General features: G+C 62.4%; 54 protein-coding genes and 3 pseudogenes (1 of these 57 only partly in view). 20 read left to right on the top strand and 37 right to left on the bottom strand.

The features are described 5' to 3' along the window. From CI41S_RS17430 to CI41S_RS17450, 5 genes and pseudogenes are all read left to right on the top strand, one after another. A protein-coding gene (locus CI41S_RS17430; RefSeq protein ID WP_139860789.1) for a class I SAM-dependent methyltransferase crosses the window boundary here: on the top strand, positions 1–294 show its 3' portion. Its footprint begins 531 nt before the window's first position; the window shows 294 of its 825 coding nt (coding positions 532–825); its start codon lies beyond the left edge, outside the window; it ends in the stop codon at positions 292–294. A 27-nt stretch (positions 295–321) separates the two neighbouring features. Next, positions 322–1,662 (top strand): LLM class flavin-dependent oxidoreductase, encoded by a 1,341-nt coding sequence (locus tag CI41S_RS17435; protein ID WP_139860791.1) that lies wholly within the window; start codon positions 322–324, stop codon positions 1,660–1,662. A 58-nt stretch (positions 1,663–1,720) separates the two neighbouring features. Continuing rightward, positions 1,721–2,539: a MetQ/NlpA family ABC transporter substrate-binding protein gene (locus CI41S_RS17440; protein WP_139487283.1), complete on the top strand. Its 819-nt coding sequence runs from the start codon at positions 1,721–1,723 to the stop codon at positions 2,537–2,539. A gap of 226 nt (positions 2,540–2,765) precedes the next feature. Beyond that, on the top strand, positions 2,766–3,275 hold the full coding sequence (locus CI41S_RS17445) for an Lrp/AsnC family transcriptional regulator (protein ID WP_139860793.1): 510 nt from the start codon (positions 2,766–2,768) through the stop codon (positions 3,273–3,275). An 81-nt stretch (positions 3,276–3,356) separates the two neighbouring features. After that, a pseudogene (locus tag CI41S_RS17450) lies at positions 3,357–3,944 on the top strand (nitrilase-related carbon-nitrogen hydrolase); the annotation flags it as partial. A gap of 482 nt (positions 3,945–4,426) precedes the next feature. Here the strand turns inward: CI41S_RS17450 and CI41S_RS17455 are convergent. Continuing rightward, a complete protein-coding gene (locus CI41S_RS17455; RefSeq protein WP_139860797.1) occupies positions 4,427–5,629 on the bottom strand; it encodes an aspartate kinase in 1,203 nt (400 codons plus the stop codon). Beyond that, complete coding sequence (gene nagA / locus CI41S_RS17460) at positions 5,630–6,805, bottom strand: N-acetylglucosamine-6-phosphate deacetylase (RefSeq protein WP_139860799.1); 1,176 nt, start codon at positions 6,803–6,805, stop codon at positions 5,630–5,632. A 120-nt stretch (positions 6,806–6,925) separates the two neighbouring features. Between nagA and CI41S_RS17465 the strand changes: the two genes are divergently transcribed. The 3 genes from CI41S_RS17465 to CI41S_RS17475 are packed head-to-tail and all read left to right on the top strand — an operon-like array spanning position 6,926 to position 9,850. Next, a complete protein-coding gene (locus tag CI41S_RS17465; RefSeq protein ID WP_139487279.1) occupies positions 6,926–7,864 on the top strand; it encodes a glucosamine kinase nucleotide-binding domain-containing protein in 939 nt (312 codons plus the stop codon). A 19-nt stretch (positions 7,865–7,883) separates the two neighbouring features. Continuing rightward, positions 7,884–8,840, top strand: a complete 957-nt coding sequence (locus CI41S_RS17470; RefSeq protein WP_139487533.1) for an N-acetylmuramic acid 6-phosphate etherase — start codon at positions 7,884–7,886, stop codon at positions 8,838–8,840. Positions 8,841–8,851: 11 nt separating this feature from the next. Further along, positions 8,852–9,850 (top strand): SIS domain-containing protein, encoded by a 999-nt coding sequence (locus CI41S_RS17475; RefSeq protein WP_139487278.1) that lies wholly within the window; start codon positions 8,852–8,854, stop codon positions 9,848–9,850. A gap of 116 nt (positions 9,851–9,966) precedes the next feature. Here the strand turns inward: CI41S_RS17475 and CI41S_RS17480 are convergent, their stop codons facing one another. The 7 genes from CI41S_RS17480 to CI41S_RS17510 all read right to left on the bottom strand — a co-directional run bounded on the left by CI41S_RS17480 (position 9,967) and on the right by CI41S_RS17510 (position 18,185). After that, entirely contained in the window at positions 9,967–10,506 is a 540-nt protein-coding gene (locus tag CI41S_RS17480; protein ID WP_139860802.1) for a hypothetical protein, read from the bottom strand. Positions 10,507–10,764: 258 nt separating this feature from the next. Beyond that, positions 10,765–11,991, bottom strand: coding sequence for an allantoate amidohydrolase (locus CI41S_RS17485; protein WP_139860804.1), 1,227 nt, complete (start codon positions 11,989–11,991; stop codon positions 10,765–10,767). After that, positions 11,988–12,818: a type 1 glutamine amidotransferase gene (locus tag CI41S_RS17490; protein WP_139860806.1), complete on the bottom strand. Its 831-nt coding sequence runs from the start codon at positions 12,816–12,818 to the stop codon at positions 11,988–11,990. Before CI41S_RS17490 ends, CI41S_RS17485 begins: the two co-directional genes overlap by 4 nt. Positions 12,819–12,821: 3 nt before the next feature. Next, complete coding sequence (locus CI41S_RS17495; protein WP_139487274.1) at positions 12,822–13,994, bottom strand: iron-containing alcohol dehydrogenase; 1,173 nt, start codon at positions 13,992–13,994, stop codon at positions 12,822–12,824. A 9-nt stretch (positions 13,995–14,003) separates the two neighbouring features. Then, on the bottom strand, positions 14,004–15,389 hold the full coding sequence (locus tag CI41S_RS17500) for an aldehyde dehydrogenase family protein (RefSeq protein WP_139487273.1): 1,386 nt from the start codon (positions 15,387–15,389) through the stop codon (positions 14,004–14,006). 34 nt (positions 15,390–15,423) lie between these two features. Next, on the bottom strand, positions 15,424–16,791 hold the full coding sequence (locus CI41S_RS17505) for a glutamine synthetase family protein (protein ID WP_139860808.1): 1,368 nt from the start codon (positions 16,789–16,791) through the stop codon (positions 15,424–15,426). 50 nt (positions 16,792–16,841) lie between these two features. Then, a complete protein-coding gene (locus CI41S_RS17510) occupies positions 16,842–18,185 on the bottom strand; it encodes an aspartate aminotransferase family protein (RefSeq protein WP_139860810.1) in 1,344 nt (447 codons plus the stop codon). Between the two features lie 352 nt (positions 18,186–18,537). Here CI41S_RS17510 and CI41S_RS17515 point away from each other — a divergent pair, with 352 nt between their 5' ends. The 3 genes from CI41S_RS17515 (at position 18,538) to CI41S_RS17525 (ending at position 21,263) form a co-directional block, all read left to right on the top strand. Next, complete coding sequence (locus CI41S_RS17515) at positions 18,538–19,359, top strand: DeoR/GlpR family DNA-binding transcription regulator (protein ID WP_139487271.1); 822 nt, start codon at positions 18,538–18,540, stop codon at positions 19,357–19,359. Positions 19,360–19,372: 13 nt separating this feature from the next. Next, positions 19,373–20,404, top strand: coding sequence for a helix-turn-helix domain-containing protein (locus CI41S_RS17520; RefSeq protein ID WP_139487270.1), 1,032 nt, complete (start codon positions 19,373–19,375; stop codon positions 20,402–20,404). Positions 20,405–20,471: 67 nt separating this feature from the next. Next, positions 20,472–21,263, top strand: a complete 792-nt coding sequence (locus CI41S_RS17525; protein WP_139487269.1) for an inositol monophosphatase family protein — start codon at positions 20,472–20,474, stop codon at positions 21,261–21,263. 26 nt (positions 21,264–21,289) lie between these two features. Here CI41S_RS17525 and CI41S_RS17530 read toward each other — a convergent pair whose 3' ends face one another. Together CI41S_RS17530 and CI41S_RS17535 are read right to left on the bottom strand one after the other, a co-directional pair. Beyond that, complete coding sequence (locus CI41S_RS17530) at positions 21,290–22,246, bottom strand: choline/ethanolamine kinase family protein (RefSeq protein WP_139487268.1); 957 nt, start codon at positions 22,244–22,246, stop codon at positions 21,290–21,292. Then, entirely contained in the window at positions 22,243–23,121 is an 879-nt protein-coding gene (locus tag CI41S_RS17535; RefSeq protein ID WP_139860812.1) for a phosphotransferase family protein, read from the bottom strand. The genes CI41S_RS17530 and CI41S_RS17535 overlap by 4 nt, the downstream gene beginning before the upstream one ends. Before the next feature lie 293 nt (positions 23,122–23,414). On the opposite strand from CI41S_RS17535, the gene CI41S_RS17540 reads away from it, so the two are divergent. Then, positions 23,415–24,821: an amidase gene (locus CI41S_RS17540; protein ID WP_139860813.1), complete on the top strand. Its 1,407-nt coding sequence runs from the start codon at positions 23,415–23,417 to the stop codon at positions 24,819–24,821. A gap of 4 nt (positions 24,822–24,825) precedes the next feature. Here the strand turns inward: CI41S_RS17540 and CI41S_RS17545 are convergent, their stop codons facing one another. The 4 genes from CI41S_RS17545 to CI41S_RS17560 all read right to left on the bottom strand — a co-directional run bounded on the left by CI41S_RS17545 (position 24,826) and on the right by CI41S_RS17560 (position 30,212). Then, on the bottom strand, positions 24,826–26,646 hold the full coding sequence (locus CI41S_RS17545; RefSeq protein WP_172628085.1) for an ABC transporter ATP-binding protein: 1,821 nt from the start codon (positions 26,644–26,646) through the stop codon (positions 24,826–24,828). Position 26,647: 1 nt separating this feature from the next. Continuing rightward, a complete protein-coding gene (locus tag CI41S_RS17550; protein WP_139487265.1) occupies positions 26,648–27,565 on the bottom strand; it encodes an ABC transporter permease in 918 nt (305 codons plus the stop codon). Positions 27,566–27,567: 2 nt separating this feature from the next. Next, entirely contained in the window at positions 27,568–28,548 is a 981-nt protein-coding gene (locus tag CI41S_RS17555) for an ABC transporter permease (protein ID WP_139860815.1), read from the bottom strand. A 101-nt stretch (positions 28,549–28,649) separates the two neighbouring features. Further along, positions 28,650–30,212 (bottom strand): ABC transporter substrate-binding protein, encoded by a 1,563-nt coding sequence (locus CI41S_RS17560; RefSeq protein WP_139860816.1) that lies wholly within the window; start codon positions 30,210–30,212, stop codon positions 28,650–28,652. Positions 30,213–30,553: 341 nt separating this feature from the next. Between CI41S_RS17560 and CI41S_RS17565 the strand changes: the two genes are divergently transcribed. From CI41S_RS17565 to CI41S_RS17585, 5 genes are all read left to right on the top strand, one after another. Continuing rightward, entirely contained in the window at positions 30,554–31,363 is an 810-nt protein-coding gene (locus CI41S_RS17565; RefSeq protein WP_244626571.1) for an HAD-IIA family hydrolase, read from the top strand. After that, positions 31,360–32,442 carry a phosphotransferase enzyme family protein gene (locus tag CI41S_RS17570; RefSeq protein ID WP_244626577.1) on the top strand — a complete coding sequence of 361 codons (1,083 nt, stop codon included), beginning with the start codon at positions 31,360–31,362 and terminating at the stop codon, positions 32,440–32,442. Before CI41S_RS17565 ends, CI41S_RS17570 begins: the two co-directional genes overlap by 4 nt. Positions 32,443–32,833: 391 nt before the next feature. After that, on the top strand, positions 32,834–33,277 hold the full coding sequence (locus CI41S_RS45165) for a tyrosine-type recombinase/integrase (RefSeq protein WP_347339255.1): 444 nt from the start codon (positions 32,834–32,836) through the stop codon (positions 33,275–33,277). Positions 33,278–34,174: 897 nt separating this feature from the next. Then, on the top strand, positions 34,175–34,855 hold the full coding sequence (locus CI41S_RS17580) for an HAD family hydrolase (protein ID WP_139487260.1): 681 nt from the start codon (positions 34,175–34,177) through the stop codon (positions 34,853–34,855). A 253-nt stretch (positions 34,856–35,108) separates the two neighbouring features. Further along, positions 35,109–36,017: a TauD/TfdA dioxygenase family protein gene (locus CI41S_RS17585; RefSeq protein ID WP_139487259.1), complete on the top strand. Its 909-nt coding sequence runs from the start codon at positions 35,109–35,111 to the stop codon at positions 36,015–36,017. Between the two features lie 191 nt (positions 36,018–36,208). Here the strand turns inward: CI41S_RS17585 and CI41S_RS17590 are convergent, their stop codons facing one another. The 15 genes from CI41S_RS17590 to CI41S_RS17660 all read right to left on the bottom strand — a co-directional run bounded on the left by CI41S_RS17590 (position 36,209) and on the right by CI41S_RS17660 (position 51,660). Then, positions 36,209–36,451, bottom strand: a complete 243-nt coding sequence (locus CI41S_RS17590) for a DUF2274 domain-containing protein (protein WP_139487258.1) — start codon at positions 36,449–36,451, stop codon at positions 36,209–36,211. Between the two features lie 4 nt (positions 36,452–36,455). Continuing rightward, positions 36,456–37,664: a TraB/TrbI/VirB10 family type IV secretion system protein gene (locus CI41S_RS17595; protein ID WP_139860818.1), complete on the bottom strand. Its 1,209-nt coding sequence runs from the start codon at positions 37,662–37,664 to the stop codon at positions 36,456–36,458. Beyond that, positions 37,661–38,695, bottom strand: a complete 1,035-nt coding sequence (gene trbG, locus CI41S_RS17600) for a P-type conjugative transfer protein TrbG (protein WP_172628086.1) — start codon at positions 38,693–38,695, stop codon at positions 37,661–37,663. The genes CI41S_RS17595 and trbG overlap by 4 nt, the downstream gene beginning before the upstream one ends. Beyond that, positions 38,692–39,375: a conjugal transfer protein TrbF gene (gene trbF, locus CI41S_RS17605; RefSeq protein WP_139860838.1), complete on the bottom strand. Its 684-nt coding sequence runs from the start codon at positions 39,373–39,375 to the stop codon at positions 38,692–38,694. The genes trbG and trbF overlap by 4 nt, the downstream gene beginning before the upstream one ends. A gap of 93 nt (positions 39,376–39,468) precedes the next feature. Beyond that, complete coding sequence (gene trbL / locus CI41S_RS17610) at positions 39,469–40,698, bottom strand: P-type conjugative transfer protein TrbL (RefSeq protein WP_139860819.1); 1,230 nt, start codon at positions 40,696–40,698, stop codon at positions 39,469–39,471. Then, entirely contained in the window at positions 40,695–41,066 is a 372-nt protein-coding gene (gene trbK-alt / locus CI41S_RS17615) for a putative entry exclusion protein TrbK-alt (RefSeq protein WP_139860820.1), read from the bottom strand. The genes trbL and trbK-alt overlap by 4 nt, the downstream gene beginning before the upstream one ends. Then, complete coding sequence (trbJ, locus tag CI41S_RS17620) at positions 41,066–41,794, bottom strand: P-type conjugative transfer protein TrbJ (protein ID WP_139860821.1); 729 nt, start codon at positions 41,792–41,794, stop codon at positions 41,066–41,068. Before trbJ ends, trbK-alt begins: the two co-directional genes overlap by 1 nt. Beyond that, entirely contained in the window at positions 41,791–44,232 is a 2,442-nt protein-coding gene (gene trbE, locus CI41S_RS17625; protein ID WP_139860822.1) for a conjugal transfer protein TrbE, read from the bottom strand. Before trbE ends, trbJ begins: the two co-directional genes overlap by 4 nt. A gap of 10 nt (positions 44,233–44,242) precedes the next feature. Continuing rightward, a complete protein-coding gene (locus tag CI41S_RS17630; RefSeq protein ID WP_139487251.1) occupies positions 44,243–44,506 on the bottom strand; it encodes a VirB3 family type IV secretion system protein in 264 nt (87 codons plus the stop codon). After that, positions 44,506–44,787 carry a TrbC/VirB2 family type IV secretion system protein gene (locus CI41S_RS17635; protein ID WP_244626578.1) on the bottom strand — a complete coding sequence of 94 codons (282 nt, stop codon included), beginning with the start codon at positions 44,785–44,787 and terminating at the stop codon, positions 44,506–44,508. The genes CI41S_RS17630 and CI41S_RS17635 overlap by 1 nt, the downstream gene beginning before the upstream one ends. A gap of 46 nt (positions 44,788–44,833) precedes the next feature. Continuing rightward, positions 44,834–45,748 (bottom strand): P-type conjugative transfer ATPase TrbB, encoded by a 915-nt coding sequence (trbB, locus tag CI41S_RS17640; protein WP_172627226.1) that lies wholly within the window; start codon positions 45,746–45,748, stop codon positions 44,834–44,836. 230 nt (positions 45,749–45,978) lie between these two features. Beyond that, positions 45,979–47,307, bottom strand: coding sequence for an MFS transporter (locus tag CI41S_RS17645; RefSeq protein ID WP_139487248.1), 1,329 nt, complete (start codon positions 47,305–47,307; stop codon positions 45,979–45,981). Between the two features lie 132 nt (positions 47,308–47,439). After that, positions 47,440–47,865, bottom strand: coding sequence for a CopG family transcriptional regulator (locus tag CI41S_RS17650; protein WP_139487247.1), 426 nt, complete (start codon positions 47,863–47,865; stop codon positions 47,440–47,442). A gap of 6 nt (positions 47,866–47,871) precedes the next feature. After that, the gene (locus tag CI41S_RS17655) at positions 47,872–49,860 is read right to left on the bottom strand and encodes a conjugal transfer protein TraG (protein ID WP_139487246.1); all 1,989 of its coding nucleotides are present in this window, start codon (positions 49,858–49,860) and stop codon (positions 47,872–47,874) included. A 36-nt stretch (positions 49,861–49,896) separates the two neighbouring features. After that, positions 49,897–51,660 carry a relaxase/mobilization nuclease domain-containing protein gene (locus CI41S_RS17660; protein WP_139860824.1) on the bottom strand — a complete coding sequence of 588 codons (1,764 nt, stop codon included), beginning with the start codon at positions 51,658–51,660 and terminating at the stop codon, positions 49,897–49,899. 228 nt (positions 51,661–51,888) lie between these two features. Between CI41S_RS17660 and CI41S_RS44460 the strand changes: the two are divergent. From CI41S_RS44460 to CI41S_RS17680, 3 genes and pseudogenes are all read left to right on the top strand, one after another. Beyond that, a pseudogene (locus CI41S_RS44460) lies at positions 51,889–52,671 on the top strand (IS66 family transposase). A gap of 15 nt (positions 52,672–52,686) precedes the next feature. Next, positions 52,687–52,818: a transposase domain-containing protein gene (locus tag CI41S_RS17675; protein ID WP_172628087.1), complete on the top strand. Its 132-nt coding sequence runs from the start codon at positions 52,687–52,689 to the stop codon at positions 52,816–52,818. Between the two features lie 115 nt (positions 52,819–52,933). After that, entirely contained in the window at positions 52,934–53,158 is a 225-nt protein-coding gene (locus tag CI41S_RS17680; RefSeq protein WP_139487242.1) for a hypothetical protein, read from the top strand. Positions 53,159–53,325: 167 nt separating this feature from the next. Here CI41S_RS17680 and CI41S_RS17685 read toward each other — a convergent pair. The 7 genes and pseudogenes from CI41S_RS17685 to CI41S_RS17715 form a co-directional block, all read right to left on the bottom strand. Further along, positions 53,326–54,231: pseudogene (locus CI41S_RS17685) on the bottom strand (lytic transglycosylase domain-containing protein). After that, a complete protein-coding gene (locus tag CI41S_RS17690; protein ID WP_139487240.1) occupies positions 54,219–54,731 on the bottom strand; it encodes a S26 family signal peptidase in 513 nt (170 codons plus the stop codon). The pseudogene CI41S_RS17685 and the gene CI41S_RS17690 overlap by 13 nt, the downstream one beginning before the upstream one ends. Continuing rightward, positions 54,728–55,192, bottom strand: coding sequence for a DUF2840 domain-containing protein (locus CI41S_RS17695; protein WP_139487239.1), 465 nt, complete (start codon positions 55,190–55,192; stop codon positions 54,728–54,730). The genes CI41S_RS17690 and CI41S_RS17695 overlap by 4 nt, the downstream gene beginning before the upstream one ends. Further along, positions 55,189–55,380 carry a hypothetical protein gene (locus CI41S_RS44465; RefSeq protein WP_244626572.1) on the bottom strand — a complete coding sequence of 64 codons (192 nt, stop codon included), beginning with the start codon at positions 55,378–55,380 and terminating at the stop codon, positions 55,189–55,191. Before CI41S_RS44465 ends, CI41S_RS17695 begins: the two co-directional genes overlap by 4 nt. A 3-nt stretch (positions 55,381–55,383) precedes the next feature. Beyond that, complete coding sequence (locus tag CI41S_RS17705; protein ID WP_139487238.1) at positions 55,384–55,662, bottom strand: helix-turn-helix transcriptional regulator; 279 nt, start codon at positions 55,660–55,662, stop codon at positions 55,384–55,386. Between the two features lie 119 nt (positions 55,663–55,781). After that, positions 55,782–55,946: a hypothetical protein gene (locus CI41S_RS17710; protein ID WP_244626573.1), complete on the bottom strand. Its 165-nt coding sequence runs from the start codon at positions 55,944–55,946 to the stop codon at positions 55,782–55,784. Between the two features lie 709 nt (positions 55,947–56,655). Next, positions 56,656–56,958 (bottom strand): DUF736 domain-containing protein (locus tag CI41S_RS17715; RefSeq protein ID WP_139860826.1); only part of this gene is annotated, 303 nt, incomplete at its 5' end.

Genomic DNA, 56,958 nt, shown 5'->3' on the forward strand with positions numbered 1-56,958 from the left:
GTCCTCGGATCGACCGACGAGGAGCTGAAGGCGCTGTTCGCCGCCAACGGCTTCACCGGTTATCGCAGCGAGCTCCGCGCACTTGTCGACATCCATGACGACGCCGCTTCGCTGCTGCGCTGGTCGGAAGCGAGCGCCTTCGGCAACTTCCTCGAAGCCTTCTCGGCGACCGAGCGTAATCTGGTGCACCAGGCGTTCGCCAAGCTTGTCGAGGACAGGCGCACGCCCGAGGGCCTGTCGCTCGAGCGCTATCTTCGCTTCGCGTTCGCGCGCAAGGCGCCAGCCTCCAACTGACACGATCTTCCTTCGCGGGTTCCAACCATGAGCAAACGACAGCTTTCCCTCAATTTCTTCATCTATCCGGACGGCCACCATGAGGCAGCCTGGCGTTACAAGGACTCGGCGCCCGACCGCCTCCTCGACGTCACCTACTATCAGGAACTGGCGCAGCGCGCCGAAGCCCACAAGTTCGACGCCGTGTTCTTCGCCGACGGCCCGGCGCTGGCGGACAATGTACGCCACGCGGCACGGTTCCGCCTCGAGCCGATCACACTGCTCACCGCAATTGCATCCGCCACTCAACGCATCGGCCTGATCGCGACGGCATCGACGACCTACACCGAACCCTACAACCTCGCCCGCCTGTTCGCCTCGCTCGACCATTTGAGCCGAGGCCGCGCCGGCTGGAACATCGTGACGACGAGTTCAGCTCAGGCCGCACAGAATTTTGGGCTGCCCGAGCATCCTCCGCATCATGAACGCTATGAGCGGGCACGGGAATATCTCGATGTCATCACCGCCCTGTGGGACAGCTGGGAAGACGACGCGCTGGTCAATGATCCCGTCTCCGGCGTTTTCGCCGACACCGACAAGATTCACGCCATCAATCACGTCGGAAAGCACTTTCGCGTTCGCGGCCCCCTCAATATCTCGCGAACGCCGCAGGGTCGGCCGGTCTATGTGCAGGCCGGCTCGTCCGACGACGGTCGCGCCTTTGCCGCACGCTTTGCCGAGGCCGTCTTCACCGCGCATCAAACGCTGGCGAGCGCGCAGGAGTTCTATGCCGACATCAAACGGCAGGCACGCGCCTTCGATCGCAGTCCCGATCAGATCAAGGTCCTGCCCGGCATCAGCCCCTTCATCGCCAGCACGCAAGTCGAGGCTGATCGGCTGCAGGACGAGTTCAACGAGCTGATCCAGCCGGAATATTCGCTGATCCAGCTGCGCCAGATGATTGGCCTCGACCTCTCCGGCTTCGATCTCGACGGCCCCTTCCCCCGGCATCTGATCGACACCGATGGCGCGCGGGGTGTCGCCAGCCGCTTCAAGCTGGTGGTCGACATCGTCGACCGCGAGAAGCCGACCATCCGGCAACTGGTGCAACGGCTGGCTGGCGCACGCGGCCATTGGGTGGTCGCCGGCCCACCGGAAAAGATCGCCGACAACATCCAGACCTGGTTCGAGAACGGCGCGGCCGACGGGTTCAACGTCATGCCGCCCTGGCTGCCCGGCGGGTTCGAGATCTTCGCCGAGCGGGTCGTGCCGATCTTGCGCAAGCGCGGACTATTCCGGCACGATTACGAGGGCACGACGCTGCGCGATCACTATGGCTTGAGCCGGCCGGCAAGCGTGTTTTCCAACGCAATCCAGGCGATCGCGTGATCATCCGGCCCGCCCCTGAATTCTGTCCATCCTCATCATCCGGGATTCAAAGATTGTCATGCTGACTGCGCGTTCCTCGTTGCTTTCGACCCTTCTCATCCTGGGCGCTCTCTGCGGCGCCACCGTGCGTGCCGAAACACCCGCCAAACCCGAGCTGAAGGTCGGCTTCGTCCCGGGCCCCTACATCGACGAGTTCAAGGTGGGCGTCGCGCCTGAACTGCAGAACAAGGGCTATCGGATCCGCTATGTCGAGTTCTCGACCGGGCTGGAAGCCAACAATGCCGTGTTCAAGGGCGAGATCGATGCCAATGTGATGCAGCATACGATCTTCCTGCACTCGTACAACGAGCGCCAGAAGACCGATCTCGTCGGGATCGTCCACGTCCCGACCCCGCCGATGGGGCTCTATTCCAAGAAGCATGCCCTGGGCACGCCGATCAAACCTGGCTCAACTGTCGCAGTACCAAACGATCCCGTGAATCTACAGCGCGCACTGTGGATCCTGCGCGACCTCGGCCTCGTCGAAATCCGCGACTCCAAGCCGGTCGACGTCAGTGAGCTCGACGTCATCAAGAATCCCGGCGGCATCAAGATCGTGCCTTTGGAAGCCGCGCAGGCACCACGCGCGCTCGACGACGTCGACTTCGCGGCCATCCAGGGCAATTTCGCAATCTACAGCGGGCTGAAGCTGACCAACGCTTTCGCGCTGGAAAAGATGACGACGCCCTATATCAACGTCGTCGCGGTCAAGCAGGCCAACGCCGGGGCGATCTGGGCGCAGGATATCGTCGACGGATACAAGTCGCAGACGTTCAAGACGGCAATTCTGTCCGACAGGTTCTATGACGGGTTCACCCTGCCGGACTATCTCAAGTGAGAGACAAACGACTGAGGTCCGCGCGTGCGAATGCAAGCTCTTCTGCCTGGCGCCGGACGGCTCGCGCATCGCAGGCTACGGCAACCGGATGGATGCACTACGGAAAACCACAGCCGTGGAATGCGCTTCTCCGGCCAATGCATTTTTAGAAATGCCCGCGCCTTGCGCAGAATATTCTTTCAATTAGCATCGGACATGACCAGCCGTTTGAAAGAAAGTTCTCAGCATGTCCGAAATTCACGCGCTTCCGTCTGCGACGGCTCGCCGTCTGGATGCGATCGATCGCAAGATCCTGAGGGTGCTCCAGGAAGACGCGTCGCTATCGGTCGCCGAGATCGGTGAACGTGTCGGCCTGTCCTCGACGCCCTGCTGGAAGCGCGTCCAGCGCCTCGAGAACGAAGGGATCATCACCGGCAAGGTCGCCCTCGTCGACCAGAACAAGATCGGTCTGGGTCTGTCGGTCTTCGTGTCTGTCGAGAGCGACGATCACTCCGACACGTGGCTGCGGAAATTTGCATCCACCGTCAGCGCGATGCCCGAAGTGATCGAATTCTATCGCATGGCGGGCGACGTCGACTATGTGCTGCGCGTGGTCGTCGCCGACATGCACAGCTACGACCTGTTCTACAAAAAGCTGATCGGCGCGATCGCGCTGAAGAACGTGACGTCACGTTTTGCGATGGAGAAGATCAAGTCAGTGACGGCCCTGCCGGTCCCGGCGCTCGAGCCATCCTAGTCGATCGAGCGGATCATCGCCTGACGAAGTCGGCGATCCCCAGCAGCGCCTCGGTCGCTTCGGGAAACAATCCGAGGAACGCGTGCCGGTGACGCGCTCTACAACAGTGCTGCAATCGCTGGGCCCGACGGCTACGTCGGCACCTATCGCAAGGTGCACCTGTGGGGCTCGGAAAACCTGTTCTTCGAACCCGGCGATCTCGGCGTTCCCGTCTGGAAGACCAAATTCGGCCGCATGGCCGTGGCGATCTGCTACGATGGTTGGTTTCCGGAAACCTACCGTCTCGCCGCGCTGCAGGGCGCCGACATCCTTTGCGTGCCGACCAACTGGGTGCCGATGCCGGACCAGCCCGCGAACACGATGGTCATGGCGAATATCCTCGCCATGAGCGGCGCCCATTCCAACAGCATGTATGTCGCCGCCGCCGACCGTGTCGGCGTCGAGCGCAACCAGCCGTTTCTGGGATCGAGCCTGATCGTAAGCCACACCGGCTTCCCCTTAGCAGGCCCCGCCAGCAAGCCCGACGAAGACATCATCTACGCAGAGCTGAACTTGTCGGACGCCCGCAGCAAGCGCGTGCTGAACAGCTTCAATCAGCCCCTGCGCGATCGCCGCATCGATCTCTACGACGAAATGCTCGGCACCGGCATCAAGCGTGGCTGGTATTGATCATGATCTTCCGCCTTAGCAAAGCTAAGGGACCGGGGCTCCCTCGCACATGTCGTCCCTTGTGGATGAGCCGGTGCTGACGGTACTTCGGAACAGGCTCGGACGGCATGTCGCAGCCATTGTGGTGATAATGCCATGGCCGTCGTCGTAAGCAAATTGCTCTATCCGATGTTTCATGCCGTCCGTGGCTTTCGCGAGACGAAGCCCGATGCTCGCCCAGTGTGAAGCCGGTTGCGGCGAGCATCTCCGTTTTGGGTTTATGGTGCGCTCGGAGGGCGTCCACATTTGCTGCGATTGCAACAGCTTACTTGGAAGGATGAAGGGACAAGGTGCATTTCCCCGGTCAGAGGTGCCTTTCGCAGTGCTCAGAAATAAGTTCAGTCGGATCACATCTTGCTAAGAGCCCTTCGCTGTGTAGCGGACTCGGCGCCTAACGGAATCAAGTCTCCCAGATAGCGAAAGCGATCCTTGACTTCTCGAAGCTATGTTTGCTGAACAAGCGAATGCAACGCCTCGACCGCGGCCTCCCGCTTCTCCACAGGGACAAACAAACTGACCGAATGCGGCGACAACACGTAGTTGTCGGGGACAATCCCGTGATGTCCGAGAACCCGCAACGCCCTGAACGGCAATTCCGACGAGACACCACCGAAGCAGGTGAGACTCACCGAGCTTGAAGCCTCGCGCTGCTTGCGCAGATCCTTAGCGTGGTCCAGCGTTCGCAACAGGGCGTCGAGCCACTCCGTATCGCACGCCACGGTCATGCTGGTTTTTCCTGCGGCGAAGTGCGATGCAAGGAGCTGCGGCCAGACCAGACTGTTTTGCTTGAGATGCTGCGCGAATTTCTCGAAACCTTGATTGAGATCCCCGGAATCGATTTCCACATGCTCAATGCGACCTATCGAGTTGACGGCCAAGACTTTCCCGTTTTCCATGCCTGAAACCTCTTTCATCACTTGCGTGCTGTGCTCGACGCCACCCCACTGCTTGAGGACCAGAGGCACATCCTGACTTTGCGCCAGCTCTACGCTGCGAAAATGCAGGATTCTTGCACCCCAGAAGCACATCTCCGACAGGGATGCGAAGTCTACGTGCCGCAGAGACCTCGCAGTCGGCACGATGCGCGGATCGGCCGAACAAATTCCGTCGACGTCCTTGATGATTTCACAGCGTTCGGCTTTCAGCGCAGCGGCCATCGCGACGGCAGTGGTGTCGCTGCCGCCACGGCCGAGCGTGGTGATTTCCCTGGTCGCCGGGTTCACGCCCTGAAATCCTGCCAGCACGACAACGCGTCCGCGATCAAGTTCCTCAAGCACGCGAATGGGCCGTACATCCAGAATGCGTGCGGAGGAATGGGAGTCGTCGGTCATCACGCCAGCCTGGCTGCCAGTGAAGCTGATCGCTGGCACGCCGAGATCGGAAAGCGCCATGCTCATCAGGGACATGCTGATGCGCTCACCAGTCGTCAGCAGCATATCGAGCTCGCGGCGGTTGGGATTCGAGCTGACCTGATGAGCCATCTGGATCAACTGGTCGGTGGTCTTGCCCATGGCGGAGACGATCGCCACGACACGATGACCGCGGCCGTACAGGTCGGCGAGACTGCGCGCAACCGCGCGAATCTTCGCCGGCGTTTCAAGGCAGACGCCACCATATTTCTGCACGACGATGGGCTGGTTGCGCATCTAACCTCGCTCGGAAGCCTTGTTCGCCTCGCCCATCGAACCGACACCGCCTATCCATGTGCCGACGACCTCAAAGTTCGGATTAAAGGCGACAAGATCCGCGCGGTATCCGGGCGCGATCCGTCCAAGCTCGGACCCAAGGCCCAGAAATGCCGCGGGCGTCCGGGAAGCCATGATAAGAGCATCGGCAAGGGAAATTCCGATGAGCGCAACAGCGTTGCGCACCGCCTCGATCATGGTGAGGTGAGCGCCCGCGAGCGTGCCATCCCGGTCAGTCAGGCGATTGTCGTGCAACGTGATCTCCCGTCCCTGGAGCAGGAATTGCCGGTCGTTCGTGCCCGCCAATGGCATGGCATCGGTAACCAGCATCAATCGATCGCGTCCCTTGCAGCGCAAGGCAACACGCAAGCCGGCGCGGTCAACGTGGATGCCGTCGCAGATGATCCCTGCAAACAACCGGTCATCTCCCAGCGCGGCGCCCACCACGCCCGGCTCTCGGGCGTTCAACTGCGACATGGCATTGAACAGATGGGTCACTCCCGAGACACCGCGATCGACCGCCTCCCCGATTTCGGCTGCGGTGGCGTCGCTGTGGCCGGCCGCGATACGCAATCCGGCGCCGATCAATTCATCGATCATGGACGCGGGCACGCATTCCGGGGCTAAGGTCACCATGGAGCGACCGCGGTCCCCGAAGCTTTTGATGGCGGCGAGATCGCGCCGATCGGGCACGCGTATCTCGGCTTCCGGATGAATGCCCTTGCGAGACCTGTTGAGGGCCGGACCTTCCAGATGAAAGCCGAGCACGCCAGGAATTTCGAGGCACGCCTGAGCTGCTACAGCCAATCGCTCGATGATCTCGCTTCGATCGGTGATGAGGGTTGGCAAACAGCCCGTGGTGCCGGCCTTGCGGTGCGCCTCGACGATGCGGCGAACGCCGGCCTCCGTTGGCTGGTCGTTGAGAAGAACGCCGCCGCCTCCGTTCACCTGAACATCGACGAATCCGGGTGCAAGGATCGCATCTCGGGGAAGGTGGATCGAGGCGCGCGCCTCCTCGGTGATGCCTTCGATCCGGCCCTGCGAGATCCTGACCAACCCCGGCCCGCGCATGTCGGCACCATCAAAGATGTGCTGCGCAGCAATCGAGAGAACCACGGAAGACCCAGCTTGGCCCATAAGTGCTGATCCGAGAATGGCAATCACGGACTCGTGAGGCGAGTCCCGCGCTGTAGAGGTCCTTAATATGTACACAACGGGCTTCGGGGACCCGGAGCTAACTCCTCGCGTTAACTTCTCATGGAAACAAAAGGTACCACCTATCTCGGCATCGATGGGGGCGGAACCCGCTGCCGCGCCCGGATCGAGGACGAAAACGGCAGGGTACTCGGTGAAGCGAGTTCGGGGCCTGCCACGACCCGGATTGGCTTCGACAAGGCCTGGCGGTCCATCATGGAGGCCACCGAAGCGGCGGCCGCACAGTCCGAACTTAGGCACGAGGATTTCGCGCGGATGCGCGCCGGAATTGGCCTCGCCGGTATTGGTCGCCGGGGCGCGGAAGCGGCGCTCAAACAGATCCCGCATCCCTTTGCGTCCGTTATCTTCATCAGCGATGGCCTAGCTGCCTGTCTCGGCGCCCATAGCGGCGCGGACGGGGCCATCGTGGTGGCCGGCACGGGCTCGGTGGGTGTCGGCCTGATTGGAGGCCGCGAGATCCGTATTGCCGGTTACGGCTTCCCAGTTTCGGACGAAGGCAGCGGCGCCGACATTGGCCTGCAGGTCGTTCGACTGGCGCTGCGGGCCGCGGATCGCCGCGGCGAGCTGACACCATTGCTTGCAGAGGTGCTGGGCGCATTCGATCAAGATCCTTATCAGGCCGTCGCGTGGTCTGAAGAAGCCAGGGCCACCGACTACGCCGCGTTCGCGCCGATCGTGATGCGGCACGCCAATCAGGGCGATCCGGTCGGCCGTCGCATTGTCGAACGCGCGGCCGATGCCATTGGCGATCTGCTTGATCTGTTCCTGGCTAAAGGAATTGACCGGCTCGCGCTGGTGGGCGGGCTCGCGGATGCGATTACGCCCTGGCTAACGCCGGATCTGCGCGCCCGCCTAAGGCGTCCTGACGCCGACGCAGCGGCCGGCGCGCTGCTTGTGGCGCGAAGGCGGCTCGACCTGCCCAAGCTGGATCCGCCCAAGAGAGAAACTGACCATGAACAGGCTTCGAAGTTCCGCGTTTGATGGTGCTTGGATCACCAATATGGCCACCGAAGAAGTCGATCCCAGATTTGCCGACCTTGATGCATGGTCGCTGACGTCAGCGATGGAAGCGATGTGGGAGGGCCAGCTTGCGGCGGTCGCCGCGATTGGCCATGCCCTTCCCGCGATCACTGCGGCAGCCGAAGCGGCCAAGACGGTGCTGGGCGACCGCGGTCGCATTGTATATGTCGGCGCCGGCACGTCAGGCCGCGTGGCGGTCCAGGACGGTGCCGAGCTGACGCCGACCTTTGCTTGGCCCCGCGAGCGCGTCCGCTTCGTCGTTGCCGGCGGTGACAGCGCGTTCGTCACCAGCATCGAGGGCGCGGAGGACGATGTCGATGATGCAGTCACGCAGATCAGCGCCGCACGGCTCACGCCGCACGACGTGGTGATTGCGGTAGCCGCCAGCGGCACAACACCGTTCACGGTCGCGGCGCTGCAGCAGGCCGGGTCTTTCGATGCAGTAACGATTGGTGTCGCCAACAATCCCGGCACCGCATTGCTGGCATCGGCAAAGTTTCCGATCCTGGTCGAGACCGGCCGCGAGCTGATCGCCGGCTCCACGCGGATGAAGGCGGGCACCGCGCAGAAGGTCGTGCTCAACCTGATCTCCTCAGGGATCATGCTGCGCCTTGGCCGGGTATATCGCGGCATGATGGTGAACATGTCGCCGACCAATGCCAAGCTGAAGCGGCGCGCCGAGGCCATGGTGATGCAAATCGCGCGCTGTAATCCGTCGCACGCGGCACGCTCGCTCGAGCAGGCCGGGGGAGACATCAAGATTGCAGTCCTTCTGGCGCTCGGGGTCGACAGGGTTGATGCGGAGACCGTTCTGCAGAACTGTGACGGCAACCTTCGGCAAGTGTTTGTCGAGCTCGCCAAGAATCGTGACTCGCATCGTGACCGACTCCCAAAGGGAGCGGCGGGACGCGGCCGAGGCGGAGTGGTTGAGCCGTGACGACATCCGCGATGGCGAGCGAAATCGGGGAAAGCGCGGATGTTGTCGCTAACATTGTTCGCAGCCGACCCGCCACGCGCGACATCGCACAGCGGATTGGGATTGACTCCGCCCCTTTGTGCGTTGTGTGTGGTCGGGGAAGCTCCGGGCATGCCGGGGTTTTCTTGAGATATCTTGTCGAGACGCGGCTTCGCCTTCCCGTTTCAGCAAGTGCCCCCTCGGTGATCACGGCATTTCGCACACCCTTGATGCTGCGCGATGCGCTATTCATCGTGATCTCGCAATCCGGGCGCAGCCCGGATCTCGTCGCAGCGACCAGGTCGGCACGAGTCTCGGGCGCACGCACGATTGCCATCGTCAATGCGACGTCGTCGCCGGTGGCTGACGAAGCCGAATTCGTCGTTCCCATCGAAGCCGGCCAAGAACACTCCGTAGCGGCGACGAAGACCGTGATCGGCTCGATGGCCGCCAGTGCCGGGCTGGTTGCCGAGCTGGCGCAAGATCGTGCGCTGCGGTCGGCCCTCGACCGGCTGCCCGAGCGCCTGCACCGCGCGCTGGCGCTCGACTGGTCGGAGATTTCCGATGATCTCGTCAAGGCATCAGCTGTGTTTGTAGCGGCTCGGGGCCTAGCCCTGGGCTCGGCGCGGGAGATCGCGCTCAAGCTTTCGGAAATCATGCGCCTGCCCTCCATCGGACTGAGCGCCGCCGAGCTGCAGCATGGGCCACGTGCCGCGTTATCGTCGCGCACGCCAGTTGTCATGATGCGTGTCATGGATGAAACGGCGGCCACGGTGGACGCACTGGCAGAGGAATTGCTTGAGCAAAAGATCGCGCTGCATGTCTGCGGCGGACCGCATGGCTCGCTGCCTTGGTTGGTCGAGGATGACCCCGCCACCGACCCGATCACCATGCTCGTTCCGGCCTACCGGATGATCGAGCAGGCGGCATGCGCGCGCGGACTTGACCCGGATCGTCCCCCTCGCCTGAGCAAGGTTACCGAGACGTTTTGACTGATCGCTGGCTGGCGACCAAAGCGGGAGCGACATCGTCAAAATACGTAACAAGCGCGAGCAGAAGCGACCGAATGCGAGGCAAAAGGCGACGAAGCTGATCGCTACTCTGCCGCTCATAACGGTCTGGTTGCAGGTTCGAGTGCTGCCGTACCCACCAAGAAGATCAATACCTTACTGGATCCCGGCTTTCCCCAGCGCGACGGCCGCACCAGAAACGTGCTCTTTTCGTTCGTGCACCGCCGTCCACTCCATGGCGCCAGACCGTCCTGGGTGATGTTCGATGCATGCGGAGATCGACGATCGCCGTGTTTTTCGATCGCTCGCTTTTCATCCTCCGAAAGCCTAAAGGACGGGAGCAGCGGGCATGGAGCGAGTCCTAGATCCTTTTCGTTAGGCGCCAGATCGATACACTTTCGCGATACAAAGTAGCCTACTGGAACGCCGTAAGCGATAATGACAAGAGACTTGATATCATAGACGATATAATTCGCATCTTTTGGGCAACGAGTGCCGCTAAGACAATAGAGCAGATTTTTGCGATTGAAGTCCTGTTGAACTGGCCGCTCAGCGCGGGCGCCATTCGCGATCCGCTTTTGGGCATTTTTGAAAGTTGCTGCAAAGGATTTTCCAACTGAGGTCGATTTCAACTTCAAATATGTCATTCGCGAAGGGACGCGGAGGCTTGAAGAAGTCACGCGCGACAATCTTCTTGCGCCAATCTTTAGCAACTCGAGTTGGGAATCTATCGCTTAAATCGTTGGGGCTACCTTACGCGAAAGGCCTCAAGACCCAAACTCGCGAGATCTTGTCCGACGAGCGATTGCACGCTTTGGTGCCAGGCATCTCTTCGATTTGGCCCGTCGAGGATGGTGTCCCTTCATCGTCCATGGGATCATCGCACCCGAAACGCCTTACGCCTTCGCTGTGACCATTCTCCACAGCACCTCGGTCAGCACGGCGTAGCCCTTGTCGAGGGCCGCTGGCGCCGTGAACTCGCGCGGATTGTGGCTGAGCCCGCCCTGGCTCGGGACGAAGATCAACGAGGACGGAACAGATTTCTGAATCGCCAGCGCGTCGTGGCCGGTGATGGTCTTGAATGTCATGGCCTTGAAACCGAGATCCGCGGCGGCAGAAAGAACCAGTGCCACGCCGCCGGGATCGAGCACGGTCCCCGCTCGCCTCTCGTCGGCAGCGATCGAGAGACCAACGCCGATCTCGCCCGACTCACGCTCGATTCGCTTCAGAAAGCGGTCGCTGATCGCCGAGACCACGGCTTCGGCCTCATGCCGGATCTCGAACCAGACCCGAACACGGCCCGCCACGACATTCGGCGAGTTGGGGTAAACGCTAATGCGCGCCGCGGAGGCATGGGCGCCCGCGTTCTCGCTCGCGACCTCCTGGTAGAGCGCCTCGATCGCCCGGGCCGCTGCGCGCAGGGCGTCGCGGCGGAGCGCCATCGGCATCGGTCCCGTGTGCGAGTAGTCGCCTTCGAACATCACCGATATCTTGTGCGTCATCCATGCGCCGGACACTGCGGCAATGTCGGCAGCCGCCTGCTCCAGGCGATCGCCCTGCTCCACATGCAGCTCGACATAACGCACCGGATCGTGTTCGAGCGGCGTCGTCCCGCAATAGCCGATCGCGGACAGCGCCTCGCCCAGGGTGACGCCCTCTGCGTCGCTGCATGCGTATGCATCCTGCAAGCTCAGGGCGCCGGCGAAAACCGAGCTGCCCGTTAGGCTGGGCTGGAAACGGGCGCCCTCCTCATTGGTCCAATTTACGACGGCGAGGTTGCGCCGCGCCGCCCCGGGATTGGCACGGCAACGCTCCCTGACTGCAGCGACCGCGAGGATCCCGGCGAGCACGCCGAAGGCCCCGTCATACCGTCCTCCCGTCGGCTGGGAATCGAGATGCGAGCCGGTCATGACAATTTCGGTGGACCCCGGCGCCAGCATCGCCACGCCGAACAGATTGCCGATCGCATCGATCCTCGGAACAAGGCCGCGATCGACGATCTCGCGCAGGAAGAGGTCCCTCGCCTCCTTGTCGAGCGCCGTTCCGGCCAACCGGCATACGCCGCCGTCGTCGGTCGCACCGATCCTGGCAAAGCGCGCGATGAAGTCATGCAATGCGGTCACGTCTGCTCCAGCGATGCGATCCAGTTCCTCAGCTCGGTCTGCCGGCAATCATGGCTCAGAATGTCGCGGTGAAGTGCGAATTTCCAAGCGAGATCGCCTCGCCGCTCGTCCGCGTCGAGCGCCGAGAGATCGGCCGCATATTTCGCGAGCGCGTCCAGATCGGCAAAGAACCCCTCGTCAACCAGGAGCTGCCCATAGCGCCGGATGACGGCCGCGACATCGTGCAGGCGATATTCGGGATGATATTGCACGCCCCAGAATAGCCCGCGACCAAAACGGATCTCCGCCGCCTGAACCTCGCACATGGTATTCCAGGCGGTAACAGTTGCGGACTGCGGAAGGCGAGTGACGATATCGCTGTGGATGGCCGGCGCATCGAACATCGCCGCACGACCAACATGCATGGCGTGAGCGCGGCCTTCAGGCGTCAGCGTGATCCTGCGCGCGAATCCGACCTCGCGTCCGGCCGGGTTGAGACCGACCTCGCCACCGGCCGCGACCGTCGCGAGCTGCAGGCCCCAGCACGAGCCGAACATCGGCACGCCACGAACGAAGATCTCGCGCACGAGGTCGATCTGCCGCAGCGTCTCGACCTCCCGCTGGTAGATATTGAGGGCCGATCCCGTGATCGCGATACCGTGGTAAGCTTCGAGCGGCTGCGGCAGCGCGAAGTTCGCATCCGCCGGCGTCGCGATGTCGACGACGACGCGAGGTGCAAGCGACCGCAGGACCGCCGCATAGCTCTCCGCGGGCATCGCGCCCGCCGTCTCGGCGATCCGTCGCCGGCCGGCCAGCGTGTTGCCCTCGAGAACGAGCAGCTTCAGCACGGCTCAGCTTCCAAGATCGCCTCGAATGGCGGCCAGCGTGAGCTGCTTGAACTCCGGCTCGGTCAACGGCCGCGGATTGGCACCCGCCGTCGGATCCTTGACGGCATCGGCCGCGATCGTTCCGGCATCGGTCTCCTTCACCCCGAGCTCGGCGAGCGTATGCGGCACGCCGAGCCTCTTGCGAAAGGCCAGCAGCCAGGACAGCACGGCATCGAAGTCTTGGCCCGGCAGGTTGAGCGCGCGGGCAATGTGCGGAATCTTGTCGGCGATCGCAGCCTTGTTGCAGACCAGGACGTAAGGGAAGACTACAGCATTGGTCAGCCCGTGATGCGTATCGTACCGGGCTCCGACCGGATGGGATACCGAGTGGATCGCCCCCAACCCCTTTTGAAATGCGGTGGCTCCCATCGAGGCCGCGGCGAACATGTAGGCGCGGGCTTCGAGGTCGCGACCGTTCTCGACCGCGCGCGGCAGATAGCTATCGACGATCTTCATCCCCTCCAGCGCGACGCCGTCGGCGAGCGGGTGAAACACCTTGACGCAGTAGGCCTCGAAGCAGTGCGACAGCGCGTCCATGCCGGTTGCCATGGTGAGAAACGGCGAGAGACCGACCGCGAGCTCGGGATCCTCGATTGCGGTCCTGGGCATCATCATGGGGTGGAAGATGATCTTCTTCTCATGGGTATCCTCACGGGTGATCACGCCGGCGCGGCCGACCTCGGACCCCGTGCCAGCCGTGGTCGGCACCGCAATGATCGGCGCGATGCCGGTCGTGTTGGCGCGCGTCCACCAGTCGCCGATGTCCTCGAAATCCCAGACCGGCCGCGACTGCGCCACCATGAACGCCACGCATTTGCCGACGTCCAGCGCTGAACCTCCGCCCACCGCAATCACGCCGTCATGGCCGCCGGCTTTGAAGGCTTCGACGCCAGCGGTCAGGTTCGCTTCGGTCGGATTGGTCTTCACGTCGGAAAACACGGCGAGCGGAATGCCCGCCTCGCGCACGCGGTTGACGATGCCGGCGATAAGGTCGGTCTTGGCAAGCCCCTGATCGGTCACCAGCAATGGCCTGCTGAGGCCGTTGGTTCGGCACGCCTCGGGAAGCTCGGCAATGCGGCCCGCGCCGGTGACGACGCGCGTCGGAAAATTCCAGGCGCCGGTGATCTGAACGTCCATGTGCTGCTCTCAGTGCTCGATGCGAAGGTGGAATGATTTGGGGCGGGTGAGCGCCTCGAAGCCGAGGCGCGACATGCCGACACCACGTCCGGTGTCCTTGACGCCGGTCCACGCCAGGGCGGGATCGACATAGTCGCAGCGGTTCATGAACACGGTACCTGTCGCGATGCCGTCGCCGATGCGTTCGGCTGCGGCAGCGTCCTCGGTCCAGACCGATGCGGTCAGGCCATACGGACTGTCGTTCATCAAGGCAACCGCCTCCTGATCCGAGGCGACCTTCATGAGGCCGACCGCGGGCCCGAAGCTCTCCTCCATCATCATCTGCATGGAGTGATCGACGCCGACCAGGACCTGAGGCATCAGATAGGCTGTACCGATCTTGTCCGCCGGGAAGCGAGCCGGATCGATCAGAGGCCGCGCGCCCTTTGCCACGGCCTCGCCGATATGGGCGCGGACGGTATCGGCAAAGCGCGTCGCCGCCATCGGCCCGAGCGTCGTGTCCTGCGACAGCGGGTTGCCGAGCCGGTAGCGCGCGGTCAGGCCGGCAAAGGCCTCCACAAAGGAGTCATAGATCCGCTCATGCACGTAAACCCGCTCGATGCCACAGCAACACTGGCCGGAATTGTAGAACGCGCCGTCCACGAGCTGCTCGACCGCGAAATCGAAATCGGCATCCGGCCGCACATAGGCCGGATCCTTGCCGCCGAGCTCCAGCCCAAGGCTGATGAATGTCCCGGCGGCCGCTCGCTCGACCGCCCGGCCGCCGGCGACCGAGCCGGTGAAGTTCACATGATCGACCGAGCGCGATGCGATCAGCTCCCTGGTCACGACATGGTCGAGCGTGAGCGTCCTGAACAACCCCTCGGGCAGGCCGACCCGGTCCAGTGCCGCCTGGAAGCGCTCGCCGACCAGCAGGGTCTGCGCGGCGTGCTTCAGGATCACGGCGTTACCGGCCAGCAGCGCCGGCACGATGGTGTTGGCCGCCGTGAGATAGGGATAGTTCCAGGGCGCGATCACCAGCACGATGCCCGCAGGGACACGCTTGATCATGCGGCGGAAGCCGGGGCGCTCGGTCGGCACGATCGGCGCCAGCGCCTCATCGCTGAGCTCGACCAGCGCGCGGACGCGCTCCTCCAGGCTGCGCAGTTCGCCGCCATAGCGCACCGGCCTGCCCATCTGCATCGCGAGCTCCGGAACGATCTCGTCGTTCTGCGCCCGCATCTCGTGCAGGAACGCGAGCATCATGGCCTTGCGCTCGGCGAGCGGCACCCTCGACCATTCCAGCTGCGCCTTCCGCGCTTGTGCGAGAGCGGCTGCGACCTCAGCACCCGTTGCGACCGGCCGCCGGGCAACCTCGCTGCCGTCGACCGGCGAAATGCAGACGATATCGTTCACGTGATGTCACTCGTTCTGGAGGGGTGGATCCGTCTCAGATGATTTCGAAGTAGCGTGCGAGCTCCCAGTCGGTGATGGCCTTGCGGAACTCGCGCTCCTCCCACTGCCGCGTCATGGCGTAGTGATCGACGAAGACGTCACCGAACAGGTTGCGGGCCGCCTGCGAGGCGACCAGCCGGTCGGCCGCCTCCGACAGCGTGCGCGGAAACGCGCGCTCGGGCGGATGCTTGCGCTCATAGGCATTGCCGGTGATCGGTTCGTCCGGTTCGATCCTGTGCTCGATTCCCCAGAGGCCCGACCCGAGCGCAGCCGCGATCGCCAGATACGGATTGATGTCGGCGGCAGCGACGCGGTACTCGACGCGCTGGCTCGACGGCTTGCCGGGAATCACGCGCAGCGCGCAGGTGCGGTTTTCGATTCCCCAGGTCGCGTCGGTCGGCGCCCAGAAGCCGGGGATCAGGCGCGAGTAGCTGTTCACGGTCGAGGCGACCATCGCGAGCAGCTCCGGAAGCAGCGCCTGCTGGCCGCCGACGAACCAGCGCATGATGTCGGACATGTCGCCGGGCCTGCCGCCCTGGTAAAACACCGGCTTTCCGTCCCGGTCGCGCAGCGACAGATGCAGATGCCCGGATTGCCCGGGATAGGTGTTCGACCACTTGGCCATGAAGGTGAGCATCTTGCCCTGACGCTCGGCCCAGACCTTGGAGAAGGTCTTGAACAGGACTGCGCGGTCGGCGGCGGCAAGCGCATCGGTGTATTGGATTGCGGCCTCCAGCACGCCGGGTCCGGTCTCGGTGTGCAGGCCTTCGACCGGCATGTCCATCTCGTTGCAGAGCTTGAGCAGCGAGCGATGAAATTCGGACTCGACGGAGGCGCGCAGCATGGAATAGCCGAACCAGCCCGGCGTGAGATTCCTCAGGCCGCGAAAGCCCTTCTCGCGCACGCTGTGCGGCGTCTCGTCGAATACGAAGAACTCGAACTCTGCGGCCACGGACGGCGAGAACCCCATTCCCTCGGCGCGATCGATGACGCGGCGCAGCAGCCGGCGCGGACACAGCGCAGCCGCGGTGCCCTCGAACTCGCCGAGGAAGAACAGCATGTTCCCTTCGGTCGGCACATTGCGGCAGGTCGAAGGATCGATGCGCGCGGTCGCGTCGGGAAAGGCCGTATGCCAGCCGGTGAACGCACCATTGTCGTACATCTGGTCGTTGGAGTCCCAGCCGAACACGATGTCGCAGAAGCTGAAGCCGGCCTCCAGCGCACCGACGAACTTGTCGCGCGCGAGATATTTTCCGCGAATGACGCCGTCGAGATCGACGATGCCGAGCTTGACGTGGGAGAGGCCCCGCTCCTCGACAAGAGCCTTGGCCTCGGCGGCGGTTCTTACGCTTGTTGCATCCATGATCTTCAAATCTTCGGCTTCCGTGGCATCGCGAGCTATCGGCGATCGCGTCAGGACGCGGCGATCTCGCGCAACTCCTCGTCGCAAGCGGTGATGAATATGTCGGCGTGGTCCTTGCCGAAGCACAGCGGCGGACGAATCTTGAGCGTACTGCCGAACGGACCCGCTGCACCGACCAGGATGCCGCGCTGGCGCAGGCGGTTGATCAGCAGGCTCGCGAGCTCGGCAGCGGGCTCCTTGCTGTCGCGGTCGCGCACCAGCTCGAGCCCGATGAACAGGCCAGCACCACGAACGTCTCCGATCGTCACGTGGCGATTGCCGATCTCGCGCAATCCATCCATCAGGTGACGTCCGGCCTCGCGCGCATTCTGCAGCAGGCCCTCTTCCGCGATGACCTCGAGCACGGCAAGGCCTGCGGCCGCGGCCACCGGGTTGCCACCGAACGTATTGAAGTATTTCACCTCCGCGGCAAAGCGATCGAGCAGCGCGGCGCGCATGGCAACGCCACCCATCGGAAAGCCGTTGCCCATGGGCTTGCCCATCGTGACGATGTCGGGGACGACGCCATGACGCGCGAAGCCCCACATCGCCGCCCCGGTTCGTCCGAAGCCGGGCTGCACCTCGTCGGCGATGAACAGTCCCTGACGTTCGTGGACGAGCTTCACGGTGGGCGCCAGGAAGCCGGCAGGGTCGGCATAGATGCCGTCGCTCGAAAAGATCGTGTCCACCAGCAGCGCGGCAAAGCCGAAGCCGTTTCGCTCGAGATCGGTGATCGCTGCGGCAACGCTGTCGGCGAAGCGCTGGCCAGGATCGCCGACGGGATTGCGGTACATCTCTGGTGCCGGAACGGCCCGCACGTGGGGCGGCAGCAGCTGACCGGGACGCGAGGACGGCGAGACATCGGTCACGGCGGCGCTGTTGCCGTGATAGGCGGTCTCCGTGACGATGAAGCCCGTCCCCCCGGTTGCCACTTTCGCAACCCGCAGCGCAAGGTCATTCGCCTCGCTGCCGGTGCACGTCAGCACCAGATGATCGATCCCGCGCGGAAACGTCGCCAGCAGACGCTCGGCGTAGCCATCGACGACATCGTTGAGATAGCGTGTGTGCGTGCTGAGCAGGCCGGCCTGACGGCTGATCGCTTCGACGACGCGCGGATGCGAATGTCCGACCGACGGGACGTTGTTGTAGAGGTCAAGATAGCGCCGGCCATCGACGTCGAACATATAGACGCCTTCGGCGCGCGCCATCCGGATCGGCTCCTGATAGAACAGCACCGAGGCCTTTCCGAACGAACGCAGGCGCCGTTGCACCGCCTCGCCGAGCTCTGGGTCGATTGACGACACCCGGCTCTGATCGAAGGCGTTCAACGCCAGAATCTCTTTTTCCTGCTGCATCGCCCGCCTTCCCTTTGGCCCGCGGCCTGCGCGGACCAAAGCCGTCCTCTGCAGCGATCATGCCCCAGCCGTTCCGCTACGACCTTGGATCCATGTGCGAATTCCCACAATTGAAAAGCGGCTTGCAGGCACAAGACATCAGAACGTCAGGCATGCGCCCCGCATTTCAAAAACGTATTCCATATGTTTCAGTACCTTATGCGATCGACGTGATCCCTTTGCGAAAAGCATAGGCAGCGCGGCGCCCAAAAAATGGGGAATATGCCACATGATTGGTGTGGACTCACAACATCGCTTGGGGAACGATCATGACGCGGACGCTGGAGAGGTTTGCAGCCGGAGAGACAGCGGAATGACGAGTGACGCCCCTGCTGCGGCCGACAAGCGGCCACGAAAGGCCGACGGCGACCGCCTCTCGAAGCTCGCGCGCCACAAGCACATCATCTCGCAACTCACCGCCGCGCCGACGCTGCGGGCTTCCGAGCTCGCCGCCGTGCTCGGCGTGTCCGGCGAGACCATCCGGCGCGATCTGATGGAGCTTCAGGAGCAGAAGCTCATCAACCGCACCTATGGCGGGGCGTCCCGTCCCTTCGCGCTCGAGCCGGCGCTGACCGATCGCAAGGCGATCATGATCGCCGAGCGCGAGGCGATGGCCGCGGTGATCGCCGACCTCATCCTGCCGAACGAGGTGCTGATGCTCGGCGCCGGCGCGACCACGTTTCACATTGCAAGACGGCTGGCTTCGCGCGCGCACGATATCACCGTGATCACCCATGATTACGCGATCGCGGCGGCGCTGGCCGTCAATCCGTCGATCCGCGTGCTCTGCTGTCCCGGCCGCTATCACCCCAACGAAGGCTATGTGTTCGGCACGCAGACGATCGCGAACATCAACAGCTATGAGGCCAACCGCGCCATCGTGAGCGCAACCGGGATCAGCGCGCGCGGTGCGAACGATGCCGACGACGAGGCCGGCGCCATCTATGGCGCGATGGCCAAGCGCGCCGCGGAGGCCATCCTGGTGGCCGATCACAGCAAGTTCGACCAGCGTGCGCTTACCGTCTTCGCACATTGGACCGATATCGATCGTCTGGTTACCGATCGGCAACCAGAGGGAGCCCTGGCAACCGCTCTCCGTGCGGCCGGAACGGAGATCATCGTTGCGCAACTCTGAGAAAGGCCCAGCCATGGCACGCCTGACATCTGTTGCTTCCCGCGAGGACCACACTGGCCTTCACGCCGGCAATGAGAAGGGCCCTGGTCCCACGCAGGATTGGCGGACCCGGATCGGACGCCTCGATCTCGAGCTGATCGGGCCGGATCACGCCTTTGCCCGTAACTGGGAGCGCGTCGCCTGCATCCACGATGCCGCCTATGTGCTGGTGTTTCCCCTGACCGGATGCGTCGCATTCAGCCAGGACAGCCGCATCGGGATCGCCCGTCCCGGCGAATATGTCCTGCTCAGCGAGCTCGCCTTCTACGAGTTGTCGTCCGACAAGACCGCGCGCTTCCTGATGCTGCGCATTCCGGCCGCCGAGCTGCGCGGCCGGCTGGTCTCGGTTGAAGATCACATCAGCCGGCGCTTCAAGCCGAACGAACAGATGACGCACCTGCTCGCGGGCATGATCCGCAGCGTGGCCGAGCTGTTCGTCGCCTCGCCGCCGCCGAACCCCCAGGCGCTCGCGACCGAAATGATCAGCTTCGTCGCGCTGACGATCGGATCGGAGGATCGCGGCGCGGCAACCGATGTACGCAACGCGCGCTATCACCTGCGCCGCCGCATCGTCGACTTCATCGAGAGCCATCTCGGCGACCAGTCGCTCTCGCCAAAGAAGATCGCGGCTTCGAGCCGCATCTCGCTCAGCTATCTCTACAGCCTGTTCAACGACAACGAGACCACCGTCAGCCAGTTCGTCCAGACCAAGCGGCTGCAGCGGGCGTATGAAATCCTGGTCGCCGACCCGAAGGGCCGGCGGACCGTCTCGGAGGTCGCCTACGAGGTCGGCTTCAAGAACGTGTCGCATTTCTCGCGCTGCTTCAGCCGGCACTTCAAGGTGGCGCCGCGCGACGTTCGCCAGGCGCCGGTGGCGGCGCCGCAGCCGGCCGCGAGCGCGCGCTCGCCGCAGCCAAAGAGCCCTGCTGCCCGGGTGGCGCCGCGCAACGGATACGGCTCCCGCTATTGGGAGATCGACAAGCAGCCGGTCCACGAGACGGCGTAGCGCCCCATCCCAACGCAAGGCGTCGAGCGTCTCGCGACGTAGGCGCGCCTCCCGCCCGGAGCGATCATTGGACGACATTCAAGACAGGTTATCCGCAAGCGAGCTCGCTTCGTTCTTCAACGAACTTGCCAACGTCGCCGGCAGGATCGCCGTGACGCACTTCCGCTCCAGCGTCGATTTCGAACGCAAGCAGGACCTGACGCCGGTCACGATCGCCGATCGTGCGATCGAGATGGAGCTGCGGCGACTGATCGGCGCGCGCTTCCCCGATCACGGCATCCTCGGCGAGGAGATGGGATCGACTGCCGGGGACCGCTACACCTGGTATCTCGATCCGATCGACGGAACCAAGAGCTTCATCTCCGGCATGCCGCTGTTCGGCACGCTCGTCGCGCTCGCCGACGAGAAAGACGGCTCGGTCGCCGCCGGCATGATCGATATGCCCGCGCTGGCGGAGCGGTGGTACGGCACCCGGCAAGGCACCACCTTCAACGGCAAGCAGGCAAAAGTAAGCCGCACGACGCGACTGGAAGACGCGCAGATCTACACGTCATCGCCGGACTTCTTCACGCCGGGCGACTGGGCCCGCTACGACGCGCTGAGCCAGAAAGCCATGTTCCGGCGATTTGGCGGCGACTGCTACCAATATGGTCTGCTCGCATCCGGCCACTGCGATCTCGTGGTCGAAACCTCCCTCAAGGCGTTCGACTTCATGGCGCTGATTCCGGTGGTCGAGGGCGCCGGCGGCATCGTTCGCGACTGGCAGGGGCGACCGCTGTCGCCGGACTCCGATGGCCGGGTCATCGCGGCCGCGAACAACAGCCTGCTCGAGCAGGCGCTCACGATCCTCAATCAATAACTGCGGAAGCCGTCCTGCGGCGCGGCTCAGACGAGCCGCAACCAGCCATCCCAGCGGGGATCGTACATCACGTCACGGGCGCGCATGTATTTCCAGACCCCGTACTTCTGATAGTCGAAGTCCCAGTCCTTGAGCTTCCGATTCACGACCGCCCATGACGCCCATTTCATGTCGGCGAGCGCCCGGTTGAGGATGACGCGCGCGACCATCTGCGGCCGCACCTCGCCCAGATATTGCTCGATCAGGGCCTCCGTCAGATGCTCGTCGAAGAACATCTCGGCGAACAGGACGCCCAGCTCATAGCTGCGTTCGTTGTTGGATGCGAACTCGTAGTCGATCAGCTTCATCGGCTTTGGGGCGCCTGATTCCGCAGAGATCAGGAAATTGCCTGGCATCGGATCGTTGAAGCACGGCACGAGATCGAGACCCGACGCCAGGAACGCCGACTTTGCCTGATTGTAGCGATGCATCAGCCATGACATGTCCTGCGGGAAATGCGCGCCGAGCTCCCTGGCCTGCTCGATATGTTCCTCGATCATGTCGAAGATGGTCTTGGTCTGGCCGAGCTTCGGGCCGGCATGCAGGCGGCGGTAAAGATCGAGAACGTCGGCCTGGATGGCGGCATCGCCGAAATCGGCATTGGTGCAGGCGCGATAGCCCTCGAGGAACTCGCTGATCTCGAGCCCGTCCGCGGCGTCGAAAAAGATCACCTCGGGCGCAACGCCCATGGCGTGGGCATTGCGCGCAGCCTCGTTGGCGGTCACGCGATCGATAAACATCTCCGAGCCCTCGCCGGGCACCTTGATGAAGTAGCGCCGTCCATCGCCCGATATCTCGACCAGCCAGTTCTGATTCATGAGGCCGCCGACCAGCGGGGTATAGGCCGCCCCCTTGCCGTGCCATTGCGGCACGCGGGCGATCGCCGCCTCGACATTGCGCTCGTGGACTGTCGCTCCCTCGCCGAGCTTCCTGCGGACAGTCATGCGACCCTCCGAAGCATCTCGCCAAAGCGCGCCTCCCGGACCGTCATGCGGCAACGCACGAAGCGCCAGCAGGCGAACTTGTAGAACTCAAAGGTGTTGCGCGCCGACCGCGCGGCGAGTACGGCGCCGATCAGGCCCCAGCGCAGATCATCCGCCACGCCGTAGATGCGGGCGCGGCTGAATGCGCGCTCGTCGAATCCGCCGACGTTGCGGCTGAAGGCGTCGCGCGCCTCCGGCTCCTGCGCGAAGGCTTCGACGAGGAAGCTGCCGAGATCCTCCAGCGGGTCCGCCGTTGTGGCGCGGTCCCAATCGATCAGGCGAACCTCGCCGGCGTCGCTGATCAGGATGTTCGAGACATTGCCGTCGCCATGGATCGGCACCGGCTTGATGTCGAGGTTCCGGAAGGCATCGGCCGCAAAGCGCAGCTCCTTGACCAGCCATTCCGCATCCGAGGGCAATTGCGCCTTCGCCGCCTTCGCCGCCTCGTAGAAGTGCTCGATCTCGTCGAACACTCCCACGCGCCGCGGCAGCGGCGCCCCTGTCTGGAACAAACGCCGCGCCGCGATGACCGCGTCGACGATCTTCGGCTCCAGCATCCGCTCCAAGGTGCCGACCCGCCAGCCCCGGTTGAGGTCCTCCATGACCAGAAGTCCCGCGTCCGGGTCCGCCGCAAGCACCTTGGGACCGATGCCGAGATCGGATGCGCGCCGGGCCGCCTCGAAGGCGCAGGCAACGTCGATATAGAGCTCGGCATCCACATCCATGCTCTTGATGAAGATGCTTTCGCCGCTTCCCTTCCTGATGGCGCGCCAGGGAGCGCCGTCGACCCCGCGCCAGCTTGGCGAGGCGAGGACCGGAATGGCTGGCTCAATCACGATATCGCCCGTTCCCCATCCCGGGAGCCCGGCGATGTAGTTCCGAACCGCGGCGGCTTGCGTTCCAGATTGGCTCATGGCGAGTCTGATCTCTCGCGGGTGTCGTTCGGCCCGCTGGTCGCGGGCCTCCCGGTTTGATGACAAATTCGATCAAGACAAATTCGATCAAGACAGATGCAAAAGGGATGCCTCGCACTCCACCAAATCGTGCCCTTGCGGCAGCGGCACTACCCCGACAGGGGCGACTTTCGCTATCCGGTGACTGATCCAGAACGCGATTTGTCGAGGCCAAGATGTCTGCTGCGGAACTGATCGGGATGAGCCTTGCGGGGCTGACGGAGGCCTACGCATCGCGCGCATTGTCGCCGGTGGAGGTGCTGCGAACCGTCCTCGGCCATGCCGAGGCGATCAATCCCGCGATCAATGCCCTGTTCTGCTTCCGTCCGGAGCAAGCCATGGCAAGCGCGCAAGGCTCGGAAGCCCGATGGAAGGCGGGAGCCGCGCTGGGTCCGCTCGACGGCGTCCCCATGACGGTCAAGGACAGCGTCGCCATGATCGGCTGGCCCTATTTTCACGGCATCGGCGCCAACCGCGCGCTGCCGCCCTCAAACTATGATTCGCCACCGGCGATTGCGCTCCGCGAGGCCGGCGCGGTGATCTTTGCCAAGACCACGATGCCGGATTGCGGCCTGATGGCGTCGGGCATCAGCTCTCTGCACGGCGTTACCCGCAACCCCTGGGGGCTCGCATGGAACACCGGCGGCTCGTCGGCCGGCGCGGGCGCCTCCGTCGCCGCCGGCGCCGGCTATGTTTCCGTCGGCACCGATATCGCGGGCTCGGTCCGCCTTCCCGCCGCCCATTGCGGACTGGCCGGACTGAAGCCCACCCATGGCCGTGTGCCGCATTTGCCGGCCGACACCATGCGCATGGCAGGCCCGATGGGCCGCAGCGTGGATGATATCGCGCGCCTCCTGACCGTGCTGACGCGGCAGGACGAGCGCGACACCTGGAGCCTGCCCGCCGATGGCGTGCGCTATCAGGAGCATCTGAAGCGCGACGTGAAGGGACTGAAGATCGGCCTCCTCACCGACATGGGCTTCGGCATGAAGGCAGAGCCTGCGGTTCGCAGCGCAGTCGAAGCCGCCGGAAAGCTGCTTGCCAGCGCCGGCGCGACCGTCGAGCCGTTCACCTCTCCGCTCATCGACGACGCCTACGCGCCGATCGACCTGTTCCTCCAGGTGCGCGGCTATCTCGAATATGCATCGCTGCCGCCGCATGGCGACACCGCACGCGACATCAATCCCTACGTTCGCGCATGGTGCCTCGGCGGGGCGAAACATTCGGGCGCCGACCTCTACCGGTCGCTGGGCCAGATCGCCAAGATGAAGGCGGCGCTGCTCGCGGCCTTCGAGGGCTGGGACTATGTCATCGCCCCGACGCTGCCGGTGGTGAATTTCCCGGCCGAGGAGCCCGGCGTGTCGCGTGAGATGCCGCTCGCGCACACCTTGTTCACCGCCATGTTCAACCAGACCTGCCAGCCCGCCTCCACCGTCTGCATGGCATTCGATTCCCGCCATCTGCCGATCGGCGTCCAGGTGATCGGCCACCGCTTCGACGATCTCGGCGTGCTGCAGGTGACCAAGGCGCTGGAAGACATGCGCTCGTTCGCGATGGATTGGCCGTTCAAGCCACGGCCCTGAGCGCTCAGGCCGCAGCCTGCGCCTCTTCGCCGTCGAGCAGGTGGCAGGCGGCGAAGCGCCCCGGCGTGTGTTCGACCAGCTTTGGCGTCTCCAGCCGGCAGCGGCCGAACGCCTTCGGGCAGCGCGAGGCAAAGCTGCATCCCGCCGGGATATCGATCGGGCTCGGCGGCTCGCCCTCCAGCAGGAAGTCTGCCGGGTTGAACGGCTTCTCCTCCAGCGTGGGGGCGGCCGAGAGCAATGCCTTGGTGTAGGGATGCTGGGGATCGAAGAACAGCTCGCGGTTGTCGGCGATCTCGACCATCTCACCGAGATACATCACCGCGATGCGCGTGCAGACCCTGCGTACCATCGCGAGATCGTGGGAGATGAAGACGTAGGTGAGGTCGTTCTTCTCCTGTAGCTTCGAGAACAGGTCGATCAGCCTTGACTGCTCGCGCTGATCCAGCGCAGACAAGGTTTCATCGAGGATCAGCAGCTTGGGATCGAGGATCAGCGCCCGTGCGATCGAGATGCGCTGGCGCTCGCCGGTGGAGAGTGCGTTCGGGAGCTGGTCATAGAGCTCAGCGGCAAGACCGACCTCGGCCATCGCCGCCATAACCCGGCTGCGCAGGTCCGCGCGGGTGACATTGCCGCGGATCAGCAGGCTCTCCTCGATCATCCGGCCGACGGTGGTGCGCGGCGGCAGCGCGTTGTACGGATCCTGCAGCAGCAGCTGGAATTCGCTGCGGGTGCGGATCAGCTCGCGCGGCGACAACGTCCCGAGCGACGTGCCGTTGAGAACGATGCTGCCGTTGTCGGGAACCTCCAGCCAGGCCAGCAGGCGCGTGAGGGTCGACTTGCCGCAGCCGGATTCCCCGACGATGCCGAAATTCTCGCACGGCATGATGTCGAGCGTTACGCCGCGCACCGCCTGCACGTTGCTGTAGGTATTGAACGTCCCCCGCTTGCGCGCGCGATAAGTCCGGACAACGTCCTCGACCTTCATCAGGGGCACTTCATCTTGCGCCTTGCGGCGGGCCGGCGGGCCCTCCGTGGTCGCCCACATGCGCGGCACGCTGGCAATGGCCCTGCGCGTGTAGTCGGTCTGCGGCGAGGCGAGCAGATCGGCAAACGCCTGCTGCTCGACGAACCGGCCCTGATGGAGCACCGCCGCGCGGTCGCCGAACTGGCCCAGCGTGGGCAAGGAAGACGACAGGTAGATCGTCGCCATCCTGTGGCGCAGGCACAGATCGTGCAGCAGCGCCACGATCTGTGCCGCGATGGTGACATCGAGCGGCTGGGTAACGTTGTCGGCAATCAAAACGGCGGGCTCGGCGCAGATCGCGTCCACGATCATCGCGCGCTGCATCATGCCGCCGGAGAATTTTGCGGGGTAATCCCAATAGCGCTCTTTCGGCGATGGAATTCGGACCTCGCCGAGCAGCTGCACCACCCGCTCGCGGCATTCGCGCGGATTCCATTCGGGCCTGACGCTGTGCAGCTTCTCTGCGATCTGGGTCCCGACCGGCACCGTCGGGTCGAGCGAGCTTTGCGGCTTGGAGCCGATATAGGCGATGTCGCGGCCGATCCGCACCTCGCGCGCCCCGGCGCCGAGAATATCATGGCCGGCAAACGTGACCCGTCCGGAACGATATTCCAGGCTTTCCGGCAACCAGTTCGCCAATGCGCGGCTGAGCACGGTCTTTCCGGCGCCGCTTTCGCCATAGATGCCGAAGATCTCCGACGTGTTGAGGCGGAAGGAGACGCGATCGAGTATCGGCGCGGCGCCCGGCGCCGCAGCACCGACCGTGAGGTCGTCGACCTCCAGAATGAGCGAGAGATCCATCTCAGAGACCTCCATAGATCCGGTTGCGCGCCTTCTCGAGCGCCGACCCCATCAGGTTGATCGAGGTGAGGGCGATGGCCAGGAACACGCCCGGCGTGGTCGCGATCCACCAGGCATTGATCAGATATTTGCGAGAGTCGGCGATGATGCTGCCGAAGCTCGGCGTCGGCGGCTGGATGCCGAGCCCCAGGAAGCCGAGGATCGCCTCGAAGATCATCATGCGGGCGACGTCGAGCACGGCGACGAATGCGATCGGCGGCAGGATGTTCGGCGCAGCGAACAGAAACAGGATCCGCCAGTCCCCGGCGCCGAGCACGCGCAGGCCGCGGACATATTCCTTACCGCGCTCGGTGACGGCTGCACTGCGCGCCACGCGCGCATAGAGCGGCCAGCCGGACAGCGCCAGCACGATGATGATGGTCGGCACCGTCGGCCGCGACACGCCGAGAATGGTGATCGCCAGGATGATCATCGGGATCGACAATTGTGCATCTGTGATCCGCATGATGACGGTGTCCCACCATTTGCCCTTGAAGCCTGCGAACAGGCCCAGACCGCAGCCGATGACGAAGATGAGCAGGACCGTGACGACGCCGACCAGCAGCGAATAGCGCAGGCCGATCAGGCTGCGCATCAGCATGTCGCGGCCGAGCTGGTCGGTGCCCAGCAGATGATCCCAGGTCCATTTGTCGCCCAGAAAGACCGGCGACATGAACTTGTCCTTCACCACCATCTTGGTCGCACTGACCGAGGACACCTCGGGATAGATGGCCGAGGCCAGCAGCAGCGCCATGAAGATGAAGAAGCCGATCTTGAAGCTCGGCATGCGCCAGGCCGCGGCCATGATGCGGCGGTTAACCGAACGGATCCGGGCCGCCGGCAAGGCGGGCTCCTCGGCGATGATCGTGGTGGCCGTCATGATCAGATCTCCACGCGGGGATCGATCAGATAAGCGACCAAATCCACAATGATATTGATGAAGACAAAGACGGCGCTGGTCGTGATGGCGATGCCCTGGATGACCGGAAAGTCACGCCCGACGACGGAGACGACGGTCAGATTGCCGAGGCCCGGATAATCGAAAATGTATTCGATCACGAGCACGCCGCCGATCAGCGTCGAAAGCTGGATCCCGAGCAGGTTGACCAGCGGCACCGCCGCGTTGCGCAGAGCGTGCGAATAGACGATGCGGCGGCGCGACAGGCCGCGCACCCGCGCCTCATCGATGAACGGCGCTTGCATGACCTCGCCGAGCGAGGTCGTCAGCGTGCGGATGATGAAGGGGGCGATCTCCACCGCCAGCACGAAGGCCGGCAGGATGACATAGGAAAACCCCTGATAGCCGAGTGCCGGCAGCAGCTTCAGCTTCACCGACAGGAACAGGATCAGAACGATCGCGAGCCAGAAATTCGGAATCGAGACGAACAGCGACTGCACCCCGAACGCCAGCGCGTTCTGCCAGCGATGCTGGTGCAGTCCGCCTGCGATGCCGATCGGGAACGACAGCAGCAGCGCGAACACGAGCGCCATGCCGCCCAGTTGCAGCGTGAACGGCAGGCGTTCGAGGATGAGATCGATCACCGGCGCCATGTCCGACTTGGTCGGGTCGATATACTGCCCGCCGGTCGCGATCATGCCGCTGCGCGGCCGCAAATAGGATTGCCCGAGATCGCCCTGTACCAGCCCGCGCATGTAGCGACCATACTGCACGATGATGGGGTCGCGCAGCCCCATCTTGGTCGCGACCTTCTCGACCACGTCGGCCGGCGCCATGCCGCCGACGATCAAGCGCACGGGATCGCCCGGCACCACGCGCAGCAGCGTGAAGATGATCAACGACGTGATGAAGACGATCAGGATGCCCTGCGCGATCCGCTTGACCAGAAATTCCAGGATCAACATCGAGAAGAGCTACCCCTGCGATTCATGAGACTAGGCCCGACCACCCCAGCCTGCGTTCGCGAACCGGCAGGCTGGGGCGTACCCGGCCTGCCGAGCAATCATCATGCCAGTGTTGCCTTGGTCATGTCCTGCATGCCGTTCGGATAGATGTACAGACCATCCAACTTCTTGCTGTAGGCATGGATGAAAACCGAGGTGAACAACGCGAGCGCCGGGGCCTTCTTGGCGATGGTCGGCAGCGTCTCGGTCTGCAGGATCTTCTTGCGCTCCTCGATTGTCGTGGCGTTGCGCTCTTTGTCCAGCACCGCGTCGATGTCCTTGTCGACGATGCCAGTGATGCGCTTGGAGGAGGAGTGGAAGTGGGTGCGCAGGACGAGATCCGGCTCGGGCGAACCGGTGCACCAGCCGCAGTCGATCATATTGCCCTCACCGCCGCCGGGCTTGTCGTAAAGCAAATTACCCCACGCCGCGACTTCGAGCGTCTGCAGATTGACCTTGAACCCTTGCTCCTGGAGCATGCCGGTAATCAACTCGGCATATTCCTTCGTCTTCGGATAGAAGCCGACCGACGTGTAATAGGTGAGCTCGGGCAGGCCCTGGCCTTTGGGGAAGCCGGCCTCCGCGAGCAGCTTCTGCGCCTTGTCCGGATCGAATTCAGGATAGTCGGCCACCTCGGCGTAGCCGAACTTGACCGGCGAGATGTGCGCCTTTGAGTAGGTGCCGGAGACGCCGAGCACGTCGAGCACCTGCTTGCGGTCGATCGAATAGCATGCGGCGAGGCGAATGCGCGGATCGTCGAACGGCTTCTTCGAGCAGCGGAAGAACAGGTATTTGTTCTCGACCGAAACCGCCTTGTGGATGCTGAAGCGGGCATCCTTCGAGATGGTCTCGACCTGCTCCTGTTCGAGCCGCTCGATGATGTCGGCCTCGCCGTTCAACAGCGACAGCGTGCGCGTCGTGGTGTCACCGACGAAGTGATACTCGACGCCCGGGATCTTCGCTGCGCCGAGGAAGAAGTCGGGATTGGCGGCGAGAACGGTGGTGTCGCCTTTCTGCTCAACATATTTGTAGGGGCCCGTACCGTTCATGCGCGCCGACAGCTGCGCCTTGTTGGCAACGTCCTTGGCCGACATGATCGGCAAGAAGGACGACAGGTAGTAGTAGAGCGTCGCCGGATAGCCCTGCGCCTTGGTGTTGATGTGGCAGGTATAGTCGTCGACGACGTCGACGGTGACGAGACCGGGGTACCACTGCGCCGGACGATCGGGCTGGCAGCCATATTCATAGGTCGCCTTGACGTCGGCGGCCGTGAACGGGGTGCCGTCATGAAATTTGACGCCCTTCCTGAGCTTCACTTCCATCGTGTAGCTGTCGATGGGTTTCATCGATTCAGCCAGCTCGAAGATCAGTTCATCCGGCTTGTCCGGTCGCATCGGCGCCCGCGTCAGATAGCCGAACACGAAGCCCTCGACGATGAGCTGGCCGAGATTGGTATGGGTGGTCGGGTCCCAGTTGCCGGTCAGCGCTTCCGCGCCCAGAAAGCGCAGTGTCTTGCCTTCGGCGGCAAAGGCGGAATTCACAAGAAAGTCGGGATTGACCCGCCCGAAACCGAATGCCGCGGTTCCGGCCAGTCCCCCTAACATCAAGTCTCTGCGGTTGATCATATGGTAATCCCTCGATGATTTCGGCAACGCTGAAACTGCTCTCGAGGCCGCAAGGCACTCAGCCGTTTCGATCGTCTTGCACAAATCGTGGCTTTCACGCCTGCAAAGCCTAGACCAAAGGCCGCAATCGCCCGATTCCTGCTGCTCCACGATTCCGTTGCTGACACTCCCGGGGCGCCGCAGTCGCGCATGGAGATTTTCCGCTCCCGGAAGCATGGCGCACAACGGCAAGGCAAGGACGCCTCTCCAGTGCGCAGCACACAAATCATGGACGCACAGAGCAGCAAGGCCATGCCGGCAACCATATGATCACGCTCGCGGAACTGAACGGAATCCCAGCATTGGAACAGCGTGTTGCTCCGGCCGACCATCCCATTCGCGGCATCATCTCGGATCTCGACGGCGTCGCCTATCGCGGCGACACCCCGATCGAAGACTCCGTCAAGGCATTTCGCGGATGGAGCGAGCGGGGCCTGCCCTATGCGTTCGTCACCAACAATTCGACGAAATCCGCCGCGCAATTTGCGGCCAAGCTGAGCCGCATCGGCATTCCGGCCGAGCCGTCACAGGTCTTCACGACGATTTCGGCGGTCACGTCCCTGCTCGAACGGCGCTGGCCGCGCGCCACGCCCGTGTTTGCGATCGGCGAGCGACCGCTGCTCGAGGCGATCGAGGACGGTGGCTATCATCTGACCGCCGTCAAGCCCAAGATTGTCGTGCTCGGATTTGATGCCGCGCTCGACTATGCCAAGCTGCGCACCGCGGTCAGGGCCGCACTCGCCGGCGCAACCGTCATCGCCACCAATCCCGATGTCCTGACGCCGGTTCATGACGGCTACGATCCCTGCGTCGGCGTGATCACGGCCGCGGTTGCGGCGGCCGTGCCCAATGCCAGGCCGATCGTGCTAGGCAAGCCGCAACCGTTCCTGATCGAACAGGCGCTGGCGCATCTCGGTACCGCCCGGCATGAGACCGTCATGGTCGGCGACCAGGTCGGCACCGATATCGCAGCAGGAAAGGCCGCCGGCATGCGGTCGATCCTGCTCGCCAGCGATGTCCCTTTCAATGCGGTTGCGGACGTCGTTCCCGATCGCGTCATCGCGAGCCTTCTTGACCTCGCGCGCCCCGAGACGGTCGGTTGGCGGCGATGATGACTCCCGGCCTCATCGAGAGCATGCAGGCCTCTCTCGCCGCGAACCTGCCGCGCTGGGGACTATCATCGCAATCGACGCTCGCCTTTCTCAGCCATTCCGAGAACACCACCTTTCTCGCGCAGGATCCGGTCGCTCGGCAAAAACTCGTGTTGCGCGTGCAGCGGCCCGGCTATCACTCGCCGGACGAGATTGCGTCCGAGCTCGCCTGGATCGACGCCGTAATCGCAGACGACGTGGTGGTGACGCCGCGCCCGGTCGCCGATCGGGAGGGACACCTGTTGTGCCCCATTCCCCTGAGTGGCGCGACACGACACGTCGTTGCATTCGAATTCCTCAGCGGCAAGGAGCCTGACGCCTCGGACGATCTGGCCACCTGGTTCGGCAAGCTCGGCGCGACCAGCGCACGGCTTCACGCGCACAGCCGCCGATGGACAATGCCATCGACGTTCCAGCGCAAGGAGTGGGATTTCGATGCCATGCTGGGCCGCCAGCCACTATGGGGTGACTGGCGCGCCGGTCTTGGCCTGCGCGACGATGGCCGCGGGCTGCTGCAGAGGGTCGCCGACGAACTTGAACGGCGCGTCGAGGCTTACGGACGGAGCGAGCAGCGGTTTGGCCTCATTCACGCCGATCTCCGCCTCGCCAACCTGCTCGTCGAAGGCGACCGGCTCGGCATCATCGACTTCGACGATTGCGGCTTCTCGTGGTTCTTCTATGACTTCGCCGCAGCGGTCAGCTTCATCGAGCACGAGCCGGTGATGGACCTGCTCCAGGAGGCGTGGCTTGCGGGATACCGGACCGTCGCACCGGTCTCGCGCGACGACGAGGCCATGCTGCCTGCGTTCGTGATGCTCAGGCGCATGCTGCTGACGGCCTGGCTGGCTTCGCATTCGGACACCGAAACCGCACGACGCTGGGTACGGGCTACACCGACGGAACGGTCGCGCTCGGCGACCGGTTCCTACGCGGATTGTGACGCGGACTTTCGGGACCAGCCGCGGCGCGCCTGCCCTCTTCTCCAGTGTTGTTGCTCCCGGAGTCCAGAATGCCGCACGGATGTTTCCCGCCGGCTTTGATCTGCGAATGATGGGCGCACCGTGGCACGGTTCGCGTATCCCTCCCGCCGAAAGGCGAGGCACGCGACCGGTGGCTGACACGTCCGGAAGCGGCAGCCTTGATTTGGCAATGTTGGCGCTATCGCGAAAGCAGACGATCCACACTGGCAGCTCAATAGGGCGACCCGGTACGAACGGACCGCCGACCGTTGCGACACATGGCCAGATTTATCCTGATCGGCCTCTACCCCGGCACGAGAGCCGGCGCGATCGCGGCGGCATCGCCATACCGCGAGCTTGGGCACTCGTACGTTGACCTCGAGCGTGGTATCTTCTGCCGCAGGCCGATCGGGAAGCGAGCCACCAAGAAGCGTCAGACGCCACCCCGCTTCCACCCCGGCTACTGGCTCATATGCGTCGTTGGAAAGACCGGAAGCTGATCAGCACCTGCTTCGTCGAATTCAATGGCAAGCCGGTCGCTTCCGTCAGAAAAGGCTTCAAATCTGCCGTGGATCTGGCCAAGCTGTCCGGGAAAGTCACTCCGCACACGTTGCGCCACACGGCGGCGACCTGGCTGATGCAGCACGGCGTGCCGATTTGGGAGGCGGCCGGGTTCCTCGGCATGTCGCCGGAGGTCCTGCAGGATACCTATGGCCATCACCATCCCGATCATTTGCACGGGGCGGCAGCAGCCATTGGCCAAAAAGCGCGATATGTTTCGGTGGTCAAATCGGTGGTTGACTCGGGAACAGCCACCGATGAGAACAAAAAACGTAAGGAAATCTGGTCGGAGTGGCAGGATTCGAACCTGCGACCCCTGCGTCCCGAACGCAGTGAGCATCTTCTAACTTATTGATCTTTCTTAGTGTGGTGGCCACTCCCGTCCCGTTTTGTTCACGGTCGTTTCACCCAATTCATTGCGATTTCGTTGCGGCATTTCCCGACGAGAACGGCGCTCGCTGAGATGTCGAGCCGGCGAGCTGCAATGTGACCTGACCAAGATCAAAATCAGCACCACCAGATCTGGTCGGAAGGAGACGCATTCGTAGCGATTTCCGAGCGCCCCCTAAACTCTGCTGCATGAACACTGGTTACGTAACAAGCTCAGTTCTTTCAGAAGATCGACCCTGAACACGTCTCGGGAAAAGTGGTCTAACGGCGACCATGATCGGCACCGATTGCAGCCCGGCCGTCGACCGGACCTGCCGCTCCCCAACTTCCTTGACTGCGTCGGTGACGAGTCACTCCACGACTGCTGCCAAAGCGCCACCCTCGGACTTTGTCCGGGTAGTCAGATAAAACAGAAACGCCCAGTCTCTTCACTACTCATGCATTTTATTGCTGGGGCGGGAGGGATCCAACCGCCGAATGACGAAAATCAAGATCCGCCGGCGCTCGCCAGCTCTATGCTGCGGCTGGTCCACCGTAAAAATCTTGGTCCGTTTTCTGACAGCGACGTAAGGTCATGTCAGGATCGGCACACCGCGCGTCGGGTTCCGATTTTCCAAAGCACAGTTTGCTGCTTACTGCGCGCTTGCGGCGTTGGCACGACCATTGCTCCAGCAAAGATCAGCTTCAAAGATAAAGATACAGAGGAAAACCGGTCATGCTCTTCTTGCCTAGTCCGCGCCGTCCCACACAGAACAGCGATCCGCGCGTACCTGACCGGGCGCAATACTAGACATACGGATCCGCAATTGTCCGATCGCAAACGCGTTTACCGCCGCGGTACTTGCCTTAGGTTCGTTCGCCCATGAAATCCGCGATTGTGTTCGACTGGAATGGCACGCTGCTCGATGATGCTAATGCGGTGCTTCAAACCATCAATGCAATTTTGAGCCGCTTCGGTCGCGCAGCCGTAGATATGCGCAGGCTTCGAGAGGAATTCGAACTCCCTCTTTCGGTTCTCTTCCGCAACCTAGACATGTCGAAAGATGAAATCGACGTCGTGGAGAGAAATGACAGCGCCATTTTTCACGACACCTACGAATTATTGGCGCGCAATGCTGCCTTACGCAAAGGGGCACGAAATGTTTTGCTCGCCGCTGATCACAGAGCCGTTCACACCGTTATTGTCAGCAATCACATTGTTGAACCAATTCGCGCGCAAGTGCGAAGACTTGGAATCAAGACTCACGTCACGGACATTTTGGCATTTGAGAGCCGCGCAACCCAGTTTAAGAGCGCGAACAAGGAAGAACGTCTGCACTTGTATATGCAGGCCAATGATATATCCCCACAAAGAACCGTCATCGTGGGTGACATGCCAGTTGAGACGGAGATTGCCCGCAATCTCGGTCTTATCAACGTATCAATCATGGGGGGATTTGTTTCCGAAGCGCGCTTGCGCGCCGCAGGGCCCGATTACATGATTCATGACCATCACGAATTATTACCTATCTTGCAGAAGCATTGCATTCTTCCGAGCGGTTGAGTCATCACAAGAGTTGGCGCGCTCCTGCTGTCCGGCTTGGTCTTCACCATTTCGACGAGAGTGGTCTGGCGATCAAGTTCTATCGTCACTCGGGCGAACTATCGGTTCATAGCTTGCGCCAAATATCGCGATCCGTTTAGCCGCCCATGTGAGTCTACATGTTCGGTCTGGGTCCGTCGCACGGCACGATGCTTGCTGGATCATTCGCTACCGAGAGGCGAGGAATACACTCCGAGGGGCTTGGAAAAACAACATGAACACAACGGCTTTGATCGGTGACGTCATTTCAGGCACCGATGTTGTGAAGCGCGCAGCGCGCATCGGTGCCGAAGTCAAAAATATCAAGCTATCGGGCGATCTACCCGACCACACGATCGCCGCGATTAACAGCTTGTTGCTTGAGCACAAGGTGATCTTCTTCCGCAATCAAGGACATCTCGATGACGCCGAGCAGGAGCGCTTTGCCGCTCGCCTTGGAAAGCTAGTTCCCCATCCGATGCTCGGTCCTACCAAGGGGATGGCGTCGCTCCTCGAACTGGACTCCAGTCGCGGCGGCGGTCGCGCCGATGTTTGGCATGCGGATGGGACCTTCGCCGACGCCTATCCCAAAACTTTGGTCCTACGAGCCGTTGTAATGCCAACGTTCGGAGGCGACACCGTGTGGTCGAACACAGCGGCCGCTTATGTTGATCTACCGGCACCGCTACAGCGGCTTGCAGAGGAACTATGGGCCGTTCACAGCAACGTTTTCGATTACGCCGGAATCGCGCGCGTCCGCGAGGTCGACAAGAGACACTTTGACGAGGTGTTCACCAGAACGGTTTTTGAGACCGAGCATCCCGTCGTGCGCGTCCACCCCGAAACAGGCGAGCGGGCGCTGGTGCTCGGCGCCTTGGTGAAGCACTTTATTGGGGTGTCCAAGTACGACGGACAAAAGCTATTCGATCTGTTCCAGTCTCACGTCACCGCGCCCGAAAACACTGTGCGCTGGAACTGGCTAGAGGGAGATATCGCGATATGGGACAATCGCGCAACACAGCATTACGCGGTCAACGATTACGGCGACCAGCATCGTGTCGTACGTCGGGCCACGATCGATGGTGACGTACCCATCAGCGTGGATGGCCGGAGTAGTGTAACGCGCTTGAAGGTGACCGAATAGCTGCGCATCGACGCCCAGCGCTCTCGTACTTGAGAACGGAGAAACCTGGTTTTGCCGGAGTTCTTTCGGGCAGACGTGGGAACACACTTTCCGACACGATATGTCAGCTGTTGGGGCCAAACTCGGCGGCGCCTAGGTTTATGCACCGCAACTATTCAGCGTCGAGCGACAGCTTCGAGAAACCTTGGGCATCACCGTCCTTCGCCAGCGACCGGTACGTCGCCTCGACGTTTCAGTTTAGAAAACCCTCGATCCGTGGCCATAAAGCGCGCTAACATGGGGGCGATAAGCTTAGTCGGTTCGACGACTTGACCACCTTGAAGCGAAAGGACCTCTGCATATGCAATGAGATCACGATGCACGGCCGCCGGCAGCTCCGTATTCACTTTGACCGGCTTGTCGTCTGGAAGCTCTCCTATTTTGAGTTTTGGCATGTTGTCACCCTCTATACGGCGTAACTATAAGGTCACGATTGACAAGAACACGAACCGGGAAACCAGGCCGCACGGTCAAAGTGGGCTGGATATTGAGACTGCGCCGAACCACCTGCTGTCCGGTTTGGTTTAGTGAGTCGGAGGCGCCATGTCGCAACGCCTGGATGATGCCGCTGTCGTTGCTATTGGTGTCCGAGCCAGCCCCTAGTTCGGTCCCGACCGCCAGAAACGTCGATAGTGCCGCAGCCTTGAATAGCTCTGCCCAGTGATTGTCAACTTGGTCTTCCAGACCCGCATACCCAGCGCTATCAGCGCCAGGCTGCCGCTCGAGAACGATAGAATGCCCATTCGGCATAATCAGCCGCGTCCAGACCAGTAGGACACGGGACTGGCCGAAAGTAACCTGACTATCGTACGTGCCGATCAGACGCGCTCCCTGAGGCACAAGCAGAAAGCGGCCGGTCGGCGTGTCAAAAACATTCTCGGTGACCTGCGCGGTAATTTGGCCTGGCAGGTCCGATCGGATCCCGGTAATCAGGGCTGCCGGAATGACCGTCCCAGCCTGCACGATATATGGTGAAGCCGGCTTGGTGATGCGGTCAGGGCTGACCGTGCGACGGTCTACAGAAGCGTTCACGAAGGCAAGCTTTCGGTCTTGACGGTTCTGCGCAAATCCGTCGTCGCCAGCGCTCGTTAAATTCGGCGACGCGACGCGGTCACCTCCAACAGCCGGAGCGGCAGGCGGACGTCCTTCTCCCTTGGTCGCAGCGAATAAATGGCTAATGCGGGCTGCCTCGGTCTCCTGGTCCCGGCGCTGCTGTTCCGCATCAGCCCCGATCGCCGGCGACTGGCCTTGGGCAGCAAGGATTGGCCGACCGAGGTCGCCAGGGAGTGGCGGACCAAGCTGCGGGATTGGCTGGCGTGGAACGCCAGCATAGTCCTTCGGCAGCGTCGTAAGGCCGTCGGCAACATTGTGATGGTCAGTGCTGTAGAGTTCATCGGCCGCCTGGTTTCGGGGACGATTGTTCTGCAGCGACCACAACACTGCTCCGCCGATGACAAGCAGGGCAACCGCGCTCCCTCCAGCCAAAACCTTCCTCGACAACCGTGTCACGCGCGGATGCTCCGCTCTCAGTCGGAAGCTTCTGGACTGCTCCTCTTGTGTCTCCGGGGGATCTGCTTGCTCGTGATCGTTTCCACTCCGGCTGTTCATGACGACGGCCTCCCGTCGGTCCTGACAATCCTGACCTTCTGCTGGTGCTCGCCGCCGAGCCGCAGTTCGGCGGCCGCAAAAAGTCGATCGACGATCAATACGTTGCCGTAAGCGCGATAGTTGGCGAGTTCGGTCTTGCCGTCTGGACCGATGACGAAGAGCGGAGGCATCTCGCCCTGCACGATGCCATGCGGGAATTCGACATAGACCTTGCGGCCATCGTCATATGCGGCGAGCGGCCGCCAGGGAGGACTGTCCCCTTCGATGGCATAGCGGAAGATACGCTGCGCCGGATCCGGAAGAACGGGTTTCACAGCAGCTGAACGCGACCGTTCGCGTACCGTTTCAGGATAGTACCAGGCAACGGATGGCATGTATGGCCGCTCGCGGGAGCGGAGCTCAATCAGGTACGTGCGCCGGTCAGTATTGACGACAAGATTGGTCTCGATCGAAGCTCGGGTCGGCTTGACCAGGATATGGACGCGTCGTGTGTCGCCGCTCCCGCTCTCGGTATCGCCCACGACCCAGCGTACGGTATCTCCGGCCGCGATCGGCCCTGATCCCGTCAACTGCTCTCCTTCCTCGAGCGCGATATCCGTAATCTGCCCCGGCGCGGCGTAAATCTGATAGAGCGCTCCCGGACTGTAGGCGTAGATTTGCGCAGCGTTGAAATACCCCCGCTTGCGCGGTTCGACCCGGGCTGCGCTGTTTGCGGTCTCAACCCGGCTCACGGGTTCAGCGTCTTCCTTCCCTCCCGACTTGCCGCCGAGAGCCGGCTTCCAGAGCGGTGGAACGTGAAGCGGTCGCGACCTGTCGTCGAGGGCCACTGGAGGCGCCGGCAACGGAGGAACTTGAGCGTCATAGCTGATCTCCGGCGGAATGTACGTCGTGCACCCACCAAGCGCCGCCGAGCAAAGCAGAAGAGCGGACAGAAATGCCCGCTTCGAGCTCACGAACTCGGGCCAAGCCGATTTGAGCCTGCTTTGCCCGAAGGGATGCTTCGAATGAACGTCAGACGGCGACTGGGTCACTGACTCAACTCCTTTGACCAGTTGATGGCGCGGACATAGACGCCAAGGGGATTCTTGCGCAGGCGCTCGGCATCCCGCGGCGTCTCGATCACGATCGAGAGAATTGCAGTCCAGCGCTCAGTCGAACTCAACGAACCGTTGTCGTAGGTGCGCTCTGTCCACGCGACCCGAAAGCTTTCCGACGACGCGCGAATGACGCTCGAGACGTCGACGGAGATTTGCGCCTTCCCCAGTTTGGCAAAGGGATCATTGTTGCGCGCATAGTCGTTGAGCGCAGCGGCGCCGCGATCCGTCGTAAAATCATAGGCCCGGAGCCAGTTCTGACGCAGAACGATGCCGTCGGCCGGTAGACCTCTGACGTCCTCGATAAAGCGTGCCAGATGGTAGGCGATCTGCGCATCAGTGGGCTGATAGTCGATGTTGGCCGGCGCAACCCTTTGAGCCTGGCCGAGATGATCGACTTCAACCACCCAGGGCGTGATCGAGCCCCGGCTCGATTGCCAGACCAACCCACCGGCGAGACCGGCCGATAGCATCAGGCAGCCGAACGCCATCAAGCGCCAGTTCTTGGCCTGCACGCGGGCCGATCCAATGCGTTCGTCCCAAACCTGCGCTGCTTTCTGATACGGTGTGACCGGTTCGGGCATGCGCCCGTAATGAACGGAAGTTCGTCTAAACATCGATGGTTGCCCCTGGTAGCGACTGATCGGTTTCAAGTCGTCCGATGGAAGGATTTGCGGCGCTCCTGTACGGCGGAAGTGCAGTTGTGCGTGTCAGCGCTCTCCTTCAGACAAATCGACAGAGGAGCCGCTGCCACCATGATCGCCCGAGCGAACGGCCTGGCTAGCGGCCGAGGCACCATGCCGAATAGTCTCAGCGCGCCTCATGCGTCGCGCCCAATCGGGCTGCCCTTCAGCCGAAGTGTTCGCGGTCTGCGCACCGGCTTGCCCATCTCCGCCGAGCGCAGCCGCTGCACGACGCAACGGGCTCATTGCAGCCGAGCTACCCGCCTCCGCAACGCCAGCAATGCCTCCGCTTCGATAGGCGGCGGACGCGCCGCTCAAGACGGCACCCCCGCCGCGCGCGGCACCTGCCATCGCACCACCAGCGAGACCGGCGCCGCCGGCGGCGAGGCCTGCGCCCGCCGCAACGATGCCGCCGCCAGCGAGACCTGTTCCGATCGCGGCACCGGCGCCGAGTTGCGGTCCGCCCGACACCAGGCCATTTGCGATACCCGGACCAAAGATGCCGAGGCCCAGCAGCGCGAGCGCCGCGAGCACCAGCGTCATCGCGTCTTCGATTGTCGGCTGGGCGCCGCCGAAGCCTGCGGTGAACTGCGAAAACAGGGTCGAGCCGATCCCAACGATGACGGCCAGGACCAGGACCTTGATTCCTGAAGAGATGACGTTGCCCAGGACCCGCTCGGCCGCGAAGGCCGTCTTGCCAAACAGCCCAAACGGAATGAGCACGAAGCCGGCCAGCGTCGTGAGCTTGAACTCGATCAGGGTAACGAAGAGCTGGATCGCCAGAATGAAGAAGGCGAGCAGCACGACAACCCAGGCGAACAGGAGAACGACGATCTGGACGAAATTCTCGAAGAAACTGATGTAGCCCATCAGGTTGGAGATCGAATCGAGCAGCGGTCGGCCGGCGTCGAGTCCGACTTGAGCGATCTTTCCAGGTCTCAGGAGATCGGATGCGGACAGGCTTGCACCCGATGCTTTCAGCCCAAGACCAGCAAAGCTCTCGAAGACGATGCGCGCCAAACTGTTCCAGTTGCCGATGAGGTAGGCAAAGACGCCCACGAAGAGCGTCTTCTTGACGAGACGCGCGATGATGTCTTCGTCCGGCCCCCAACTCCAGAACAAGGCAGCAAGCGTAATATCGATCGCGGCAAGGGTCGTGGCGAGATATCCGACGTCACTTCCCAGCAGCCCGAAGCCGTTATCGATATAACGCGTGAACGTTTCCAAGAACTGGTCGATGATCCCCGTACCCGTCATGGCTTGCTCGCCTCAGGTGTTGCCAGGTTCGGATATCCCTGCGGGATCCGGCTCTGATCCTTTGGGGCGGGCGCCAATGCTGCGGCGGGTTCTTCTGGGCCAGGAACCGCGGCACCGGCTCTCTTGGCGAAGAAGCGTCGCCGGTTTTCGGCCCAGACCTGCCTGCAATGCTGATAGCCGGCCGTTTCCTCCGCAGTGACGCTGCGGCAGCGTGCGAGGTCAGAGCTGGTTGTACCTGTCGTCTGCTCCGTCTTCGGCAGCGCGGGCGGTTCGTCACCACCGCGAAGCTGAATCGTGCAAGCAGTAACGACCAACACGCCGATTGTCGTAAGCAGCGACAACGCCTTGAATGCCCGTATGTCGGTCATTAGTGGAACATCTGCACGTTAGATGATTGATAGCCCTGCCCCGGTGTCAGGAAGCGCCGAAGCTGTTCTCGTCCCTGATCCTGAGCCGAGGCACGCTGAGCTGCTTCGAGACTCTGCGCCCGACCTTGCGCCGTGACGACAGCCGTCAGGTCGGCGAGCTGCTGCGCGTTCAGCGCGAGGATCTGATTGCCGGCCTGCGTTGCCTGGAGCGCGCCGCTAGCGCCTTGGCTAGACGTTACCAGCGCGGACGTCTGGATACGATTGGTGTCGAGATTGCCAACGATACCCGCCTGGACGCGCAACGCGTCTTGCGTTGCGGCAAAGGAATTCTGCCAACGCGCCTGAGCGTTGGAGATCAGCAGTTGGTTCGACTGGCTGCCGGTCGCCGGCGCGTAGCTGGTCGAGAAGGCGCGATCGATCTGTTGAACGTCGTAGGCGATCCGCTGGGCCTGGGTCAGCAATTGCTGGGTCCGCTGAATCGATGACTGCAGTTGCTGCAGCGACGAATACGGCAGGTTTGCCAGATTCCTTGCCTGATTGATCAGCATCTGTGCCTCGTTCTGCAGCGAGGTGATCTGATTGTTGATCTGCTGGAGCTCCCGCGCGGCCGTTAGAACGTTCTGGACGTAATTGTTGGGATCAAAGACGATCAGCGCCCGCGCGGGCAAGGTAACACTAAGCAAGAGCGCGGCCGTGCCAGCGGCCGCCAATAGGCCAAGGCGCTTCATAGCGAGTTCTCCAGGTTGACAAGATTGGGGATCAGGTCGACGGCCCAGGCGACGCCACGGTGTTGGAGCCAGGCCGGTACAAAGCCGTCAGGTCCATGTTCGGCGAGGAGCTGCGCGATGGCAGCCTGGTCTGTCTTGGAAGAGGCCGCGGTAAAGGCGAGCGCGACCTCACCGAGCCCAAGTTCGAACATCCGGTTGCCGCGACGCGACTGGCAGTAGTAGTCGCGCTTTGGCGTTGCCCGACTCAGAAGCTCGATCTGGCGATCGTTGAGTCCGAAGCGGCGGTAGATGGCAGTGATCTGCGGTTCGATCGCCCGTTCGTTCGGGAGCAACAGTCGCGTTGGGCAGCTTTCGATGATTGCCGGCGCGATTGCGGAGCCATCGATGTCAGAAAGCGACTGTGTGGCGAAGATGACGGACGCGTTCTTCTTCCGAAGCGTCTTCAGCCATTCCCGGAGTTGCCCTGCAAAATCCTCGTCATCGAGGGCAAGCCAACCTTCATCAACAATCAGGAGTGTGGGCCGGCCATCGAGATGATCACCAATACGATGGAAGAGGTACGCCAGCACGGCCGGCGCAGCACTCGTTCCGATCAAGCCTTCGGTCTCAAAGGCCTGGACCGACGCCTCGCCGAGACGCTCGAATTCGGCATCGAGCAGGCGCCCGGACGGACCGCCGAGGCAATAAGGTTGCAAGGCGCGCTTCAGAGAGTTCGATTGGAGCAGGACGGACAGGCCTGTCAGGGTGCGCTCCTCCCTCGGAGCCGAAGCAAGAGATGTCAGCGCCGACCACAGATGATCCTTGACCTCCGGGGTGATATCGACCTTTTCCCGAGCAAGGATCGCGCAGATCCATTCCGTGGCCCATCCGCGTTCGGAAGGATCGTCGATCCAGGCCAGCGGCTGCAGGGCGACGGGTTGTTCACCTGCGTCGGACAATGCGCCACCGAGATCGTGCCAATCACCGCCCATGGCGAGGGCGGCCGCCCGGATCGAACCACCGAAGTCAAACGCAAAGACCTGGGAGTTCGGGTAACGGCGGAACTGTAGCGCCATCAGCGCGAGCAGCACTGACTTGCCAGCGCCTGTCGGTCCCACCACAAGGGTATGGCCGACATCACCGACGTGGAGCGAGAATCGGAACGGCGTTGATCCCTCGGTCTTGCCGAACAGAAGCGGCGGCCCCTTAAGGTGGAGGTCCCTCGCCTCACCGGCCCAAACGGCCGACATCGGAATCATATGGGCGAGGTTGAGAGTTGAGATCGGCGGCTGCCGCACATTGGCGTAGACGTGCCCGGGTAGACTGCCGAGCCAGGCTTCAACGGCGTTCACCGTCTCGATCATGCAGGTGAAATCGCGGCCCTGGATGACCTTTTCGACCAGCCGCAGCTTTTCATCGGCAGCATTGGGATCACGGTCCCAGACAGTGATGGTCGCGGTGACAAAGGCCTGTCCGATCTGATCAGACCCCAGTTCCTGCAATGCCGCGTCGGCATCAAGCGCCTTGTTGTGGGCGTCGGTATCGAGTAGCGTCGACGCCTCGTTCGTCATGACCTCCTTGAGAATGGCGCCGATGGATTTGCGCTTGGCAAACCACTGCCGACGAATCTTGGTCAGCAGCTTGGTGGCATGGGTCTTGTCGAGCATGATCGCCCGGGTCGACCAACGATAAGAGAATGGCAGGCGATTCAGATCATCCAGAATTCCCGGGGTCGTCGCGCCCGGAAAGCCGATAATCGTCAGGACCCGAAGATTGGCAGAACCCAGCATCGGCTCAAGCCCGCCGATCAGCGGCTGGTCGGCCAACAGCGCATCGATGTACATAGGAATCTCGGGCACTCGAACCCGATGACGCTTGGTCGAGATCGTCGAGTGCAGATAAGTCAGCGTGTCCTGATCATCGAGCCAAGCACATTCGGGCATGAACCCTTCAACGAGTTGCAGCACGCGGTTGGTCTGATCGACAAACCCGCGCAGCACCTCGCGCGCGTCCGCTCCAACTGTCCGATCGCGTCCCTCGTAGAGCAGTCGCTCTGCTTGGGCAGCCCCCTCTTCCGGGGGCAAATAGAGCAAGGTCAGGAAATAACTGGACTCATAGTGGGCGCCCGCCTCTTCAAACTGAGCTCTGCGCTCGGCGTCGACCAGTGCGGATACGACATCCGGAAATGTGCTCGGAGGATAGGCCCCGGCAAAATGGCGCTGCGCCTCGACGAATACGGCCCAGCCTGTTCCGAGGCGGCGCAGGGCGTTGTTCAGACGGCCGGCGACGGCGACAAGTTCAGCCGGCACCGCACTGTCGAGGTCAGGCCCCCGGAACTTTGCTGTCCGTTGAAACGAGCCGTCCTTGTTCAGGATGATTCCCTCGTCGACTAGGGCGGCCCACGGCAAGAAGTCCGCAAGACGCGCGTTGGAATGGCGGTATTCGGCAAGGTTCATCATGGTAGAGAGCTCAGGCGTTGAGATGGCCGGGAATGCGAAGGTGTCGGCGCACGACGTCGACAAAGGCAGGATCGCGCTTGGCTGCCCAGACGGCGGCCATATGGCCGATGAACAAGAGGACAAGGCCCGCGATCCAGAGCCGAAGTCCGAGCCCCAGGGCTGCGGCAAGCGTGCCGTTGACGATCGCGACCGACCGTGGCGCGCCGCCCATCAGGATTGGCTCAGTGAGCGCGCGATGAACGAGCACGACAAAGCCTGTGACCGGTTCATCCATCAGATCACCACGCCGCCGCCGAAGGAGAAGAACGAAAGGAAGAAACTCGAGGCGGCAAACGCGATCGACAGACCGAACACGATCTGGATCAGCCTGCGGAACCCCCCCGACGAGTCTCCGAACGCGAGCGTGAGCCCAGTTACGACGATGATGATGACGGCAATAATCTTGGCGACAGGCCCCTCGACCGACTGCAGGATCTGATTGAGTGGCTGTTCCCACGGCATGTTCGATCCGGCAGCCCATGCCGGTGCTGACGCCAAAAGAAGCGTCCCGGACATGGCCAGTGAAGCGGCATCTCGACGAAAACGAAATTGCGGACGCATGTCAGTCTCCTGCTGATGAAAGGTCGTAGTCGCCGGCGGCCCCTAGCCCGGTAACGCGGGCAAGTTCAGCGAGGCGACGGTCAGCGCCGCGCCCCGCAAGCACAGCAACGAGGTTGATGGTCTCAGCGATCAGGGCGCGCGGAACCGTGATGACGGCTTCCTGGATGAGTTGCTCGAGCCGCCGCAGGGCACCGAGCGCGGTGCCCGCATGAATAGTGCCGATGCCGCCGGGGTGGCCGGTGCCCCAGGCCTTGAGCAGATCGAGTGCTTCGGCACCGCGAACTTCGCCGACTGGAATCCGGTCAGGACGCAGTCGCAGCGACGAGCGAACGAGGTCCGATAGCGTGGCCACGCCATCTTTGGTACGCAAAGCGACGAGATTGGGCGCTTTGCACTGAAGTTCGCGGGTATCTTCGATCAGCACGACCCGATCAGACGTCTTTGCCACCTCGGCCAAGAGCGCATTCGTCAATGTTGTCTTGCCGGTCGATGTCCCGCCGGTGACGAGGATGTTCTGGCGTGAGGCGACTGCGCTTTTCAGGATGTTGGCCTGTTCCGGGGTCATGATCTCTTTGGCGACGTAGTCATCCAGCGTAAACACGGCGACGGCGGGCTTGCGGATAGCAAAGGCCGGTGCCGCAACGACCGGGGGCAAGAGCCCCTCGAAGCGTTCGCCGGTCCCAGGCAATTCGGCCGAGACCCGTGGCGCGCCGGCATGCACCTCGGCGCCTACGTGGTGCGCAACCAGACGAACAATGCGCTCGCCATCCGCTGCGGACAGAGTTTCGCCTGTATCGGTCAGGCCATGCGACAACCGGTCGATCCACAGCCGTCCATCTGGGTTGAGCATTACCTCGATGATCGATTCATCCTCGAGGTATCCGGCGATCGCTGGGCCAAGCGCACTACGCAGCATTCGCGCACCGCGCGAATTCGCCTCCGATTGAAAGGAATGGATTGCCACCGTTGCCCTCACCGAATGAGGGCGTCCACAGAGGGCCCCTCAGATGGGGACGATTAGAAAAGGCACCAATGGACTTGGCGCAACAAGCGCTTTCGGCGATCGAAGACTGGCGTAGAAAAAGAAAGATTGAGAGGCGATATTTGACGCCCACTCAATCGTATCGGTTCCCTGCGAGTTGCTGCTCACCACTCCGCATCGTCATCCGGAGGCAGGAGGATGGCCGAATTCTCGTACAAGCCAACTGACTCGACAGGTTCGAAGGCGCTAGCCGACATCTCGAGAGAGATTGAACCCACCCATGACGCAAAGGACCGAAACCAAGGCAGCGCGAACCAGAGCAACGTCGCGATCTGCAGCGCTACGTTGAGACCGAACGCTACTTGATAGGCTTGGACGGGCCTATGGCCATCATTCGCAGACCATTGCTCCAGGATAAGACCTGTCGCGTATTGTGCCAGAAACGCCCAACCAAAGTGCAAGACGTTCAAGGCACCGTTGGCACGACCGGCAAGCTCCGGCGGAAAGTAATCCGCTATCACCGCGAAGCTGACCACAGTTGCCGTTCCGACAATTGCGACAACAGACCATGGCAAGATAGATGGCAGAGACGCTCGCAGAATCAAGGCAAACTCGGCTGCGATAAATAGTACCGCAACCATCGCCAATATTGTCTCCGCCCCGATTCCCCTTCGTTTGACGCAATGGACTGTCATACCGAACAACCAGGCACCAGCGCTAAGTACGATCGACATAATGAAAAGCTGTCTCACGAGACTTGCGCGATCAAACCCCTCTACGTCAGTCAGCCATGGCGATGCCCACAATCCCTGCAGAGACCAAGCCGATCCAATGCAAGTCGCCGACAACGGGGCCATTCGCCAAAAGCGCCGATCACTGAAAACGGAGCTCAGGGTGGCGGAAGCCATTGATGGGGCTACGCTTCGTTCAGGCACCACGAGATAGATGAGAATGGCCGTCGTACCGGTCGCGATTGCCAGAATCTCGAAGAGCTGCCGCCAGCCCATCGAAGTCAGCAGGTATTCGACGGGAGCCGTCGCGGTCACCGCTCCTAGCGACCCCAGCATGATCATATAGCCGTTCAGCAAGGCAACTCGTTCCCTAGGGAACCAAAGGATGATCGACTTCAGTCCTGCGGTCAGTGCCGCCGCTACGCCAAGCCCGATCATTGCGCGCGCGATCAAAAGCGACAGGAAGCCAGTCGATACCGCAAACAGTCCGCCGCCCACTGCTGCGAGCAAGAGCAGAACGCTCTGGACGCGCCGCGGACCAAAGTGGTCCAACAATAAGCCGACGGGGATCTGGGCCGCCGCGAGAACAAGAAAATAGACTGACGTAAGCAACCCGAGGTCGGCAGTTCCAAGCCCGGTGTCCGAGCTGAGATGGCTGGCGATCAGAGCGTTGATCGTTCGAAACAGATATGAGAGATAGTACCCAGCTGCAAAAGGAAGAAAAACGCGCGCGATTCGACGCCATGCCGTTGAGATTTGCATGCTGGCCCCTTTGCTCTCAGCTCACCCGAGCCGATAGCGCGTCCAGCTTTTGTCAGTTCGGTTAACTCGCGGTGGTAGTAGGCTGGCGTAGAAAAAGAAAGAGCGGCGAAATGGTCCATCGACATGGTTCAATCAGCCTTCTTCGGCCGATTCCTGACGGCGGATATCTTCTGGAATCTCGCGCAGAAAGCTTTGCCCCTTTTGCAAGCGACGCCCGAGCGCCTCGACAAATCCCTCAAAGCGCTCCCTTCCCTTTGCTTGGGCGGCCGATTGCGCATCGTTGGGCAACGGTGGCGTGATCGTTAGCCAAAAACGAATGAAGAGGGCCAAGGTCTCGGCCGTCAAACCAACGTCACGTTCCAGCCTCTGCATCTGACGGGAAAGCCGATCCAGACGACGGGTAAATGCTGCCTCCCGCCTGTCCTCTCCATCCGGTGACAGAAACGAAGCGACGGCCGCTTCCACGATCGCAGACCGCGAAAGCTTTTTGCGATCGGCGAGATCAGAAATCTGCCTCAGAAGCTCGGGCGGGAAATAGACGTTCATCCGGTCGCGCATATTGCCTCAGAGCTCCATACCGTCATTCGGGTCCAGGGCGACTTGACGGGCGACACCGCGCATCTGTTGGCGTATGAGCCGGGACTGACGGACCGCATCCTCGTCATCGTCAAGAACGGCGGCAAATTCTTCTGCCGGTGTCGGTTCGGTCGTCTCCTTGGCGATCGCGATGTGATCGGGGAGTTCCGGCTCACGACGGAGCCCGCTGTTCGCCGTGTCTTCGTCGGCCTCCGCGGCCTTGTCGGTTGGACCTCCCGTCGGCTTCGGCGCTCCGAGCGCTGACCATCCGTCCGTTCGCGATGATCGGCCGGCCCTCGCCGGATCGGGCGGCGGTAGAACCCGCTCGGTGAAGCGCTGATCCTCGTAGTAGCGGACCTTCTTCGCCCGGATCGGCGGCGTGCCCGCCACCATGACGATCTCGTCCATCGGCGGAAGCTGCATGACCTCGCCCGGGGTCAAGAGCGGCCTTGCCGTCTCCTGGCGCGAGACCATGAGGTGACCGAGCCAAGGGTTCAACCTGTGACCAGCATAGTTCTTCATGGCCCGCATCTCGGTCGCCGTGCCCAAGGCGTCGGACACCCGCTTGGCAGTCCGCTCGTCGTTAGTCGCGAAGCTGACGCGGACGTGGCAGTTGTCGAGGATGGCGTTGTTGGGCCCATAGGCCTTCTCGATCTGATTGAGCGACTGCGCGATCAAGAAACTCTTGATGCCGTACCCCGCCATGAAGGCGAGCGCGGACTCGAAGAAATCAAGCCGCCCTAGCGCCGGGAACTCGTCAAGCATCATTAGGACTCGATGCCGGCGATCGCGAGCGTGCAAATCCTCGGTCAGGCGCCGCCCAATCTGATTCAGCACCAAGCGGATCAATGGTTTGGTTCGTGAGATATCCGAGGGCGGCACCACCAGGTACAGCGTTGTGGGGCGGCCATCTGCGATCAGGTCGGCGATCCTCCAGTCGCAGCGGCAGGTCACCTGCGCCACCACGGGATCGCGGTAGAGCCCGAGAAACGACATTGCGGTAGACAGAACGCCGGAACGTTCATTCTCCGATTTGTTGAGAAGTTCGCGCGCGGTCGAGGCGACCACGGGATGAGCGCCCTGCTCGCCGAGGTGCCGAGCGGTCATCATCGCCTTTAGAGTGGCTTCGATCGGCCGCTTCGGGTCGGAAAGAAAAGCTGCGACGCCGGCCAAGGTCTTGTCTGCCTCGCTATAGAGGACATGGAGTATGGCGCCGACCAGAAGCGAATGACTGGTTTTCTCCCAATGGTTCCGCTTGTCGAGCGAGCCTTCGGGGTCGACCAAGACGTCGGCGACGTTCTGGACGTCGCGAACCTCCCATTCCCCGCGCCGGACTTCGAGGAGCGGGTTGTAGGTCGAGGACCTTGGATTGGTGGGGTCGAACAACAGGACGCGGCCATGCCGCGAGCGAAAGCCCGCGGTCAGTTGCCAGTTCTCGCCTTTGATGTCGTGGACGATAGCCGAGCCCGACCATGCCAGCAATGAGGGGACGACGAGGCCGACACCTTTACCCGACCGGGTAGGTGCAAAACACAGTATGTGCTCCGGTCCGTCATGGCGGAGGTAGTCGCGGTCGAGTTTGCCAAGCACAACGCCATCCGGACCGAGAAGTCCGGCCGCTCGAACCTCTTCGGCATCAGCCCAGCGCGCCGAACCATAGGTTTCGACGTTCTTGGCTTCACGCGCGCGCCACACCGACATGCCGATCGCCACCGCGATCGAAACGAAGGTCCCTGACGCCGCGATGAAGGCCCCCTCGACAAAGATTTGAGGCGCGTAGGCGTCGTAGACGAACCACCACCAGAAGAAGACTGGCGGGTAATAGATCTTGAAGCCCAATAGTTCGAACCAGGGCCGCCCAAGCTCCGGTTGCCAAGCGAGCCGCCAGGCTGTCCACTCGGTGGCTCCCCAGATGGCCAGCAAGACGATCAGGCCGACAACGATTACCTGTCCCCAGAGGATTTTGGTTCCGGACATCCCGAACGCCCTTCCGCAACTGAATTGGAGAGATTGCTAGAGACCGAGGTCGCGCTTGCGGCCAAGGCCCCATTCGATGCCGCCGCCGTCCTTCACGACGCCGGTGACGTGCTGGCCGAGCCTCTTTTCGAGTTCACGCGACCAGGGCACGAGCTGGAAGCCGAGCCCATTATCGATCATGACGAATCGTCCCGAGGTCAGCATCAGCCGCTGGCGATACGTGCCCGCCACCTGCGCCCCGGACGCGGCCTTCATGTGAGGTAGACCGGTGTCGGCCGAGATCTTTGTTGCCACCTCCTCGAGTTCGCGTCGGCGTAATGTGTTCAGGAGGTCTCGCTGCAAGATGACGCGTTGGCCTTGCCGCCGAGCCAGGCCCTCCTGAACCAGATGTTCGGTCCGGGCTTCCATGGCATCGCGGGTCTCACGGCCGAATCCGCCCATGGCGAGCGGCATCGGATCGCGTTCGACGAGCCGGTGGTCGAGCCAGGTCGCGCCCTTGGCGGTGACCTGCGCCCCAAGATCGATATCGGAACGGGGCGCGAGCACCAGGGTGGGACGCGGATCGCCGGCTTGACCGAAGCGTCGGACTTCGACGATGCCGCCGACCGGTGGCGTATGTTCGAAGGCCTCGAGCCCTCGAAAGCGCACGTGGTGAGCGCGTCCGTCTGTTCCATCGATCGTGGCATAAGCCTCGCCGGTCAGTTCGTCGTGCAATCCACGATCGACCAGTCGTCCGATAATCTGGGATGTCGGCTGTCCGCCGTCGATGACGAAGTCGGCAACGCCGCGCGCTTCCCCGCGCTCGGTAAAGGCGCGGTGCATGGTCTTGATGATATCGCCGCGCATGCCGAGGTCGCGCAAGCTACGCTCGGCCTCGAGCCCTACCATCCATTCCCCCGGTGCGGCGGATGCGGCCAGGCCCATCTTCTCCAGTTGTTGAAGGCGACCGACCATCAGGCGCCGGATCCCGGGATCGGAGCTGCCGGGATTCTCTGGGCGAAGATCGATAGTGCCGGTCTCGTCTGCCGTCAGCCGGATCTCTCGATCGAGCCGCGTCCATCGTTCCGCCGTGACTTCCCTCTCCAGCGAATTGCGGATCTCATGCTCCGGTTTTGGCCCCAGTTCGATGGCGACCAGTTCCTCGGCGCGTGAGCGCAGTCCCCTGCTGATGTAGTCGCGGGAGATCACGAGATCCGCCCCTTCCTCATCTACTCCCCGAACGAGAAGATGGACGTGAGGGTTATCGGTGTTCCAATGATCGACAGCCACCCAATAGAGCCGCGTGCCGAGATCGACCTCCATCTGCGTGGCGAGATCGCGGGTGAAGGCCTTAAGGTCCGTCATGGCGCCCGCATCCTCGGGTGAGACGATGAACCTGAAATGATGCCGGTCTTCCTTGCACCGCTCTGCGAAAGCCGCGCTATCGGCGCGGTCGCCACCCGCATCGAACATCTCGGCCCGCTCACCACCCCGAGTCACGCCGTCGCGCTTCAGATATGACAGGTGGGCGGTCAGTGGTGCTGAACGGAAGGCTCGCCCTTTATGCTGAACCACGCGCGCCTTCACCACAACGCGCCGCGTCGGGCTGAACAATCTGGCGCGGCTGAAGGCGAGGCGCCCGCGGCCAAACGTCGAGCGCCCATAGGCCGCCGAACGCCTGCCGGCCACAGCCTGCCCAGAGGTGTGCCCTGCTTTCTTCGCCGCCCGCAGCACCTGGTTGATGAAGCTCTTCGGCTTCGGCGCGCGCGTGCTGCGAATGCGCCCAGGCCGAATACGCAGGTCGCTATCGGCTGCGGTCACAGGCGGCCCTCCAGGCGGGCGAAAGTGCCTGCAGTGCCGAAATTGTCCTTGATTGCATTGTTAAAAATGCAAGGCGCGGCACGCGCCGCGACCGACCGGCACGCCAGAACCCAAGCCAAGTCAATGGCTTGCGGTTCGACCGGCGAGCCCCTTTTATCTCGCCATCTCCATCGGGCGTTCAAAGTCAACTCATTCCTACGCTTTTCTTTGACTCTTCGCACTTCAGCCATGACAGCGCTCCCTGCATCGACAACGGACAGACGTCACCAGACCGCGCTTGTGATCGCATTCACGGGCCGAGGTCCATGCGTTCCTTCGCGTTCAGCACTTGGACCGTCGCATGCTCTCAGGTTGGTAATCAGGGCTGTCCAAGGAGTCCGGCGCTCTCGTCCCCGAGCCTGGGGTGCACCAAGCCCGAACGGCTGGGTGTATGCCCGCGATCAACGGAGCTGGGCTGGGCCTGAGCCGCCGCCTGCAGTTTATGTGTTCGCGCCCGACCCAAAGGCGGAGCGCCTGGCGGCGCATCTGACGCACGTCAACGGCGTTCTGCACATCGACGGATACGCGGGATTCGATCGGCTGATTGACACCGGAAACATCACCCTCGCCGCGTGTTGGGTGCACACCGGGCGCAAGTTCTACGAGGTTGCGCAGTCCGAGGACACGCAAGTCGCGCACAAGGCCCTGCGGCGCATCGCTAGCCTCTATGCCGTCGAAGTGCAGCTGCGTGGTCAATCGCCGGCGCGTCGGCTGGCGCCGCGGCGCGCATTCGCCAAGCCGGTCGTTGACAGCCTTCGCTTCTGGCTGGAGGTGCAGCTTCCTCAACTGCCCGGCCGCGGCAATCTCGGCGAAGCGATCGGTTATGCACTGTCGCGCTGGGATGGATAGACCCGCTTCCTCCACGAGTGCTGCATCGAACTTGACACGAATCCCGTCGACCGGGCGATCCGACCCGTGGCGTTCGGACGCAAAAACAATCTCTTCGGCGGGAGCGATGGCGGTGGGGAATGATGGGCGATCCTCTGCTTGCTCATTGAAACGTGCAAGCTCAACGACGTCGAGCCTTACGCATACCTGCGCGACATGCTGCAGCGCATGGTCGACGGGCTTCTGCCGTGGAAGGGGAGCCCCGCGGGACTCGCCGCAGGCACCGCCTGAGCAAAGCCAGACTATCGCTAAATGACGAACAAGAGACCGCGGGTGATTGCAATCGTCGTGCGTTGTAACGATATTATAGGACGTTCCAAAATTGCGGTGTGATGGGGTTAGAGAGATGACGCAGTCGTCCCGAAACGGGGCAGATACCAAGCTGCTCTCCGAGGCCATTGCGGCTCTTCGTGAGTTGGTTTCACGCACGCAAGACGCGACAGACGAGTCGTTCGACGACGGCCATTCGGTTGATAACTGGAAGAGCGAGGAACTCCGTGCCGCGATAGAGCGGGCCGAAGCAGTGATCGCAAAAGCGGAAGCTGCCATAGCTAAGTCCCGCACCGAGTAGGAGTTCTCTGACTCGAAGTATTGCCACGTGAGGCCGTTAGGCACGTCAAGACCCGACGTCATGTGCGGCCCCCGGACGCGGACGCAACCATCGTGTTGCCACCAGTTCCGGCTCTCCGACCGTTTCCCCGGTAAACCACGCGATCGCCTCCCAAGCTGCACAATTGATCATCGCCCTGCTCCCGAGTTCGACCGGGCGACAAATACGTCAGTGGCCTTGGGGACCATCTGCGAAACATCTCGCGACGAGATTGCGGTCGTTGCGCCGCTCGAGGACAGGAAGGTTGGCTTCCGATCGCCTGCCTTGACCAGGTCAGTTCGCCCGACGAACAGCGTTGCAGCTGCTGATGGCCGCTGGCTCGCGGTCCGAGTCGCCGGCAGTTCGATGCCAAGCAGATTTGCAAGCTTTGCCACATATACTCGCGTCTCGTCTGACAAAGGACCGCCCGCGAGATGCCCGTCGTAGCAAGTTGGCCCCGCGTTGTACGCGGCAAACGCCCCGGGCGAACCATAGCGGTCTAGCAGTTCGCGGAGATATGCCGTGCCAGCCAGAATGTCGTTGCGCGGATCGTAGGGATCGCTGCCGAGATGATAGCGTTCGCGAAGTTCCGCTCAGGTCGCCGGCATGATCTGCATCAGGCCGATTGCGCCCTTTGGCGACTTCGCGTGTACGTCACCAACACTTTCGATGCTAATGACTGAACTGATCAAGTTCGCCGGAACTGCAAAGCGCTTTGACGCTTCGTAGACGAAAGCTGCAAACGGGTTGCTCGTCTGAGAGACCGCTCGAACCGCAGTCGATCCATTCACGCTCTGACCAACACTATGCGAAGCAGTCAAAATGAGCAGCAGTGGCACGACAGCCCAAACACGCATGCCCGGTCGAACCAAAGATGCCGTGCTCGCGCCCGTCCAGCGTAAAGCTGCTTCACGTCGGCCATTCGGCCGCCTTGGACCGCCGCCGCACGCCTCGGCTTTGCAGACAATGATCGGAACGGAGGAATGGTCCCCCAATCGATCGCACAGAGGAATGGCGTGGCGCCCACATGAAACCCCCACGGTCAGTCCTCCCATGTCCACAGCGGGATGGCACGGCCGATCACGGCCGAGGCCGGAAGAAGTCCAAAATATCGGCCGTCAAGGGAATCGTCCGACTGCCAATTCATGATAAACAGCTCGCCGTCTCCGACGATGCGGCAACCCTGCCATTTCGGCAGCGGCCGGCCGTGTCCGTCGCGATCCCGCGCCTCGCCCATTGCAATGTCGTCGACCGAAATCGCGAGTCCGCTTCTGCAGACCGTCTGCCCGGGCAGCGCCAAGATTCGCTTGAGCATGGGGACGCCAAGCGGCAGATAGCCGTTGAAGTCGAGAAGGGTCGCAAGCGGTTCCGGCGGCTGAACGGCGACCAGCTCCGTAACAAAGAAGCGCTTCGCTGGTCGTAAGCCATAGAGACCGATCGGCACGCTTGCCGATGCATTCCAAATGTAGAGCGGCAGCGGCCCCAGAGCGATCGTCGCGACGAGAGCGGCAGCAACGGCAAACGTCGTGGTCAGCGTCAACAGGCGGCTCGTCATCGCATCACCCTTTGACGATGGAGCCAAGCCTGATGGCGGCCCTTCGTGTAGGGACGCGGGTTTTCGTTGACGGACAGGCGATTGTGAACGTGATGCCAATGATCGGGCGCTACATCAGCCGGATCGATGCCCAGCGCATCGATCGCGTCGATCATCTGCAGCACCCGTTCGACCTTTGGCCAGCCGGAGAGCCGCAGCAAAATCTCTCCGCCCGGCGTCACATAGGGCACGGTCGAGCAGCGCTGTCCCGCTGCGACTGCGCGCAAGATGTCGATCCGCGAAATGACCGTACCAAAGTCGTTGGAGGTCCAACGGACAAAGGCAAAGATGCCGCCAGCTGCAAATGACAAGATACGCCGGTGGCGATCGAGCTTCCGTTCCTTGACAATGCGACCGAAACGAACGCGGTTTTCAATACGCTTTTCGAGCCACAGCACTTCCACTTCGGTGAGATCGCTCATGCCGCCGCTCCCTGAAGCTCGAACTGGGAACCCTGTGCTTCGGGCTTGGTGAAGCGGATGTGCCGCGTCTGAAGGTCAGCAGGACTGGCGATCCGGCGCGGCGCGAGACCGCCAGGAAGCGCACGAAACAAGTCAAGCTGCTCACGCTCGGAGCGGCGGTGGTGTGCTGGGAATTTGCTGACGGACATGGCTTAGCGCCGCTCTTTACCTGCATAGGGGATTGGCGCATGCCGCTTTGCGGGCAGTACGGTGCCGGCACCGGGATCGGAGGTCGATTTCTTCCTGCCCAGTTTGGCCCAGGCTGTCAGGTCGGCTACTGAGTAGACTACACGCCCGCCGATCTTGTGATATTCCGGACCGGTTCCGTACGTTCGATGTTTCTCCAACGTGCGGCCGGACAAACTCAAAAATCGCGCCGCTTCGGACGTGCGAAGGTACCGCGGCGGCTTATCCGTGTTCAGATCGGGCATCTGAAAAGCTCCGTGATCGTCTGGAGCGCGGGCGAGGTTCGCCGCGCGTCGACGGCCACAATCGAGGAGCAGCAGTGCTTAGGGGGATGCCGAAGATGACAGGGGCATTTTCGATACCCCTACCCTACGGAAGACCTGTTCGTTCTCGCGCGCCGACCGCGGAAGCTTGCGATAGCGCGCCGCGCATCAGCGCGATGCCCGCTCTGCAACCATCGGATCGTTCGATTTAGCGGATCATGCCTCTTCCATGCGCGATTGGGGATGCGTTGCTTGCCGAACAGCACTTCGGCGATGATGCGATAGCTGCTACCGGCAGTGCGCCTCGAGCGCGCGGACAGTGCCTGTCAGACGCTCGCGCCTGCTATTTGGACAATTGATGGAAGGTTGACCCCGGCGCGCGTCAGTTCATCGTGCGCCAGAGTAACTGGGCTATATATGCCCGTGCGTCGCCATCAAGGGCTGCATATGACCAGCCGACCACTGGCGAGTTTTGGACCGGATGCGATGCTCGACCGAACCGATGCACAGCACCGCATGCCGGCCGTCAGGCGTGGGATGCAGTTGGCCGGCTGGGACGCTGACCGGCGAGTAACAGCCTATGCGGTTGCCGCGACCAAGGGTCGGCCGCGCTCAAAGCGTTGCGACAGATGATAATGTGTTTGGACACGATCGGGAACGATCGTTCCTAAAACGATCGTTCAAATTCCATAGCTCCATGGATCTCAAAGAGATCGTGACTGTAAACCCGGGTCGGAAACGCCACGATCTACAAATGACAGGAGGAGATGACCGAGCGAGCGGGTTTATGCGCCCGTTACGACGGCGCCATCGAACCGCGGCGATGTCTCAGCAAGCGTCGCCGTGCTCGGACAATTTGATGAAGCATGGGGATCGAACCGGGATCCGCTCGAGAGGCGGCGTGGCTTCGTACGCCGCCTCTGGCTAACCGCGACGCGCCCCGCCAGATGAGCCGGGCGCAGCACTCGGCTCAACTCACTCGCCGTTCTTGCGCGGGCGCGACCACAGCAGCGTGTAGCCCTCGCCGCCTTCGTCGTCGAACAGGTTCGCGTAGATCGGTGCGTTGAACGAGGGATCGTCGAGCTTGAGCGAGAGGTAATCGCGCCCCTCTTCGGAGCGCTTCGACCAGGCTGCGCCGATCTCGGCCCGGCCCACATAGATGCGGTGGCTCGGAGCGTTGTCGTTGGAGCGGTTGGTCTCGGCGACGATACGGACGCCCTTGGCTTGCAGGCTCAGGGTGACAATCTCGCCCTGGAAATCGTTACCCAGCTTCTTGAA

This window comes from Bradyrhizobium ivorense (assembly GCF_900696085.1).
In the GTDB taxonomy this organism is placed as follows: domain Bacteria; phylum Pseudomonadota; class Alphaproteobacteria; order Rhizobiales; family Xanthobacteraceae; genus Bradyrhizobium; species Bradyrhizobium ivorense.

Coding starts and splice junctions, on each gene's coding strand:
- CI41S_RS17505 (WP_139860808.1), bottom strand. CDS start 16,791: ATGGATGCAACAAGCGTAAGAACCGCCGCCGAGGCCAAGGCTCTTGTC.
- CI41S_RS17545 (WP_172628085.1), bottom strand. CDS start 26,646: ATGGATCTCTCGCTCATTCTGGAGGTCGACGACCTCACGGTCGGTGCT.
- trbB (WP_172627226.1), bottom strand. CDS start 45,748: ATGCTGCGTAGTGCGCTTGGCCCAGCGATCGCCGGATACCTCGAGGAT.
- CI41S_RS17555 (WP_139860815.1), bottom strand. CDS start 28,548: ATGTTGATCCTGGAATTTCTGGTCAAGCGGATCGCGCAGGGCATCCTG.
- CI41S_RS17465 (WP_139487279.1), top strand. CDS start 6,926: ATGGAAACAAAAGGTACCACCTATCTCGGCATCGATGGGGGCGGAACC.
- trbE (WP_139860822.1), bottom strand. CDS start 44,232: ATGATGAACCTTGCCGAATACCGCCATTCCAACGCGCGTCTTGCGGAC.
- CI41S_RS17550 (WP_139487265.1), bottom strand. CDS start 27,565: ATGACGGCCACCACGATCATCGCCGAGGAGCCCGCCTTGCCGGCGGCC.
- CI41S_RS17695 (WP_139487239.1), bottom strand. CDS start 55,192: ATGAGCGATCTCACCGAAGTGGAAGTGCTGTGGCTCGAAAAGCGTATT.
- CI41S_RS17680 (WP_139487242.1), top strand. CDS start 52,934: ATGACGCAGTCGTCCCGAAACGGGGCAGATACCAAGCTGCTCTCCGAG.
- trbL (WP_139860819.1), bottom strand. CDS start 40,698: ATGACGGGTACGGGGATCATCGACCAGTTCTTGGAAACGTTCACGCGT.
- trbJ (WP_139860821.1), bottom strand. CDS start 41,794: ATGAAGCGCCTTGGCCTATTGGCGGCCGCTGGCACGGCCGCGCTCTTG.
- CI41S_RS17510 (WP_139860810.1), bottom strand. CDS start 18,185: ATGCAGCAGGAAAAAGAGATTCTGGCGTTGAACGCCTTCGATCAGAGC.
- CI41S_RS17455 (WP_139860797.1), bottom strand. CDS start 5,629: ATGCGCAACCAGCCCATCGTCGTGCAGAAATATGGTGGCGTCTGCCTT.
- CI41S_RS17435 (WP_139860791.1), top strand. CDS start 322: ATGAGCAAACGACAGCTTTCCCTCAATTTCTTCATCTATCCGGACGGC.
- CI41S_RS17540 (WP_139860813.1), top strand. CDS start 23,415: ATGTCTGCTGCGGAACTGATCGGGATGAGCCTTGCGGGGCTGACGGAG.
- CI41S_RS45165 (WP_347339255.1), top strand. CDS start 32,834: ATGCGTCGTTGGAAAGACCGGAAGCTGATCAGCACCTGCTTCGTCGAA.
- CI41S_RS17645 (WP_139487248.1), bottom strand. CDS start 47,307: ATGCAAATCTCAACGGCATGGCGTCGAATCGCGCGCGTTTTTCTTCCT.
- CI41S_RS17475 (WP_139487278.1), top strand. CDS start 8,852: ATGGCGAGCGAAATCGGGGAAAGCGCGGATGTTGTCGCTAACATTGTT.
- trbF (WP_139860838.1), bottom strand. CDS start 39,375: ATGTTTAGACGAACTTCCGTTCATTACGGGCGCATGCCCGAACCGGTC.
- CI41S_RS17445 (WP_139860793.1), top strand. CDS start 2,766: ATGTCCGAAATTCACGCGCTTCCGTCTGCGACGGCTCGCCGTCTGGAT.
- CI41S_RS17440 (WP_139487283.1), top strand. CDS start 1,721: ATGCTGACTGCGCGTTCCTCGTTGCTTTCGACCCTTCTCATCCTGGGC.
- CI41S_RS17580 (WP_139487260.1), top strand. CDS start 34,175: ATGAAATCCGCGATTGTGTTCGACTGGAATGGCACGCTGCTCGATGAT.
- CI41S_RS17585 (WP_139487259.1), top strand. CDS start 35,109: ATGAACACAACGGCTTTGATCGGTGACGTCATTTCAGGCACCGATGTT.
- CI41S_RS17655 (WP_139487246.1), bottom strand. CDS start 49,860: ATGTCCGGAACCAAAATCCTCTGGGGACAGGTAATCGTTGTCGGCCTG.
- CI41S_RS17595 (WP_139860818.1), bottom strand. CDS start 37,664: ATGAACAGCCGGAGTGGAAACGATCACGAGCAAGCAGATCCCCCGGAG.
- CI41S_RS17530 (WP_139487268.1), bottom strand. CDS start 22,246: ATGACTGTCCGCAGGAAGCTCGGCGAGGGAGCGACAGTCCACGAGCGC.
- trbK-alt (WP_139860820.1), bottom strand. CDS start 41,066: ATGACCGACATACGGGCATTCAAGGCGTTGTCGCTGCTTACGACAATC.
- CI41S_RS17705 (WP_139487238.1), bottom strand. CDS start 55,662: ATGCCCGATCTGAACACGGATAAGCCGCCGCGGTACCTTCGCACGTCC.
- nagA (WP_139860799.1), bottom strand. CDS start 6,805: ATGGGCCAAGCTGGGTCTTCCGTGGTTCTCTCGATTGCTGCGCAGCAC.
- CI41S_RS17495 (WP_139487274.1), bottom strand. CDS start 13,994: ATGGACGTTCAGATCACCGGCGCCTGGAATTTTCCGACGCGCGTCGTC.
- CI41S_RS17690 (WP_139487240.1), bottom strand. CDS start 54,731: ATGACGAGCCGCCTGTTGACGCTGACCACGACGTTTGCCGTTGCTGCC.
- CI41S_RS17630 (WP_139487251.1), bottom strand. CDS start 44,506: ATGGATGAACCGGTCACAGGCTTTGTCGTGCTCGTTCATCGCGCGCTC.
- CI41S_RS17520 (WP_139487270.1), top strand. CDS start 19,373: ATGGCACGCCTGACATCTGTTGCTTCCCGCGAGGACCACACTGGCCTT.
- CI41S_RS17570 (WP_244626577.1), top strand. CDS start 31,360: ATGATGACTCCCGGCCTCATCGAGAGCATGCAGGCCTCTCTCGCCGCG.
- CI41S_RS17635 (WP_244626578.1), bottom strand. CDS start 44,787: ATGTCCGGGACGCTTCTTTTGGCGTCAGCACCGGCATGGGCTGCCGGA.
- CI41S_RS17560 (WP_139860816.1), bottom strand. CDS start 30,212: ATGATCAACCGCAGAGACTTGATGTTAGGGGGACTGGCCGGAACCGCG.
- CI41S_RS17590 (WP_139487258.1), bottom strand. CDS start 36,451: ATGCCAAAACTCAAAATAGGAGAGCTTCCAGACGACAAGCCGGTCAAA.
- CI41S_RS17650 (WP_139487247.1), bottom strand. CDS start 47,865: ATGCGCGACCGGATGAACGTCTATTTCCCGCCCGAGCTTCTGAGGCAG.
- CI41S_RS17515 (WP_139487271.1), top strand. CDS start 18,538: ATGACGAGTGACGCCCCTGCTGCGGCCGACAAGCGGCCACGAAAGGCC.
- CI41S_RS44465 (WP_244626572.1), bottom strand. CDS start 55,380: ATGTCCGTCAGCAAATTCCCAGCACACCACCGCCGCTCCGAGCGTGAG.
- CI41S_RS17470 (WP_139487533.1), top strand. CDS start 7,884: ATGGCCACCGAAGAAGTCGATCCCAGATTTGCCGACCTTGATGCATGG.